We start from the raw sequence: 57,671 nt of genomic DNA on the forward strand, positions 1-57,671 counted from the left end.
ACACCGTCGAAAATTCGTAGAATTTTCTGGGTATCAAAAATTCAAGAAATTTTTGAACACCGTCGAAAATTCGTAGAATTTTCTGGGTATCAAAATTCTATGAATTTTGCAAGCTTTAATTACCTTTTCTTTATTATCCTTAGTATCACCTTAGTTAAACTATTCTTTTAACCATATATTTGTTATATAGTTTAAAAGGTATAATAAAATAGTACTTAATTAAATATAGTGTCAAACAGGTGCATATTTTAAAGTTAATATCCATGGAATTATAGAATATGCATTTTAGAGAATTTAGCCCTTTGAACTAAAAATGCATAACTAAAATTAATTGTTGAGTATATATTTTAGGAGAAATTAATGTCTTTGACTGAAAAAGTAGAATTTTCTATAATCATCATTAGTGGTAAATTAATTTGAATTTAACATTGGCTTAGGGACACTCAGTATAGGAGTGTAAGCGAGTGTCCCTAAGTGGTAGGTGTTTGTTTTTTTAGTGGTCTAACACCTTTGAGGGCGTATAGATACAAATTGGTAAAATACGCAATATCCATTATTAATTTTAAATTATTTAAAGTAAATGGTCCATCGTGTGATTTTAATCACATTAACAACAAAATAAAAACATTTAACATTATATTCCACTACAGATAACTATGAATCAAATTTAATTTACATATTAGGCATTATTAGTGGCGTGAATTTATAAATAAAATGGTTATTATGCACATTTCATAGAATTTGTGGCTTATATTCCTAATTAAAAATTTAAATTTAAATTTAATTGTGAAAAGATATTTATTTATATTAAATCAAATTAAATAATATTTAGATGGGGGAGGCTTATTATGGGTAAGGAAAAAGCTATTAAAATTTTACGAAAACATTTTAAAGCATTGTATGATTATGCGGGGATGGAATGGACTTCTGATGATGATAAAGAGTTAGAGCAATTAGTTGATGAACTTGGAGAAATTATCGAAGAAAAATCAGGTTTTCCAGAATCTAAAAATATTCTGTAGATATTATTTTGAAGTAAAGATTTCAATAAACTTTAACTGTTGAACATTTAACATATTTGGGACGGGTAAATGCCCCAAGATATGGACTTTTTTTTAGATATCTTAAATAGTATTAAAAAATATTTATGTAATAATTTATTTAATAATATTATGAAAATTGATGGGGATGCCCTGATAAAAATCGTTAAATTAGGAAGGCCAGTGTTCCTGTTTGATGGATTTTTGCTTTTCATTATGGGTGCCCTTTTAGCGGTTATTTTCAATGCTGAATTTAGTTTAACTAAATTTATAATGGGTTATTCAATTTTGCTTTTATGTCATCTTGCTGTTCATTACAGTAATGATTATTACGACTTTAAAACAGACAGCCTTTCAGGGCCTAGCACTGTTTCTGCAGGTAGTGGTATACTACTTGAAAACCCTGAATTAAAGCAATTTTCAAAGGGATTAGCTATTGCACTTAATTTGCTGTCAGTAGTTCTTGCAGCTGTTTTCATTATTATTTTTTCATACCCTATTGAATTTTTCTTACTGGCGGTATTTGGTAATTTTTTAGCATGGTTTTACACTGCACCTCCTTTAAAATTAGCTTACAACAGGCTTGGTGAAGTTTCTAATGCTCTTTATGGAATTTTACTGCCTTCTGCTGGATTTTTTACTTTAATGGGAATGTTAACTATTCCTATGTTGATTTTTACTATACCTCTTGCTTTTTCAAGGCTCTTTCTAACTAACAGTGCCAATATTCCAGATATGGAAGGGGATAAACTGGGAGGTAAAATAACGCTGATTGTAGCAAATGGCCGCAGGTTTGGTTTTAAGTTTATTGGAATTTCCGCATTTATGATGACTTTATCATTTGCTTTAATATCATTTACTGGTCTTTATCCTCAGGTTTTAAATTTTAAGGTGCTCACTTTTATTTCAGTAATTCCTTTAAGTTTGGGGATAATGGAGCTTCTAAAAATGCCTTCAGATAGAGAATTAGCTACAAAATACGCTACATTTAATATTAAATCAATATTTTTAATTGGCCTTTTAATTAACAGTTATTTTGCATTTTTAATCTTATCGTAAAAATATGGGATGTTATCTTAAAATATAAATGGAGGAAGTTAATATGAGCTGGTTAATAGATATAGTATGGAAATTTATAGGTTTCTGGCTTCTTTCGAAGTTTGGAATCTTTGGACGTATTGCAATTGGAATAGCTATATTAAATAGGTTGGTTAAGGGTGTATTTATGATATTTAGAGTTTTAGGCTGGTTTATGGGATAAATGATTTCATTTGTATTTTGCATGTAAAATACAAGTTATTTACTTTTTTATGCATTTTTAGCTTATAAATGATTTTTTTTACTTTAATTGGACTTTTATTTGGTTTTTTGGTAATATTTGACGTTTTTAAGGCACTTTGATTTTGACCACAACTCTTGCATGGTGCAAGTATATATGTGATGAGTGTTATATTTCCTAACACTTGCAGTATGCAACTATTGATGTATGCAAGAGTATTGAACTTGTAATTTTAACAAAATAGAAAAAGGTTAAAGAAAATCTTAATCAAAGATTAGGGGGTAAAAAATGACAGATGAAACTAAAAATGTAGGTAGCAGGATTAACTTGATAACCGGAGATCCTAAAAGGGCCATAAGAAAATTATCTTTTCCCATGATGTTAATCATGATCCTTATAGTTAGTTACCAGATAGTTGACAGTATATGGGTGGCAGGACTCGGTGCTGATGCACTGGCTGCTTTAGGGTTTATTTCGCCAATATTTATGGTAATTGTAGGGCTTGCACAGGGCTTAGGGGCAGGTGCTACTTCCCTTATAGCCAGGTGTATAGGGGCAAAAGATAAAGATAATGCAGATAATGCAGCTATGCATGCAATTTTAATAACAGCCGTACTTTCTGTGGTGCTCCCTGTTGTTTTGATTCTCCTTTTAAAGGATATATTAATTGGAATTGGTGCATCAAGTGTGTTAACCCTTGCAACACAATACGGGCAAATTATATTTGCGGGGTCCTTTGCATTACTATTTAATTCAGTTGGGTCCAGTATTTTACGTGCAGAAGGAGACATGAAAAGGGCTACATATGCAATTGCAATAAGCAGTATACTAAACATGGTTATAGCTCCCATATTTATTTACACACTCAACATGGGAATTAGCGGGGCAGCAGTAGCTACTGTATTATCATCATCTGTAGCAGCAGTTGCCATATTTTACTGGATACTTATAAAAAGGGATACTTATCTTGCATTTAAATTTAAAGATTTCCACTTTGATCCAAAGATCATTAAAGATATACTTGGAGTAACCTTACCTGCAAGTGTAGAGCAGTTTATAATGTCTGTGCTGACAGTGGGCATTAATGCAATGTTAGTTATTGCCGCTGGAACAACTGCTGTGGCTGTTTATACTGCTGGATGGAGAATCGTGTCAATGGGAATAATTCCTGCTCTTGGAATAGAAACGGCCGTACTAACCGTTGCGGGAGTCGCCTATGGTGCAAAGAACTATAAAAATTTAGAGATAAGCTGTCATTATGCCATAAAATTAGGGGTGTTTATATCTCTGGTTTTAGCGGTAATAACCTATATTTTTGCCCCAAATATCGCCTGGTTATTTGCTTATTCTTCAAACAGCGGGGATATGATACCAATGATAACAGAATTCCTTAGAATTTTCTGTGTATTCTTCATGGCAATTCCATTTGGGCTTGCATCTACTGCTGTTTTCCAGGCAGCGGGTAAAGGAACTACCTCACTGCTTTTAGTTGTTATAAGAGACTTGGTCTTATCACTAATTGCTGCCTATATCCTGGGAATTGTGCTCCATTTAGGAGCTACAGGAATTTACTGGGGAATAGTGATTGGTGTTATTTTAGGGTCTGCTGTCAGTTATCTATACTTCAGGCTGTTTTTAAGGGGGTTAAAAAGGGAAAAGATGGGAGATGTGAATATAAGCGAATTTAAAGGAGAAAGGATAAACTAATCTGCTTTTTTCTCCTTTTTTTTAAATACAAAAAACATTAAAATTAAAAATAAGGTTACTTAAATATAAAAATCGGGAGAAAAATGAAAGAAAGAGGACGTTTATCAAAGGAAGAAATTTTGGACATGCCCTTAGGGTCTTTAATAACCACTATCAGCAGATCTCACATGGCTTTTTTATTTAGTGAAATAGAAAAGTTAGGGATTGGGGGGCAGTTTCAATTTTTAATGGGTTTAGCCCGTGAAGACGGCATAATTCAGGAAGAGCTGGCAAGTAGATTTCACTTGAACGAAAGTACAATAGCCAGGGCATTGAGAAAATTGGAAGATGCAGGTATGGTCCAACGCGAAGTTGATGAAAACAACCGCAGAAGAAAAATAATTACAGTTACAGAAAAAGGAAGGGCTGCTGTAGATGCTATTTCAGAAATAGATAAGAAATGGGAAGAAAGAGTTCAGTCTTTATCACTTGATGAAAAAAACAAATTAAAAGAAATGTTACAGGTTTTGGCCGTTGAATCCATGGAATTGATGTATGAATTCAGGAAAGGAAAGCTTTAACATTTTATATTCTTATTTAAGGCTTAGTTTTATATTTTAATATTTTATATCTGAATTATTCAGTTAGTAACTGTATAACTTATTCAGTGAATAACTTACTCATACTATTCTCTTTTATGGTGTTTTAGATATTAAGTAAAACAATTTAAAAAATATATATACGCAGGTATCAAAGATGAGTGCCCTTTTATAGAATCCCTTAGCTGGATCTAGAATTTGGTCTTAAAGAATAGGCCCTAGCGGGAGATTAGACCTTTAGAGAAATGGAAGTGATTAGTTCCTTAGGAGAGCTTTGCAGTATTTCAACCCGGATAAAAAGGACGGTAGTTCTACTGAAGGTGCCATAGATGAATCCAATTAAAGGCACCAATCAAATGATTTCATTAGAAGAGACCTCCAAGTGAATTCTATTGATGGCTTCTTTTTTAAAGATTTTAATTGGTTTTTTGACGAATTTTATTAGATGTACCCTATAAAAATATAAAAATTTTTTAATTAAGTTTTTATAATAATTTTATTGATCTAGGATCATGGTCTTAGAAAGGTGGTTTAATGGGGTTTTTTGATAGATTTAGAAGTTCTAAATCATTGGGTAATAAAGGTTATAAGTTAATGAAAGAAAGAAAATACGAGAAAGCTTTAATATATTTAGATAAAGCTTTAGAATTAGACCTCGAAGATATTAGCTCGTTACATAATAAGGGTGTGGTTTTGAGTTATATTGGTGATGGTGAAAATGCTGTTAGTTTTTTGGATAAAGCCTTAGAATTGAATCCCAAAAATGTGAATGTATGGCATGATAAAGGTTTTATTCTAATGGAATTTGAAAAATATGATGAAGCAATTGAAAATTTTAATAAAGCCTTAGAATTAGACCCCCAAAATGTCAGAGTATTGTTTAATAAAGGCTTACTTTTTGGGAAAAATAAGAAATATCAAGAATCAATGGAATGTTTTGATAGAGTTTTAGAAATTGATCCAAAAAATGCTGAAGCATGGTCTGGTAAAGGTTTAAATCTTTCATCGCTTGAAAAATATGAAGAAGCTTTAAATTGTTATAATAAATCTTTGAAACTTTTTAAATATGATATCATGGCATGGAATAGTAAAGGATACGTGTTAGAAAAACTTGAGAGATATAATGAAGCGTTGAAATGTTTTGAAAAGGTTTTGAAAATAGATCCAAGCAACTTCAATGCATGGTATCTTAAAGGAGAAACCTTTAAAGAACTCAAACGATACTGTGAATCACTAGAATGTTACAATAAAACTTTGGAATTAAATCCTGATTTTGAATTCGCACTAAAAGCTAAAGAAGAAGTTTTAAAGTTAATGGAAAAGTAAATTTTATAGTAAATATCCTTTTAGACACAGGAACTCTGCTAATAGTTAAAATTAAGATTTCAATTAAATAAATTCTATTAAAGGCTTCTTTTTTTAGCAAATCAATCAAATGGGTCCTTTAAAAGGGCCATGTAGCAGTATATGGAATTATAAAATACCACAAAATAAAACCCTCGAAAATCTACGATTTTCGGGGCCTGCAAAATCTACGACTTTGCGGTTCAGGAAATTGAAACATTCGAAAATTCTCAATTTTCGATGTTTGCAAAACCTTTGGTTTTGCAACCGTAAAAAATTCTCAATTTTTTACATGTTGAAGAAAATCTATGATTTTCTGAACAGCGAAATTGAAAATTTCGCATGCATTGAAATTAAAAATTTCGACAGATTTCCTTCAACGCCAAAAATTCGTAGAATTTTTGAGCGAATTTTGTGAAAAACAGGTATAAGTTATTCTTTAAGTATACTGCGAACTTTAAACCACTTACGTGGCGTCATACGCGCATATTACAAAGACAACATCCTTCGAGGAGCCTGATTATCGTAATATGCAATGTATTGTGAACGTGTGCAAAAGCCATAAAACAATTACTTTTCAATGCTCTAGCTCAAAGCTTATAAAATAATTCTAATTGTTAATTAATAATTATTAAAGCGGTTGCAAATTAAATAGAGTAATTTCACCTGAAACCAAATATATGTATCTCATAGAAGCAGTTGCGAAGCTGAACTTAGATTTTTGACTTGCAAGTATGGAAGGTGAAACTTTTCATGTTATTGGAAGAGGTTAGTCTAAGATTTTGAGTAAAGTGGAAAAGATATATACTTTAATAAGATTTAAAAATTGTTAGGTGAGTAATTGATATAATACCACATATAATCAGGAAAATCCAAAAGGGTAAGATAACTATTAAATCAATTCATGACATCAAATCGGTTATATCCTGTGTTTCAGGGTCAAAAGTAATAAATTTTCGAAATGATGGAATAAAGAATAGGTTAATAGATACCAGGAAACTTGCTATAAAACAAACTAAAAATATTGTTTTTATAGGGAAAAATTGCGCTAAAAATCCCCCTGTGACCATAGCAAGAGGTGTAAGCGACATTATCAACATTTCTACAATACCCATAAATTTGCCCATCATGTTGTCTGGGACAACAGATTGAAGTGATGACATAATAAAAATAGCAATTGCAGATTCTGCAATACCTGCAAGGAATAGCAAAGTGATCATTACATAGAATTCATTTGTTAAAGCAAAGGCTATGAAGCATAGATTAGATAAACAAAGACATATGAACATTAATGGAACTTTCTTTGAAGATTCCAAATTTACCACTGAAAGGATTATCATACCTAAAAGCATACCTATGGTGAAGCTAGCCATGGATATTCCATATTTTGCAGGTCCTAAGCCGGGAGAGGTCTGAAAAAGGGGTATAAGAAGTACGATAGTCATGTGTTCTAGAAAACTAGTGATTGAAAATATTAGTAAAATAGAAGAAAGTCCTTTCAAATTTTTAATGAATGTGAGAGATTCCTTAAGATCTGATATGAAATTTTTTGAGGTAATATCTGATTCTATATTTTTTGGGATTTTAGCAAAATTTGTAAGAATCCCCGATATTATAAATGATAAACCGTTGAATAAGAACATTAGCGGTGCACCTATTACAACATAAGCAATACCTCCAACTGAATTTCCCATAATATCTGCACCATTATTAGCTATGCCAAAAAGAGAATTTGCATTAGTTAATTTCTCTTTAGGAACCATTTTTGGCAGTATAGAAATTGCTGCAGGATTAAAGAATGCCCCACAAACTCCAAGAATAATGCCTGCTATAAAAACTTCCCACAACTGCAACATTCCAAGATATGCAGCGAGGGCTACAATTATAATGGTTATTCCTCTGATAATATCGGCGGATACCATTAATTTTTTTCTGTTAGATCGATCAGCAATTACTCCTGCAAAAGGGGATAATAAAACACTTGGTACAAGTGATACGGCCATTAAAGTACCCATAATTGCAGTGGAGCCTGTAAATGCCAGTACCCAAAATCCAAGTCCAATTTCATAGATCATATCGCCCATTACGGATATAAATTCCCCTTGTAAAAGTAAAAAAAGACTTAATGATAAAAATTTAGGTTTATCAGGCGATTTTTTTTCTAAATGTTCTTTATCATACATATTTGCAGATTCTTCGCTTCCCATGTTATTCTCCTGACTTATTTGATTCTACAAATAGTATGCATATCAAATAGAGGTATTCAGGTATATGTGATGTATAATATATACTTTCAAAATGTCTATCCATAGCAGGGGCTAAATAGTTTAGAAAAAGATGAGATTAAGTTCTTAAAAGAGCTCCTGAGGAGTATTGCAACCTGATAAAAAGGACGGTAGTTCTATTGGGGGGCATCATAAATGAATCCATTAAAAGGCGCCCATCAAATGAATTTTACCATGAGACCACAAATTAAATTCTTTTTTTTATGGCTTCTTCTTTTATGAAATTATGAGAGATGATGGTGATTAGTGGAGAAATAAAGTTGAATAATCTTTGAATGGTTACATTTGTTTTAAAGATAATGCTTTTTCTATGAAATTACTTTTTGTAATAGCTACAGCCATAAAGCAGGTCATACATGTTACTATAATAAGCACAATGTGGGGAGTAGAGCCTTTACCGATCATTATCAAAAATCTGCCAATTATGATTATAGCTAGTATAGTAATAGCATAACAGGCCCACCCTTGCCAACATATGGGTTTAGGGAACTGTAAAAACGCTTCAAATTTAAACCAATGTTTTTTAGGATATGCTTCCATAATAATCACATTCTCATAATATTATTTATAATTAATGAATTCTATTGATGGCTTCTTTTTTATGAAATCAAATCAAATGAGGTTCTTTAACGATATCAATTAATGAACCCATTTAAAGACATCACAAACGTGGCGAGAGAGTAAGATTAATATCTAATCCGCCCTATTCGTTAAATACTTAAGATATTACGTCCGGTCGCAGGCTCCCAAGCTTTGAAGAAATAAAAAATTTAACTATCAAAAACTCTGTTTTTGATGATCGAAAATCTTCGATTTTCGAATGTTTCGTAATATCTCATTTAACAAAATAGCCCCGCCCCCTCCCAGGAAAAAACTGAGTCTAAGGGCTGCAATTACCGCTTCGCGGGTTTATATTAGTATTACTAATTAAACAGTTAATTTAAATATTATAATCTCATAAAATTAGGTAAAACTAAATCAGTCATTAAATAAAAAAATAGGATGATTAAAAAATGGAAGCAGTTATTAAATCAATTATTTATTTTATAGTTGCAGGATTTTGTGAAATCGGGGGAGGCTATTTAATATGGCTCTGGTTACGTGAAGGAGGAGCTATATGGCTTGCAGTTTTAGGAGGAATAATTTTGGTTTTATATGGAGTAGTAGCAACGCTTCAACCTGCAAATTTTGGAAGAGTTTACGCTGCATACGGGGGAATTTTTATAGCAATGGCCATAATCTGGGGATGGCAAGTAGATAAAGTAACCCCTGACCGATTTGACATTATAGGTGGGTTAATATGTCTTGTAGGAATGGCAATGATAATGTACTGGCCAAGAAATTAGAGCTTTAAAAAAGAAATATTAATGGGTTTCATAGCTGTAGCCCCTAGCAGAACCAAATTTGTTTCCAAAAATTGAGTATAAATATTTTTTTTAAGCAAGTCGGGCCAGTTTCAGTACAGTAAATTAAATTGATTGTATGAAAAATGGTAGTACTATAGCCCCTTGCAGAATTTTGGGATTAATTTCAGGTGCAAACAAATATCTGGAATAAGTTCAAGTAAAATTATTTTAAATTTGACAGCAGGTGCCAAACAAGTACTGTGGATAAGTCCAGTGTATTTAATTTTAAATTGTTTCCTACTGGTTTGGAGTGTGAATTTGGATACACTCAAATCAATAAAAAAAAACTATTAAATCTATAATGGGTTGAAATAGAATAAATAGAAAGTTAATTTAGATAAAGATGTTTATTTGATAAATTTATATTGAATTGGGTTTTATCTATCTGCATAACTTAATAACTGTATAATTTATAAACTTAATAAGTAAATAACTCATTGATTTTATGGAAATAGTTTATTTAGCAGTTCCTTTAATTAAAAAGGGCATAAAAGTGGTAAAATCGGGAAATTTTCTATATTATTTGTAATATGGTGTATGAATGTGTTAAAAGTAAAAAGTGAATAAGTGAATAACTTATTCAGTTCTTAATTCTTTTACTTCTGCCCAGATTTCCGGATACTCTTTTTTAAGGTATTCCTGCAGAACACTGGAAATTTCTTTACTGATACTGAACTTAGGTTTGGTTTCTTTAAGATAATTCAGGACAATTTTAGATTCCGGGTCCCAGAATGAGATTCGGGGTTGATTTTTAATTTTATCGTGGAGTTCTTCCAGCAGTACAGCATTAACTTTTTCAGCGGTAGATTCTGATCTTTGGGATTTTTTCTTTTCCCTTCTCTCTAACATGGATCCCATATCCGAACCTAATCCTCCTTTATTCATTTGTTCTCCCTCGCTAAAAATTCATCTGCCAGTTCAATGTATGCTTTGCTACCTGCACAATCTGGATCATAGACGATTACTGGCTTGTTGTATCCTGGAGCTTCAGATACCTTAATGTTATCTGGAATAGTAGTTTTAAACAGTTCGTCTTTGAAATACTTCTGCACTTCTGCTTTAACTTCTTTACCTAATTTTGTATTGGCTCTGAATTTAGTTATAAGAACTCCTTTAATTTCTGTAGGGCTGTTAAGGTCTTCTGCTATAATATCAATAACTTCAAGCAGGTCTACCATTCCTTCTAGTGCAAATGGGTCTGCCTGGATTGGTATAATTACGCTGTCTGCTGCCGTAAGCACATTTGTGGCTATAATGTTTAATGTGGGGGGCGCATCTATGAAGATGTAGTCATAGTCCTCCTTGATATTTTTCAGTTTACTTTTTAATACTGAAATGGGAGAAGTTTGAGCATTGAGATACCCTTCAATACCTGAGAGTTTTATGTTTGATGGAATTAATTCCAGCCCCTCATATTCAGTAATCCGTACTGCATCTTTAACATCTATCTTCTCATGAAGTACGTCTCGCATGGTGTTTTTCATTTCTCTTTTCATCAATCCAAGGTATGTCGTTGCATTACCTTGTGGGTCAAAGTCTACTAATGCTATTTTTTTACCCTTTTTTGCCAGTGCTGTGGCTAAATTTACGGCAGTGGTTGTTTTTCCACTTCCTCCTTTCTGATTAAGGACTGCTATAATTTCTGCCATGTATTTTCTCCTTTTTATTAAGTTAATGTGTTATTAAGGTATAACTGATTAAGTTGCTAACTTATGTGGTTGTTAAGGTATAACCTGGTTAAGTTACTAAGTTATACCTTATTAAGTTACTCATAGTTTAGATATTTTAGATATAAAAATTTTTCTACGAATTAGACGTTTAATTATTAAACTAAAATATTATCGGTGGGAAAATAGGCACTTAAAACTAACTAATGGATCAATTAATAATTAATAAAACATATAATTACATTAAAAATTTTATTTTATATTCTTATATTTTTAATTAGGTTATTACTAAATTATTGGAGTACTAATCGCTTATTTTTTTAACTTCAGATTTCCATTTTGATATAAAATGTTATTTATTATTATGAAAAGTTTATATGGAGCTATTTATGATAAGATATCTGTTGATAATTTTACGCTAAAAAATAATTATCAAATATTGGGGATGGAGTTTCATGGAATTATTTTTTAAAGAAACAGGTAGAGAAAATAAAGAATCAATAGTTTTTATACATGGTGGTGGACTATCGGGCTGGATGTGGGATAAACAACTGGAAGGATTTACAGATTATCATTGTTTAGTCCCTGATCTTCCGGAACATGGAAAAAGTAGGCATGTAGCTCCTCTTACAATTGAAACAGCTGCAGAACAAATTATAGAACTTATCAAGGATAGGGCACATAATGGAAAAGCACATATAATTGGAATATCTATCGGAGGTCAGTTGGTGATACAGATTTTAGGTAGGGCACCTGAAGTTGTAGATCATGCAATGGCAAGTGGAGCAGTAGTACGACCTTATTATGGAAGGTTTGCTTTAACAATGATGCCTTTGAACATCATATTTCGGCCTTTTTTGAAATCTGATTTTATATTAAAGAAATTTCTGGAAAATGCAAAAATACCCCTTGAATATTCGGAAAATTATAGAAAAGACATAATGGAGTTTAACACTTACGGCCTTACTAAACGTATGTTAAATGAAAATGCAGCATTTAGAATTCCTAAAGGATTATGTAAAGTAGAAAACTCGGTTTTAATAACTATGGGTGAAACAGAATGGGAAATAGTGCATGAATCCGCTGAAGACTTAAATAAATGTCTTGCCCATTCTCAAATCTTCAAAGCTCCAGGTTTATATCATTTATGGAATTTACAATCACCAGAACTTTTTAATAAAACAGTAAGGGCATGGATAAATAATAAAGACTTACCTGATTGATTATAATAGATGAATTCATGCTTTATTTCTTTGCTATTTCTCGTTAATAGTCAGTATTATCTCTAATTAAAAGGCCAATTTTCATTATTTAAAATTTTAATTTTATTTTTGATTTAAATTTTAGAATCAACCATCTGAACATGAATATTTTTTATATGTGGAGAGTATTATTCAGTACCTTGAAATAATAATAAACACAATATAATTAATATAATTAAAAGAGGTAAAAATTATGACACATCAAAAGCTTTATGAAATGTTAGAACATGACCATGAAGAAGTTAAAGAAATGTTTAAAGAAGCAATAAATAATGAAGATCCTTCTAAGTACAAAGAAATTAAAAAAGAATTAGAAGTGCACATGAAAGGGGAAGAAGATTTTTATTATCCCAAAGCAAAGAAAGCTGATAAAGATTTAGTTGAACACGGTATTGAAGAGCATGAAGAAGCTAAAAGCTTAATAAAAGAATTAGATAGGCTTGGGAAGAACGATGGGCAATTCATGCCTAAACTAAAAGAATTAAAGGATTCTGTAGAACATCATGTTGATGAGGAAGAGCATAAATTATTCCCTAAATCTAGGGACACTCTAAGTGATAATGAAGAGAAAGAAATTGCTGAAAAGATTGAAGAAGAAAAATCAAAAATGATGTAATTTTTGAGTGGTACTCTTTTAAATAAAAGGGCATAAATTAATAGGGTCCATTCAAGGACTCTATTTATAAATTAATTAGTTATTTTTTTCTAAATTTTGCTTACATATTACTTCAATAGGGCAGGTGTGAACACTGACCATTTTAATAGATTCAACATTGTTAATTATATTTTGTTCAACCTCATGGGCTATTTTATGAGATTTTTCAAGTTTTAACTCTTTATTTAATTCAATATGCAGTTCCGCAGATGCATAAGGTCCCATATTATTTACTTTTACATCATGGACTCCTTTAACACATTCTGATGCTAATGCTGCGCTTTTAATATCTTCAATAAGCTCTTTTGATGGTATTTTACCCATTAATGTGTTGAAATTGTCCAGTGCTAGATGAAAAGCTGTATTAAGTATTATTATGGCTATGAATACTGATACAATAGTATCTATGATAGGTATTCCAAATTGAGATATTACGACTCCAATTAGAACAGTTACGCATGAGAATATATCCACTCTTTGATGTTTCCCATCAGCTATAAGCGCAGGACTATTAATTCTTTCTCCAGATCTTGTAAGATAAGTACTCATTGTATAATTTATCCCTATTCCAATTGCAGCCATTATGGCAGCTATCAAACCTGGAGGTGCAACTATTTCTCCAAGAATAATTTTGGCATAAGCCCCATATATTATCTCATAAGCCACGATTAATAAAAACACAACAATAATAAGTCCTACAATAGGTTCTGCTCTACCATGACCATACTGGTGTTCTTCATCCGCTGGTTTCATACCTATTTTAAAACCTATAAATGCTATAACTGAAGTTAAAACATCAGATAATGTGTGAAAACCTTCAGCTACAAGTGCGGTACTTCCAGAAAAAATCCCAACGATTATATTAAATATTGTAAGGAATATATTTCCAAATATGGCGACATAAGATGCTTGTTTACCTATTTTTTCTCTCTCTGATGCATTCTGCAATTTGCACCCTCCAAATGTGATCTTATTTTTATTTTAATTGTTTATGCTATTTTGGATTTAATGAATCTTTAAATACACTGGTTATGTTAATAATTTAAATGGTATAAACTAATTAAGCATAGATATGCTTCTTATGGAATTATTGATACTATTAACATTTAATCGGCGATTATACGGTAAATGATGCATGAAATCTTTAATTTTTAAATTAAATACCTAATTAACGCTGAACTGTTTTAGATTGCCTAAATGTAAGTAATAATAAAAACATAATATATAACAATACTTCATATATGTGTTTCAAAATAATATTTTAGGGGTTAAAATCATAATTTATATAAACAGTGAGATTGTAAAATGTAAAAACTGTGGAAATAATTATGCTATTCCTAAAGCGAGCAGAATAAGGGTATTAAACAGTGAAAATTTGGAATTAGAAGATGAAACTAAATGTCCATTTTGTGGTGATTCTAATTTTGAAGCTGTTTAAATGTGTATTTCTTTTGGAAGTAGCCGGGGAATGTAATGGATTTTAAAATGTTTTAGTGTATTGTATTTAAACCCGCTTAAGCTTATTTTTGTAAATATTTGTATTTATGTGGAAACTAAATTTAAACATAATTTCTTAAACCATTGAAAAATAATTCAAATCATTAAAATTTAATGAATAAATCTTAAATGCCAATATTAGAAAACAAAAGAAACATTGAATTTAATCTTCGAATGTAACGCCAATTTCTGGCCCTTTAAATGTATTTAAAACTTTTATTTTAGCCTTATTTAAATCCTTATGACTTATTTTTGCATCTAGTTCTATGCTTTTGATTATATCATTAAGATCTTCCTCGATAGTTAAAGAGTATTGTGTTTTATATTTGTTTAAAATATTAATTAACTTCTGATATTCAGTTTCTGGAAGCGGCATGTAATATAACCTCCTATTGTGCTAATTTAATTGGATAATTCCATTTCAAATGATATTTTTTTATAAAATACAAAACTAAGTAATAAAATATTGTCTTTATGTAATATATATTTATTGGAAATCGACTTTTGGGGCAATTTATGTTGAATTGCAAATGAGTGGGGATATGCCCTATGTGGTTATTAATAAGAGCTAATATTAGAGATTCATTATTTATAAAATAAGCGGCCGATGATTTAAAATCATAATTAAATTATTAAAACTGCAGGGTGATTATGTTTGGATTATTTAATTTATGTATCTATTAAAAACATATTTTAAAGGTCTTAATATGAAATTAGAAAAATTAAAAAATATAAAATGTTAGCCCTAATGGACTATTTATTAAAAGGAAATGGAATTATTGGGCTGTATATTAGCTTAAAATAAACCGCTTTCCTTTAATTTTTCTTCTGTCCACTGAGCACGTTTGTCTACCTTCTCTTTAATCAAAAGTGTTAGAACAAAGGCCAAAATTGGGAATACTGTCAGATACAGGATATTATACCAGTATGTGCTCCATATAACTCCTGCAACTACTTCTCTTAGAGCTCCAACTCCATATGTAAGGGGTAAATATGGATGTATCGCCTGGAAAAATGGAGGCAGTATCTCCAGTGGGAAAATTCCCGCGGTTGCTGTAATTTGCAGTACAAGTATTATGATGGCCAGTGCTTTTCCCGCGTTTCCAAAAGCAGACGTCATTGAATAGACTATTATCATGGCACATATACCAATATACAGTGTGGTCAAAACAAACAGCAGCGCTGATGAAATCTGCACATGCAGGTATAATGACCCTATTGCAACTAATAATGCCTGCAGTATGGCTATTATTAAGAAGATTCCCATTCTTCCAAGATAAACACTGGCGGCATTATATATTCTGCCTGTTTTTACCCGCATGCTTATCATTGCGACGGCTATAATGCACCCTATCCACAATGATATTGGTATATAAAATGGAGCTAGAGCAGATCCATAGTTATCCACTGGATACATGCTTTCTTTATCTAATTCTACCGGGCTTTCAAAGTAATTTTTAACATCACCCTGGTTAGTATCTGAGAAAGCTATTAATTTGTCTATATCTGCTACATTTATTGAGTTTAGTTTGGCTGCAGCTATAGGTATAGCACTTTTAACTGTAGGCCATTTTGAGTTGACTAAACTTAACTTTGCTGCTGCGCTGTTAATTTTTTGATTTATACTTGCTTTGTTAGCTACTAATGTATTTACTCCATTATCCATTTCATCGATTAAAGTTTTTAATTGTGTTAGTTCTCCTTTTGGATTTTTACCTTCTTTTATAGCAGTTTCTACCTTTTGTAATACAGCTAATGCTTGATTTCCATAGCCAATATCAGTTTCAATTTGTGTAATGATTGGTTTTAACTGAGCGTCCCCTGTTGCATTGTATAATGTGGTTAAAATAGCATCAACGTATTTAAGGCCAGTTATAGTTGTGTTTAACTGTGTTTCCATGTTTTGAACTTTACTTAAAGCTGCTTGAGGATTGGATTCAATTTGATTATATAATGAATCATAATTTTTCCTTATGGCATTGGAATAGTTCTGTATCTCTGGTAGTGCTGCGCTAACTTTGGGCCATATTTCCTGTATGGTACTCATATCTGAATTTGCTTCTGATATATCTGAGTTTATAGCACTTATTTTTCCGTTCAGTTCATTTACAAATGATCTTAGTTTAAGGAATTGTGCTTTGTTTTCCTTAGCTACGTCCCCTACGTCACTGAGCTTACCAAAAATAATTCCGTCCACAGTTTTAACTATCTCATTGTTAATTTTAGTTTGTACTTCATCAGCCCCGGCATTTGTAAGCCTTGGAGCGACTGGATTTAATTTATCATTAACTATGTATTGTATTTTAGCCTGTTGAGGGGTTGTTGTTTCAATGGAAAGTAAATCTTCACTGAAATTACTTGGAATTATTAATGCTGCATAATATGTTCCATTTTTAACGCCATTTAGGGCGGTATCTTTGTCAACAAACTGCCAGCTGAAATTAGTATTATTTTTTAATTCGTCAACTAACGTGTTTCCAACATTATAGTGCGTACCATTGGTGTTATAACCGGAATCAGTATTAACTACTGCGACTTTAATATTCTGAGTTTCGCTGTAGGGATCCCATGTTGCTTGCATATTGAGTAATGCATAAAGTGCAGGTATACAGATAATTACGAGTAATACAAATATGACTACTGGGTTGCGTATAATAGCTTTAATATCATTTTTAAAGATTTCTGTTATCCCTTTTATCATTAATCTCCGTCCTTATTTTTAAATAGTTATGTTAAATAATTGTGTGAATAATCAGGTGTGGTAGTTATGTACATGACAACTACGTAAAGAAATATATAAATGACCATTAAGTATATAAACTTTTTGATAGTAGTTGTGTTAAAAACTACTTATTAGATGATCTTTGCAAAATTTCTGTAAATATCATAAATACTAAAAAAATCTTAAAAAGAATAGTTAATGGTTTTATAATGAATATATACTGGAAATTATCGTAATTTTCAGTATAAACTAAATTAAATCATCTTCTTTGACTTATTTTAATGGCACTTCTGGAGTGTGTTCCCATACTGCACCAGCTATTATATTCACAAGGCCGATAAGATAAGGGTTTTTTGATGTAACACCAGACTTGGTCTTTCCAGGATATGGAGGTACAAACATAAATTCATTATTATCAATGAATATAAATATGGATTTAGCATACTGTTCTGGAGGTAAAGGGAGGCTATCTAAATATTTAGAAAGATCCCCAAAGTCTAAAACATCTATTTCCTGTCCATCATGCACCGTTAAGTTTTTTAAGTTGTAACGACTTGCAATGGATGTGTCCTTCCCAAATGTTAATAACTCAATTTTTAAGTCTTTGTTCTTTACAAAAGAAAGAAAATCTATATATTCTGTAGGGAGAAGAACCTTTATCGACTTTTTGGCTTTACTTATTAACTCTTCCATACTGTGTTCAACATTATTTTCGCCAAAGAGAGTCCATATGATTTCAGAATCTTCCGACTCTAAATTACTTTTTTCAAGATGCTCTAATTCGTCTAGGGCGCTTTTTTCTGCATTTTTATGCACTTCTATCAGATGTTTAAGGGCTATTTTGGGAGGGGTAGCCCTGTAAATTGCAGGTTTGGAACTAACCATCATTACCAGGCCTTTGTCCATTAATCCTTTTAAACTTTGATATACACTTGGTTTAGGCACGTTTAAATATTCATATATTCGTTTAACTTCTGCACGTTCAAATAGTACTAAAGTAGAGTACACTTTAGCCTCGTATTCGGCTAATCCCATAGTTTTCAATGATTCAATAAGGTTGGTTGATATTTCATTCATATTAATAGATCCTAAAGTTAGTAGTTTTTAACTAAACTAATATAGATCAGTCATAAGGATAAAAATTGCGGTTGTCAAAAAATAATATAGATCTGTATTTTACAAATTCGAGCTGTTATTATACTTTAAACCAGATTATAAATAATTTAAAGTTGTTTTGATTTCATTGATTTTATGTACCAGTCTATAATTTCTCTTGATATACTCATCTTTGAAGGCAGCTCTGGAAGATTATCAATGCTGAACCATTTTGCATCTGTTATTTCATAGTTATCAACGCATATTTCACCGCTTTCATACTCAGATATAAAGCCAATCATCAGTGAATGGGGAAACGGCCATGGTTGACTTCCAAAATATCTTATATTTTTAACCTTTAAGCCTACCTCTTCTGCAACTTCTCTTTTTACACATTCTTCAAGGGTTTCTCCCGGTTCTACAAACCCTGCAATAATACTGTACCAGTTTTCGGGGAAATTACTGCCACGAGCCAGGAGAATTTTATCATCTTTTAATACTGCGGTTATTATGGCTGGAGAAATACGGGTGTAACTTATGAATCCGCATTCTGGACAGATTTTTGCATTTTCACCCTGTAGCGCCTCAGTTTGAAAGCCGCATCTACCGCAGTACTGGTGCGTCTGATCCCAATTTACAATCTGAAAAGCTTTTCCAGCTAGAAGGAACACATCTTCATCTAAAACGCCATATAATGAACGCAACTCTCTAAAATCCATTTTTTTCAGCTCATCTGTATCAAAATTGACTTCTGCAGAGTAACAGGGATGCCCATCTAATGTTCCAAGATACTGGGTTCTAATTGGAAAAATATCAAATTCTTCTATATTCTTTGTGCAGGGGATCTTAATCTCGTTATCGGTTACTAATAATTTATTCTGGTTAAACACGAACCAGTATGCGCAGTTATCATTTTCAGGATCTGGAATAACTGCTGGAATGTATCGATTGTAAATGCTTTCTCTTGACATAATTAATAGTAATTTAACTTTTTGATAAATAATTATTCGTATATGGTGTGCCATTTGTTTAATTACAATGCTCCAAATTATGGCACTTTAAAGTCTCAAAATATAGGTAACAACTTTTCATTATTTCAAAAATTATTTCAAAAATTTTTACCCCTATTTTTAAATAGGAGAAAAAATAATATAAATAATCTTCAAATCTTAAATTTGCAATTTAAATTTTTCTATTTAATTGCAATAAAAAGAAACATATATGTAGATAAGACATAAGTAACATTGCTTATTTTACCCTATCTCCATTGAAAAATTTTAAATAAAAATGGAGAAATAAAGTTCAAGGCGTAAGACTGTATAATTAAATTATAAAAAGGAGAGAAAAATTAAATGGTAGATGCAGAGTTTTATGAAAAATTAATTGAAATATCAAATTTTATGGAAGAAAAAGGTGACGGAATTAGTTATATTCGTAATGAAGCTGATTATTATACCATTGGAACAAGAAAATACAGTGAAGAAATAGCCAGATATCTTGATGAAACTGTGGAAAAATGGGAAGGTAGTGAAGACTACATAAACGAGAATAAAAAGAAAGGAAAGAGATCTGAAGCCGCAAAAAGAATTGGTTATATCTGGAAAATTCCATTGACTGTAGCAAAATAAATGTTAACTTGAATAATTAACTTTTTATGGGCTAGAACCTATTTTACGCTCATGACTTGAATATTATTCTGTATATCTTTTTATATAGTTGTTTAATTTATTAAACGACTCAGTACAGTTTACACATGTCATGAATGAGTGTAACATGTTCAAGTCCAATAATCATTAATTTTGTTGAATATTGATACCAGCTTGTTAACTATCCGTTTTTAATTAGAATATCTAGTAAAAACAGGTTTACGTTGAAATTAGTTGGTAACTGGTCTTATAACTAATTAAATAATCTATTAATTTTAGAATTATAAAATAAGGAGAGATTATAATGGTATTTTACCACTATCTCTCATTGAAGCTAACCTGCTGGTAATTATGGTCTTTGCTATTAAGAGGTCATGATTTTTCCCTTTGCATACAGCAATTTCAGCTTCAATTTGTTTAAGTAGTTCTTTCAGCCCTTTAGGGTTGCATCTGCTCGCTTTTTTTAATAAATCCTCTGATTCTTTTTTGTTTTCTGTGTTTTTCCTGAATTTCATTTGTGGTCATTCCAATTTTTAATATTAGATAGAATTTAACAGTATAAATGTAGATTAATTAACCTAAATGGATGAAAACCTCCATTTTGGTTAACTTTTATTAAAAAAGAAATATGAATCCTGATTTAAATGGTTAAAATCTGATTCTAAATAGATATAATCGCAATATAAAGATATAATGAAGATGTTTCTAATCAAATATAAACTTTGCGACTCCAAAAATTAATAAATTTATGTGTATTTGGAATATATGATCCTGCTATCTATTTAACTATTAAATTAGTGTGGCAATTTATATATTACTGTTTAATTTAAGTTCATGTTATAGATGTTGAAATTAATGCAGTATTTTCATGTGAATATCTAAAATACAGGTCTTCTTATTAATTATAATTTAACATAAAGTATAAATCCTGCCTGTAATGGACATGAGTGTTTTAGAATAGTAAATAAACTTTTTTTAATTCTATTTTAAAAAATAACTTTAAGGGCTAGAGTTTTTTTATTAATGAAAAATTTAAAAATTAATTAAATTTTAAAGAGAAAAAGATTTCTCTTTAAAGAGAGGTTTTATAAGGATTTTTAGATTTTATTTGCTGAGCTGTATTTCAATGGCTGAAACGTTACTGTTTGATCCTTCCATGCTTGATACTTCTTCTGTGCTGATATCTATAGCTCCTACTTCTGCATCGGTTATAAATCTATTTCTTACAATTTCGGCAACATCAACTGCCCTACTTATGGCTCTTCCTCTGGCCTTTAACATAACCGATGGAACGCCACCATTCATTTGAGTTACTACAGCTAGAACATAGTTCATTACAGGTTTATTTCCAATGTATACAATATTTTCTTCTGACATCTTTTTAACCTCCATTTTTGGGGCCGCCGAACACTTTGTGTTCGGGCCCTCGAATGCGTAGCATTCGGGGCCGAGGAAACTATGTTTCCACAGGCCTTCGAAAATCATAGATTTTCAAAAGGTTCAGAAAATCCTCAAAAAATTCATAGAATTTTTTGGGAGCCCTCGAAAACTCCGTTTTCGGGGCCGGGGAAATTTAGTTTCCTCCGGTTAGAAAATACTATGTATTTTCTAAAATCTCAAGAGATTTTCTTCAACCTCTAATAAAAAAAACTTCAAGTATTACCTTATTTGGATTTAATATTATATACAGTTATGTATTTAAGATTCATATTGTGGGGTTAATAACAGATTAAAAAGTAATCGATGCAGATATACAGAATGTTAGGATTAATCTTTAGTTCTAAATCTTTTAAATGTTTTTTAGTAGGGAGAATATACCTTGAAATATTAATTAAATTTATATTTTCATGTTTTTATGTCCTTCTAATTTGTAGATTTAATTGAAAATAGTTAATTAATCTTTTTATCTTAAAATATAATTATTCAACTTCTAAATCCTAAATAAACTTTAAAAATAATCTTTTAAATTATAATAAAAAATAATGGAGTTAATACAAAAAGCAAATTATATGGAAATTGGGCTATTGAATATTAAAAATTCAATTTCTGCAGTGCAGGCCTTAAATCTATATTAATATATTTTTCTAAACCTGCTATCATGTCCTTTGCTTCTTTCATTCTTTGTACAAGTTCCATTATCTCTGCAGGCTCTAGATAGTCCCATAAAGAGCTGTCATTTTTTAATTTAACTATGATGTTCCACCAATTTACTACGGTATTTTTCATATCTATCACCTCGAAATTTTGATTAAAATAAACAGAAATATTAGTATAATGTGAATAATTTGAAGCGGTGTAATTAGTACAGATAGTTATAAATCAGTAATATACTAACATATTGTATCTAAATCATTAATAAGCTTTTCTATACATTTATAATAGTATTACATTCTCTAGATATTTGTTATTACTTTAATTAAAGTATTTGACCTTTTAAATTAATTTTATTACATTTCAAAATTGTGACAAAGATTTAAAGCATATTTAAAGAAAAATAGCTGGTTTTTTGTTTTATTTTGATAACGATGGGGTTCGAAAATTATATCTCGTAATGGATTATAACTAAATACTGATTTTTTAAACCTTAATAACATATTAATGGTTGATTTAAATGAAAACTTTGATGAATTAATTAAAATATATGAAATTGACAAATAGAATCATTTAAAGAATGCTATAATAAATAAAGAGGATATTAGGCTTGATTTTATACAATAACCTGTATAAATTGATATTAATATAATTTTATTTTATAAAATTAGTTATTTAACTTTGAATATAGTTACAATTCTTTTTGGATTTTAATTAATTGAATATGTTTGTCAGTTTTTTTTAAGTCTTCTTTAACTTTATTATCCAGGACTTTTTTGTGTTTAATTAATTTTAAAATTTTGTTGTGCATTTCTTTATTTTTCTTGTCCATGTATTCAAGTTCTTTTTTGTAAGTTTCTAATGTATGTTCAATATTATCTAAGTAATGAATATCTGCTTTTTTTTGTTCTTTAAATGTTTTCAATGTGTTTTCTATTATGTCTAGATAGCCTTTCCCTATGCTTTCTGGCTTTTTAATTGACTTTTCAACTCTTTGTTTATTATTCATTTTTTGATCAGACATAATACTATTTTTGTAAATAATAATATTAAAAATTTTGTACTTTTGTTTCCCTAATTTCTGAATTTATTTTAAAAGAAAGTTGAGTACTTAGAAAGAATATATTTTGTTAATACATATTTAAATAATGTTTTTGATTTAATTGACCTAATTTTACACTAATTTGATTTAATTATTCAATTTTAAGGATAATGATGACATATTAGATGTGCATTATCTATTTTTTGATTTTTAAATTTTATTTTACTATCTGCTCTAATTAAACCTTTAATTTATATAGATGTAACTCTAATCATAGTATAATACAAATAATTATATATTTTAATAATTTTAAAATTATATTAAATTAAATGAAGGGTTTTAAATGTGTATAAAAGTTTTATTAGTTGAAGATGAAGTAATCACAGCTTTAGATATTAAGATATCACTAGAAAAGCTAGGATTTGAAGTACTTTCCATTGAAGATACTGGAAAAGATGCTATCAACAGGATAAAAAAGTTAAAACCAGATCTAATTTTAATGGACATAGTACTTAAAGGAGAACTGGATGGTATAGAAACTACAAAATTAATTAAAAAGCGCTTTGATGTTCCAGTAGTATATTTAACTGCTTATTCTGATAAAAAAACATTTGAAAGGGCCAAATTAACTGAACCATATGGTTTTATTGTAAAACCAGCCGGTATTTATGAACTAAAATGTAACATAGAAAATGCTTTTTATAAATACAAATTAGAAAAAAAGTTAAAAAAACAGGCTGATTTGCTTAATCTCACTCATGATGCTATAATTGTCCATGATATGATGGATAAAATTACTTTTTGGAATAAAGGTGCTGAAGAAAGGTATGGCTGGCATGAGGAAGAAGTTTTGGGTGAAGTTACTCATGACTTACTTAAAACTGAATTTCCAGATTCATTAAATGAAACCTGTGAACGTTTTCTTTCTAAAGGTTACTGGGAAGGTGAATTAATTCATACAAAACGCAGTGGTGAAAAGATTATAGTTTCCAGTAGGTGGGCATTACAGAAGGATGAAAATAATATCCCAATTGGTTTTATGGAAATTAACAGCGATATTACAGAGCGTAAAAGGGCTGAAGAATCATTAAGGGAAGCAAATGATAAACTGGAACTAAAGGTTCAGAAAAGAACAGCTGAATTGAATATTCTTGTAGATGAACTGAAACGCTCCAATGACGAACTGAAACAGTTTGCCTATGTCACTTCCCATGACCTTCAGGAACCACTTAGAACAATAGCTAGTTTTACACAACTTTTAAAGCGGCGATATAAGCATAAATTAGATGAAGATGCAGATGAATTTATAAATTATATTGTAGATGGTGCAAATCGGATGCAAACAATGATTAAAGCACTGTTAGATTATTCAAGGGTCAATACAAGAAATAATGAATTTAAACTCTCGGATTTCGAAGAAATTTTAAATCAAACATTAAATAGTTTGAAAATAGCTATTGATGAAAGTAATGCAGTAATTACAATAGATCCACTCCCTACGGTGATGGTAGATGATAAACAAATGATCCAGCTTTTCCAGAACCTTATAAGTAATGCAATTAAATTTCGTAAAAAACAAGGAGAAATGAAAGTTCATATTTCTTGTAAAAAAGTAAGTAATAACTATATATTTTCAGTTGCTGATAATGGAATAGGCATAGAACCGCAGTTTAGAGATCGTATATTTGAAGTATTCCAGAGATTGCATACTCGAGATGAATATTCTGGGACTGGAATTGGACTTGCAGTTTGTAAAAAAATTGTTGAACGTCATGGGGGACAAATATGGGTTGAATCAGAATTCGGAAACGGTTCGACATTTTATTTTACCATTAGATCTAACAATTAATTAAATTTATTTTCATTAATTTTTAGGGCGGTTTTAAGTTTTAAAACGTAAACTTTGTCTTGGTATGATTAATTGAGGGGTTTATTATTGATTTATTTAAGTATGTTATAGCGCGATGTTACATAATTAGATACTTTTTAATACAAATAATTGTAAAAGTATTACTTAGAGGTGTAGGGGTGATAACGTGAAAGAGGAAATGATGATGGGAAAAATGAAAGAAATGATGATGATGGAAAAGATGATGAAAAAAAAGATGATGACTAAAGAAATAATGGAACAGCTCTCTGAACAGGATAAAAGGAAACTTTTAGCCATGAAAATAGACCTTAAGATTACCATGATTGAACAGAAACTTGAGATGATGGAACGCAAAAAGAGGCTCATGGCTTCTAAATTAGATATGAAAAACTCTATGATAGAAAAGAAACTTGAAATAATGAAAGCAGTTAAAGAAATGTTAAAATAAAACTTAGTTTTATGGACTAATAAAGTATTTAATGACTTTATTGGTCTTTTAACTATTTATTATCAGTATAGTATCATACATTGACTTTTTAAATTATAATTTTGATACCATAAAATAAAAAAATGGTGGATTAGAGATGTTTTTATATGTTGTATCTATAAATTTGAAAATTATAGACATACCATGGATCCGTTAAAAATTGTAATTTTTGCAATGCCGGGCCTAAATGGATACGAATATATCTATCCAGTCCAACTATCTTTTCTTTTGCTTCAGTTACTCTCTGTAGGATTTCTACTATTTCTGCAGGTTCTAGATAATCCCATGTGGATTTATCGTGGCTGATTTTGTTTATAATATTCCACCAATTAACTGATTTTTTACTCACATCATCAACCTCCATAAATTTTGATAAAAATAATAAGATCGTTGTTAGAGGGGACTGTAATGTGTTAATAATAACTGAATATATCGAAGTTATAATAAGGTATAGAATATAATTATTAATATTGGTTTTAATGTCTTATATTTTTTCCTGTTAATCCAGTACATGCAAAGTCACCTGAATTAAAAAAGCATTAAATTTTTGTTAAAATAATCTATAAGTTAAGGCGATAACATCAAAAATTTTAGGGGATCAATTAGTTTAAATTAAAATGGGGAACCTAAAAGTTAATATTAAACTTTAAAAATGTTATTTTATTTTATATCACTCATTTCTATTGCTTTTACGACTAAATGGTGGTATGTAGTAAATGGACAGTTAAAAATAGTATTCAAATAATAATTAACTATCAAATTAAATTACAGCACCTTATTTATAATTATCTAACAAAAATTAGATAGGTGCTATTAAATTATCATTAATTAAGTTCTCTAAGTTATTTATTTTATAATAATACTCACTGAAATCCATTACATGCCGGTTGATAAATTCTTCTAATTCCTTTTTATCTTCAGGAACTTTTCTACTTGGAAATGTTATAATCATTTCAATGATAATTTCTTTTTTATTTTCAATATTAAATTCACCTTTACAATCATATTCTAAATACATTTCATATTCATTTAATTTTTCATACATACCTTCCAGAAATTCTTCCTTTAATTCGTTATCTGTAAATCTGAATTTAATTGGAGTAATTAAGTTACTACCACTTTCTAATATTTTAAATTCTTTAAACTCCAACATATTATTTACCTCAAATAGTAAGTAAAAGCCTGTACTATTATTTAAATTAGTTTAAATTTTGAAATAGCGGTGTTATTCTATATTTAAAAATTAAGAATTCCAGCTATGATCTCAATACAGTCAATACTAAAAAATTTTTAAACATTCATGTCAGGGTGTGTGTGAATTAATGTAATTTCACGTGTAATAGTTGATAAATACATGTTTTTAATTCTTATATCCAATTATAATTTAACTAAAGTATAAATTCATGCATAGACATGAGTGTTTTTAAAACTCATTTTACTTTTATTAATTTTTTATATATATAATTAATATTTATTTTCAGGTGCTCAATTTTAGTTTAGCTTTTAAAAATATTTTTTAGTAATTACAAAAATTTTAAATCAAAATGTAAACTCATTTACTCGTAAATGTATTTAAAAGGGCTACATATCTTTTTTAGGGATATAACTCCATTTTCACAGAATATAGTATAGTCCTGATTATTTGGTGATTTATATCCAACATAAAAAGCAAGAAGAAGATAAGTAAATAACGGGGGGAATGTAGCTGTTCATGAATGTATATTGTTGGGGTGAGATTAAGTAAATTTGAGGAAGGGTATATTATTTTTGATGAAAATTTAAGAAGGTCATTTGATTTATGTTGAATTAATAATTTAAAACTGTAAAATTTGATTCAATTTACACCGGATCTAAAGAACGAATAGTTGATGATACAAAATGAGTCTAAAATAGTATTATTTAGTTATTTAACAGCGGCAGATTAATTTCATTGTGGGCTAAAAATACAGAAAACACAAATTTATTAGTCCATAAGAATATACCATAATTATGAGTTCTGAAGAAGTGAAAGAAAATATTAAGCTGCTGCAGGAAAGATTCAAAAGTATTGCAGATATAACTGTCAGCTATGATAGATACGATATTATAGTGTATAATTACGATGAAATTGAGGATATATCCAAATTTATCAAGGAAGAAACCACTATTAAATCGTGGACTGTATTAAAAACCAAGGTTAATCCAAACACTGAGTTTGACTGGATTTAAGTTTAAAAAATTTAATTTAAGTTAAAGTTTTATAAGTTAATACCTGGTTTATGATTCGTGTCATGTTTTTAAGGGGCTAGCTTATTAATTGAATAATTCGAAACCTAAAACTATTAATTAAGGTTATATTCAAATAACGTTTTTAAAGTAACTGCATTTAAGCCTGTGAAGGGACTCGAACCCCTATCTGTTACTTACGAGGCAACTGCTCTGGCCTTTGAGCTACACAGGCTAACGAAATCTTTTATAGAAAAGCGCCGTGAACTAATTTAGGTGATTGCAATCAGTTCAGGCCAGTGCTTTAAAAAGCAGCAAATTTCTGGGTTTTGAAGACACATTTTAAAATATCTTCAATGTAACATTGTTATAACAGGTATATAACTTTTATTATTGATAAAACACGAAAAACGTTTAGAAATGATAATAAAATACATCTTCAATTAATAAGCATAAAGAATAATTAAAATAGTATCTTTTTTTATTTCCGAATTTCTTTTTTGAGCATTGTTATAATTTTTAGCTGGCGTTTCCCATTTATTCCAATATCTTTTAATTCTTTCAGGATATTTTTTATTGTGCTATCAGAATTCAATTCTAATTTTAGATTTTCTAAAGATGTATCTATCTTTGAATCTTCTACAAATTCTTTGAAATCTTTTAATTCTTTTTTATCAAATTCTTTTAACCTTTCCCTTTGAAAATCTTCAAATTTCATATCACTAAAATATTTATGTTCCAATTCCTTAAATGAATGTACTTTAATTTTATCAAGCTCTTTTAATGGATTTTCTTCTTTATTTTTAGAATACTTATTCTTCATAATACCACTTATTTGATTGATTTAAAACAGCGGATATTGAAATTAATTAATGAAATGGTTTATATTCTATTAATTTAGTTTTTATAGTTTATTTAATTTATCTACAGCATTTAATTAATGGGTTTCTATTAATTCACTTTTTCGCTCATGTTCACAAAAACCGAAGTTTTTGTGACCGTAAAAATCTCTCAAAAAACCGAAGCTTGTGAAAATTGAAAATTTTTGATTTTCAACTCGCAAATGAAATTTGCGAGAATTTTCAATTTTTGACAGGTTTTTTGGAGCTTTCGAGACTCTCGAAATCTCCGATTTCAGAGAGCGAAACAGAGTTTCGCAAGCTTTGTCTCGGAGCCACGAAACTATCGAAAATCTTTGACGCCCCGAAAACCATAGTTAGAGAAAAATGCGTAGCATTTTTCTATACGTAAAAAATCTACGATTTTTTAAGGTTTCCCTGAACCGCAAAACGAAGTTTTGCATGCCCCAAAATTCTTCGAATTTTGAGGGTTTTGCAGGCTACAAACACATCGTGTTTGTTAGCTGCGATTTTTACATGTTCATGATCATGTGCACATTTCATGCTTTATGTTAAATTATAATATCAATTAATTATATGGAATTATATTTGGAAGAGTGTAATTTACTTAACCATGTAACTCATAAAAATTCAAAGTAATATCGGCACAACTATTTCGACATGAGCGTACAAGTTAATTTTTAAAAGTATGCACTAAAATTATTAAAAATAAGCTAGTGATCAACTTTACTTTTATAAAATTCCTGAAAATCGTCTGCAAAATCGTTAATTAGTTTAATATCTCTTTGTTCTTCAACAGGCCATTTTTTAAGGGGATAATGTATTATTACATTAATAATTTTGTCTTCTGGATCTATCTCATATTCATAAGCACTGCCGTCTTTAAAATGAGTTACATGTGATTCATATTCAAGTAATTTTTTACCTATATCATCTATATTTTCTTTAGACAGCTTATCATCTGTAAATTCTAGTTTAAAACTAACGAAACCTTTTCGAGGTTGCCCTATTTTTTCTTGATTTAATGTTTTAATCATAATATCACCAATTAATCCTTAATTCAATCATATTACAAATATTAAAATGGGCCATACATTAATTCAGAAGATGATTTATTTCTGGGTTTGAATGTTCATTTGTAGGATACAGATTATACTGGAGAATATGTAGTAGAATTATTTTTTTTACTTTTTCACCTTGCCCTTTAATTCAGCGGATTTGCCTTTAAGTTTTCCTTTTTCTTCTGCAGCTTTACCCTTTATTTTTCCTTTTAACTCTTTACCTTTGCCTTTAATATCATGTGTGTCAACCATAAGACCACCACTACTGTTTTTGATTGTAATCATACATATATTTTATTTTTTATTAAATAATTACCAGGTTACAGTATTACTCCAATTAATGTATAAAAGATTAAAAGTAATTTAATAATTATATTGGCTGTAAGTTAATTAAATTGATGGAAAATAATTAAAATAATAGCTTTAATAAATCATTATTTAGATAATAAATACTTATATTTGCAAAAAAGTTAATTTAAGGATTTAATTGACTTTTAACCTGTTTTAAATGTTTTCGGCTTCTAAAGTATCATCGCTTGTGAAATCTACATGTGGAACTGTTTTTTCAGCTTCATTAATTTCAAAGTATCTTTCTTCTTCAAATCCAAAGAAGTTGGCAACGATATTGCTTGGAAACATCTGGCATTTATTGTTATATTGCCATACTACATCATTGTACAATTGACGGTAATATGCAATCTGGTTTTCAGTTTCAGACAGCTGTTTCATTAGATCTTCAAAACTTTCGTCAGCTTTTAAATCAGGATAAGCTTCTGCAACTGCAAATAAACTTCTTAAAGTTTTAGTTAGATGAGTATTTGCTTTTTCATTTTCTTTTACAGTTTCTGCATTTGAAAGTCCTGCTCGTGCTTCAGTAACTCCTTTAAGTGTAGTTTTTTCATGTTTAGCATATCCTTTTACTGTTTCAACCAGGTTAGATACTAAATCTGCTCTTCGTTCTAATTGAACATTAATCTGTGACCATGCATTATCTGCACCGTTTCTAAGCTTAATTAAACTGTTATACATAACTATAACAGCTCCGGATAACCCTCCAATAATTAAAACGACTATCAGGAAGCCTATTTCATTCCACATCTCAAACCACCGTTTTAAAATAATATAATTTATTAATTACAAACTATTTTCTTATGATTAGATATATAAGCTTTTTCAAATTATCATGGGGACTATAAATCGATCTTAAAAATAGGCCAGTCCCGCGGCATATTTTAAGAAGTAAATGAGTTGAAAAGTGATTTTTAATTGAGTTTTAATTTCATTAACTATCTATTTAAATCTAATTTTATGTTTTCAGCAATTTAATGTTGTTGTATTTTAAGAAGGGCATAACCTAGTTAATAATTTATAGTTATTTCAATTTAAAAATTGAAAATAGGATAATATATAAATAGAAAAATTAAGTTATTAACATATGAGTTTTTAATAACTAAAAATGGTGTTACAATGGCTTTTCATGTAATGATAATTCCTACTTTGGGCTGTCCTTCTGAGTGCAACTACTGCTGGAGTTCTGAGGAGGGATCTCCTGTAATGAGCATTGAAACTGTTGAAGAAATCGTTAACTGGCTTAAGACATTCCGCGACGAACCAGTTACATTTACATTTCATGGGGGAGAACCTCTCCTTGCTGGTTTGGATTTTTATAAAAAAGCGTTGCCAATGCTTAGAAACGGTTTGAATGATCTGAAACCTGCGTTTGCCCTTCAGACTAATCTATGGACTATGACAGATGAACTTGCTGAACTTTTCAGCGAGTATAATATTCCAATAGGTTCAAGTTTAGACGGGCCTAAGGAACTTAATGACTTTCAGAGAGGGGAAGGCTATTATGAGCGGACCATGAGAGGCTATGAAATTGCCAAGGCACATGGTTTAAAAGTCAGTTTTATTTCTACATTTACTTCTTATTCTATAGATTATAAGGAAGATATTTTTAATTTTTTCCTTGAAAAGGGTTTGACACTTAAATTACACCCTGCTTTACCTTCACTGCGCAGTGAAGACCCTACTAAATGGGCTATTGATCCGCAAAAGTATGGGGAGCTGTTAATCTATCTTTTAGATAAATATTTGGAAAATATGGGTGAAATTGAAATTATGAACATAGACCATCTCTGTAAATGTGTACTTACTCGTAGGGGAACTGTCTGTACTTACGTCGACTGTATGGGAGATACATTTGCTGTGGGGCCTGATGGAAGCATATATCCTTGCTATCGATTTGTAGGAATGCCTGAGTACGTGATGGGCAATGTCCGTGACCACCCCACAGTTGAAGATCTTTCTAAATCTGCACCCGCAAAGCTTCTTGATGAATTTAAGGAATATGTAGATAAAGAATGCAAAAGATGTTCATATGTGAAGTTTTGTAGGGGAGGATGTCCTTATAATGCTTTAAAAATTAATGAAGAAACTAATAAAGCGGAAATTGATGGTGTGGACCCTCACTGTGAGGCGTATAAAATAATATTTAAGGAAATAACAGATCGTGTAAATAAAGAGTTTTTGTCCTCACGGGGTATGATGGCATTTGGGGCAGGAAAGCCTGAGGAAAAAGTGCAAAAACCGGGGATAATGTCGATAATGCTTAAGCGTATTTAACCAGTGATTTAATTATTGGATGAGGTTTTCCCAGTTTAATTAGTCTATATTAATAAGTTATAATTCTGTAATTTAAAATAAGAAGAAATATGTGAGTTTTAGGGCAATTATAGAGTCATTAGGATTAACCCTAAATCTCGTTATTTATTCAAATACGTATCCGCACTCAGTGCAGCGGAATTTAGATCCCTTTGGGACTTTGGATCCGGAGTGTTTGTATTCAACACCTACAAGCATCCCTGTTGAATCATTTTGTATGATATGTTTATCTTTACAACCGCATTTAGGACATTTTTTGCTTAGTTCTTCTGTTTTCATGTCTCGGCCTCCTAAAATTATTCAAATTTTAGAGATGTTTATATTAGTTCGGTCTTCCCCGAATGTATTATAATATGCAGATCAAAGTATATAAACATTGCTGCAAGCTGAACTCTAATTTAAACCAAGTGCTAAAAAGTCAAAAAAACATTATAATACGATTTAAAGTTGTAAGTTTAATCAGGAGGTTCTATTTACTAATTTATTTATTTAGATTCTTATTTGCATGTGGGTCGTTTAAAGATGAACCACTATTATTATGTTGTTTTTAGATTTATCATAAGTTTAATTAAATTAGAAGAAGAAATAGTTATTTGATAAAAAAATGTTAAAATAGTAATTGTAATGTTTATAAGAGGTATGCTAAAATGAAAATAGGTGACTTGGCTAAAAAATGCCCTAAATGTGGCGGTGTGGATAAAACAGTTAAAAGAAATATAGAAACCGAACATCATGCTCATGCAACAACAGGGGCAGTGATTTGCACTAAATGTGGATATGTATTTAAATCAAAGAAAGATGAGGAAGAAGAATAAGTAAATCCTGCATTTACTAAACATTCTATTTTTTTTGATAAAAGAGCGTATTATTTTTTTAAATAACTTAAAATGCGCAAAATATATTTATATCATTATTTAATACATACTGTAGTTTAAAAAACCTTAGAAATAAATTTTTAGCTTTTATATTAATCTTTAAATATTTTTTAGATACCTATTAATTTATTTACAATATTTGTGATGTGTGTAATATGTGTATATGTGTTATACATACACATTAACATGTGCCTAAGTTGTCTGAGTGTAATTTCATTTATACACATTTAACATACTTGCACTTAGCTTACAGGATTCTGCTACATCTTCTATAAAGTACATGAAATTTTACACTTGAAATGCACGTCTAAATTTGAATCATAAAAAATTGTTATAATCAAGTTTTTATACTTGATCTTCCAATTCACTTTATACTAATTTTAAAGTGGATGTAACTTTTTATTATGTGAAGATTAATAAAGGAGTTATAATAAACTGAATAAGAGTTAAATCCGAGAGTAAAAAAATCAGAAAAGGGATAAAATGAAGATAGTTAAAGAATGGTGTATGTATTGTGGTGAATGCGCAGGCGTATGCCCAAGATGCCTGATTGAAGTAGGCGAGGCAACCATAACGTTTGATGAAAGTTCATGTAAAGATTGTGAAATATGCGTACAGGCATGCCCAGTGCGTGCTTTAATAAAAGAAGAATAAGGTGAATTAATGTTAATTGAAACTGATGTTCTAGTAATTGGGGCAGGTCCAGCAGGTTCATCTGCCGCCAAACACGCTGCTTTAAACGGTGCAGAAGTGTTAATGATTGAAAAAAAATCGGAAATAGGCGCTCCTAAAAGATGTGCCGAAGGTGTATCCAAGGATGGTTTAATTGAATTAGGCGTAGAGCCAAGCAGCAGATGGATAACTTCAGAAATCAATGGAGTACGTCTTGTATCTCCAAATGGAACCGACGTCTGGCTTACTGAAGACACAGTAAAACTTCCAGAAATGGGTTACGTGGTGGAAAGAAAGGTATTTGATAAACATATGGCTATGGACGCTGCAAGAGCAGGCGCAGATATAATGATCAAGACTCTTGCTAAAGGCTTAGAAAGGAAAGACGGCCATGTAATTGTTAAAGCAGAACGCATGGGAGAACAGTTTGAAATCAAAGCAAAAATAGTCATAGGTGCAGACGGCCCAGAATCAAGAGTTGGAAGATGGGGTGGTCTTAAAACTGCAGTCAAACCTAAAGATATGGAATCTGGTGCTCAATTTGAAATGGTTGGAGTAGAACTGGAAAGTGACACTGCATTAGAATTTTACTTTGGAGAAGTTGCCCCTGGAGGATATGCTTGGGTATTCCCAAAAGGAAAAGACATTGCAAACGTAGGTCTTGCAGTTATACCAACATTAACAGAAAAAAGCGCCTATGAACATCTCGTTGACTTTGTAAAAAACTGCCCTACAACTAAAAATGCTACAGCAGTGGAACTTAATATAGGTGGAGACCCTGTAGGTGGAATCCTTAAAAAAATAGCCGCTGATAACGTTATGGTTGTAGGAGATGCAGGTGGAATGGTAAATCCTTTAACTGGTGGGGGAATAATAAGCGGTATGCAGGGCGGACGTATTGCCGGCCAAATCGCTGCTGAAGCAGTTAAAGACGATGATTTCTCTGAAAAAAGGCTTGCAGAATATGGAAAACGCTGTAAAGAAGAAATTGGGGATTCATTTAATAAGTACATGAAGGCAAGAAGCTATCTTGAAAGCCTTTCAAATGAAGAACTAGATTCAATAGCAAAAGTGTTCCGGGAAACTGAATTTGAAAAAATAAGTACAAGTGAACTTCTTAGAGTGCTTGTTAAAGTCTCACCTAAAGCTTTATTGAAGCTGGGAAAACTGTTCTAAATAATTTTGATCAAATTTTTGATCAAACTTTTTTTCTTTTTAAAACAGAATAATTAAAATAACTATTAAAAAGAATACCATTGCGACTTGATGATATAAAATGTCAGCGATCTGAGTCATTTTCTCTTTATCTATATAAACAGAAATGTATAATGGTATTGCAGCTAAAAATGATGGTAAAATCGCGACTGTAAATTGTATAATGTTCATTTCTCCAGTGTACAATACATAAATTAAACTTACACCAGCTATAACTCCTACAATACTTGCAGAAATTTGTTTTGATTTATACATAACATAAGTGGCCATTCCTGCCATGTACATGAAAAAGTATACGCTTACTGGAACTAAAAACACGTTGCCCAACAGCACGCAGCATGAAGCTATCCTTAAGACGCTGTTTGTGGCAGTACTTGTAAAAGGTGCAAATATGGTGTCTTTAAGTCTTATGGGAGGTAATGTATAGATCAACTGGTTTAAGAGCATTAGCCCTAAAATTATAGTAAATAGGGGATTTAAAGTAGTCAGTGAGATTATAAATACTGCAACTATCAGAAAACTGGAAAAAATCAGTATCCACTTTTCATCGATCTTATTTTCAATGAAGGCCCTGTTTCTTTTAGTGTAATCTTTTTTATCTACCTCAAGATCAGTCAGATCATTTAAACTGTACAATGCTCCCCAGAGCACTGAAACAAGTAAAAGGCCTTCCAGTATTTCAAAAGGATTTGTAATTAGTGTTCCTGAAAAATAAGCATATGTAAGGGCAAGCAGGTATGCATTGAAGTTTTTAGATGCCCATGACAGTCTTGTAGATTTAATAAGGGTCTTTATCATCTTTTATCCTCATTATATACTCAACTTGATTCATGTATCTATTTGTAGTTTAACAGCTAACTGCGAAAAAAGTTTAATCTTATTTTTTGAGTGCATCACATATAAATCTTGGTTTATGGCCATATTTCTGGATGTATTCTCTAACTGTATCTGTGTCTGCATCTTCAACATGCATTTTTACAATTTCTATAGTTTCTTTTTCTGAGTAACATATCAAGACAACATCAAAAAATATGTTGAGTATATTTACAAGAATTTTTGAAAATAAGCCCAGATCTGAAAATAAATCATATTTTTTCCCCAGTATATGGATTCGCCATGCAGTCTGTAAAATAATGTTTATATTTTTGAAGTATTTTCTGTGCCTTAAATATTCAGCTATACACAGTAAATAAAAATGAAGAGCTTTAAAACCAGAATAATAAGTCCATTTACTGAAACCTATGTAAGTAGGGTCTAAATTATGTGAATCATGAAAACTATCTGCAATTAAAACTGCATCATATTCTGAAAGTTTTCTATAAATTTCTTCTTTTGATTTTACTTCCAGATCTTCATTTAATCCTTCAAACATGGTGTTAAAAACCTGTTTTGAGCTTATATTCACTGATTTTAAACGTAATTTCATATCATAAATATTTAAATTAAGATCACCTATGGCATGGTAAATATTCGCTGATTTACCAGTACCTGGAGCCCCGATTACATGGACTATTTTACCCCTGTCATTTTTCAAGCTTTTCATTATCTGGCAAAGCTTTTTGTAGCAATCGGTAATTAGGAAAAGTTCATTATTACCTGCAGAACTTACTTTATATTTTTCCATAGAGTAATGTTTTGATTTTAAAAGTATATAAATGCAGATAACCGGTAAAATAGCTGTTTCAACATTGAAACCATTATAATAAAATTTGGAGTCACTGGTTAATCATTTAGATTATTGTAAGTTCATTAATTGAAAATATTATCATGAAATCCAGTTATGAATCAATCCTATCTTAAATCCATATTTTTAATGATTTAAAGCTTTAAATGTGGGAACGCTTTATAATGTGCCATAGAATATTTTATTACTTTTTAGGATCATATTAATGTATAATGGTAACTTCATGGCAAAAATTAGCTTATTGTACGTAGTTTCGTTGTTTTGCAGTTTATAGGACATATTGTGGAACATGGACGTTTTTAATATGATGAAATAAAATATTTTAGGTTGTATTGAAATTTAAAATGGCTTGGTGACTCACATGGCAAAATATAGATGTACGGTGTGTAACTATGTGTATGATGATGAAAAAGAAGGCACTAAATTTGAGGACTTGCCTGAAAACTGGACGTGTCCAGTTTGTAATTCTCCAAAGAGTGAATTTGTACTGCTTACTGAAGAAGTTAAGGAACTTAAGGAGGGTGAATCAACAGTTTCTGATGTTTTAGTGGAACAGATGGCTGAGTGGGGAGTAGAATATGTTTTTGGGATACCTGGAACTTCATCCCTCGGAATTATAGATGCAATACGGAAAAATGAAAAAATTAAATACATACAGGTACGTCATGAGGAATCAGCGGCATTTATGGCATCTGCCTACGGTAAATTAAAGGGGCATGTGTCAGCATGCCTGACTGTAGCAGGACCTGGTGCTACAAACTTAGCTACTGGACTATACGACGCTAAGCTGGACCATTCGCCTGTTTTAGCACTTACTGGAATGGTTAAAAGACAGTTAATTGGCCCGGGATCTTTCCAGGAAATAGACCAGCACTCCTTTTTTAAGCCTATTACTATATTTGATGAGATATTGATGTCTGAAAACCAGACAGTAACCCTTACAACCTTTGCAATGAAACATGCAATCACAGATAGGGGTGTGGCACATATTGGTATTCCAAATGATGTCCAGAAATTACCTCATACTGAAAAAATAATTTCATTTGACGGCAGTTTCCCAAATAAAGCTATATCGCCGCCAATGTTTGTGATAATGCAGGCGGCCCAGATCATCAACCAGTCAAAAAGACCTGTGATAATCGCTGGTTTTGGTGCAATGGGACAGGGAGCTAACCTATTAGAACTTGCAGAAAAAATTTCGGCACCAATTGTCAGTACCTTTAGAGGTAAAGGGGCGGTAGATGAGTTCAATGATCTTTATGTAGGCAGCCATGGAGGAATTGGGTCAACTGCAGCCACCAGATTGGTTCGAAGTGCTGATCTTTTAATTGTGGTTGGGTCTTCATTTTCAGATATGACTCAGATACCAGAGAAGAAAACCATACAGATCGATATGGATCCCATGATGATAGCTAAGCAGTATCCTGTGGAAGTTGGCCTCCTTGGAAACAGTGCTGAAATATTACCTAAGCTTAATGAACTGGTTAAAGAAAGCAAGAAAGAAAATTACCTTGATGAGATTAAAAAACTTAAAAGAGACTGGTTAAAGTTACTGGATGGGGAAATAGATTCAAAAACAGCGCCGGTACGTCCTCCGTATATAATTAAAGTCCTCAACGATAAACTTGCAGATGATGCGGTTATAACTCTGGACATTGGGGAAAATACATGGTGGTTCGGAAGGAATTTCTGGATGAAAGACACACAGAAGATGATACTTTCGGGTTATTTAGCTTCTATGGGATTTGGACTTCCAGCAGCGATTGCGGCACAGCTTATATATCCAGATAGGCAGGTGGTATGTGTTGCAGGGGATGGTGGTTTTTCAATGTTAATGGCAGATTTTGTAACTGCTATTAAATATGAACTTCCAGTAAAGATATTTATTTTAAATAACAGGGAGCTGGGTATGATTCGCCAGGAACAGTTGATGGAAGGCTATGAAAACTGGCAAACCGATCTTTACAACTTTGATTTTGCAGAATATGCCAGAATTTGTGGTGGTATTGGAATTAATGTCGAAAAGCCAGAACAGTTAGAAGCTGCAGTTGAAGAAGCTCTTTCATCAAATAAACCGGTTATTGTAGATATAAATACAGATCCTGTAAGATTTAAATGAAAGGTTAATTAAATTAGTTTTATTTTAAATACCTTATTTTTTTTATTTAAACATGTTTTTGGTGTTTTAAACATTAAATTCAATTTTTAGTTCTATTTTTATTTAGAAAAGTGTAGATTCACCGTATATTTGGGATTAAACTATTTTTATTGTTATTTCAGATATAAATAATAATATTAATATAGTAAGTAATAACATACTATCATAATATGAAAATAGTATTGCACGTCTGCATAATAAGTGCGGTTGAAATGATTGTAAAGTTCAAATGGGTTTTTAAATTTCTTCTATCCTTTGAGATTTTATCCTTTGCATTGCATGATCTACCTGCACTTATTTTGGAGAATAACTATTTTCTAAGGTGATCATTGAATATATGGAGGTGGAATAATTAAAAGGAAAATAACAGCAGCATTATTAATGGCATTTATAGTTCTTGCAGCGTGCAGCGTAGCTACAGCACAAATAATCGATCCAGATCCGACTAATAATGAAGCAACTGCATCAATTTTAGCCGAACTTCTACTGCTGCCGGGTAGTGGAAATGTAACTATAGGCGGCAATGCATCGATATTGAGTCCAAGTCAAACCCAGGACCCAGGTCAAGCTCAAGCACAAACTCAAACTTCAACTATTGTAAACAACAACCGTTTATCAAATACCAATGCTAACGGGGCAGCTAGTAGCTCCTCTTCAAGCAATACATATGTTATAAGGAATATTAACACTTTTAACCCAGTTATAATTTCGACTAACTCAAACAGTGTGGGCAGTATAACTGTCAGGTCGGCTAACGTCAATATTTAACAGGTCTGATTTCAAAGTAATTAAAATGCAGAATGTGTACATTTTTTTATTTTTATCTCTTTTTTATAATTCAACTCATTTGGTTGCGTTAATTTTAAATTAAATTTTCAGGTTTTGATGTTTCAGCGATTAATGCAATAAAAAATTTTAAATTTGGAGATATTCCTTTTGTGTTGGGATTTTTAATTATCTAAAATATAAAGGATAAATAGTACGGAATATAAAAACTGTATAAATGAAAAAAAATAATATGTAAATTTTGTTATTTATTTAATTAGAGGAAAAACTATGAAAGTTCTCTGTATAACTGAAGAATCACTCTTCCGTCCAGAAGCAGTAAGGTGGAGGGAAAGAATGGGTCTTCTTGAACCATTAGGTGATGCACTGGTTATTTTACCGTGCAGTATGAAAAAACCCTATTCATCATCACGATCTCACTCAATATTTATGAACGCTACAAAGGGCATACAGGAAGTCATACTGACCTCTCCATTTGGAGTTTGCCCTCGTGAAGTGGAAAAAATATATCCCATACAATCATACGACACTTCAACAACAGGTGAATGGTCGCATGAAGAAATTAAAGTTGTTGGGGAATGTTTAAGGGATTATGTTGGTGAAAAGGAGGTAATAGCTCATGTTGAAGGTGGTTATAAGCAGGTCTGCGAAGAATATCTGGATAATGCGGTCTACACATCGACTGGTCAAACCACATCATCAGAATCTATGAACAACCTTAAAATGGAAGTTAAAAAGCACTCTAAACTTAAAGGAAGAGCTAAAACATTACATCAACTCAGATCAATTGCAAGATATCAGTTTAACAGCAAAAAAGCTGATTGTTTAATACCTGATGATGTTAAAACCCGCGGGAGATTTGACAAACGAATATTTAAAGATGGAAAACAAATCGCTACCCTGCATTTCAATAATGGATTGTATTCGTTGAATCTGGAAGGCGGAAAAATTCTGCAGAATATCAATAAAAAATGGGTTAAAATTAACTTTGAGCTTAAAACAAACACTTTATTCTCTCCAGGGGTAACTGAAGCTGATCCAGATATTATCCCTGGTGATGAAGTGGTGATTTTAAAAGATGATGAAGCTGTAGCAGTTGGAAAGGCCATTTTAAGCGGGAAAGAAATGGAAAGGGCCGTTAAAGGTGTTGCAGTGAAAATAAGGCATAGAAAAAAATAGTGAGCAAAAAATTATAAATAACTATAAATGCAATAAATAAAAACATATAAAAACACCCTATTTTTAGATATTATTTAAAATTTGTTGAAATAGGAATAAAAATATAAACAAAAACAAGTTTAACTGTTTAAAATAGATATGAATTAAATTTATGTATTTGAGGAGATATCATGGCAGATGAATTAGTTGAAAAGATAAAAGAAGCAGTTTCAACAGTAGCTGACCCTCACATGGGTATCAGCATAGTTGAAATGGGAATTCTTGAAGATGTTCAAATAGAAAAAAATGGATCTACCCTTGCAAAACTCACAATCAGACCAACAAATCCAGGCTGTATGAGTGCAGCAAACATAGCAATGAATGCAAAACTCGCAGCTGAAAAGGTAGAAGGTGTAGATAAAGTAGAAGTACTTATCGAAGGCCACATGATGGCTGATGCAATTTCTGAAATGGTCAACAAATAATTTTTAAGATTCAACTGGAATTACTTTAATAACTCATCGTTTGAACTTCATAACATGCAAATGGTGTAATGAAATGGAATTACCTTGGAACGTTGTAGTTGTTACTGGTGTTCCTGGAGTTGGTAAAACAACTCTCTGTAGAAGAGTTTCTGAAGATTTAGGTTATAATTACGTAAATTATGGAGATCTGATGCTTAATATAGCTAAAAGCGAAGATCTCGCTTCTACAGATTCTGAAATGTTTAGTTTGGATATAGACACCCAGCAAAAAATTTGGAAGGGTGCAGCTTTAAAAGTAAAAGATATGGACCGTGTTCTTGTAGATTTACACGGTGTTGATCAGTCTTCAATTGGTTATATTCTTTCACTACCCATAGAAATTATATCTCCAGATATAATTGTGGTAATAGAGTCTTCCAAGGACAATATACTCCAGCGAAGGCATAAAGATACTAAAGAAAGAATTATTGACACTATAAATAGCTTAAATGAACATATGGATATGCTTCGAACTTCAATGGCTGTATGTTCTGCTATTTTGGGGTGCAATTTACTGGTACTTGAAAACGATGATTTGGAAGATTGTTTTTTAAAACTGAAAAATCTTTTGGGTACTGGCAGTGTATTATAAAAAAATCCAAATTTAAGCGTAAAGCTTATATAGGATGAAGACTAAATCTTGAATCTACCCCTTTACAGATTTCAAATTGTAAAACTGTATAAGTGAAATAATTTGTTTCTATAAATCAAATGGGGCCCGTGGCTCAGCATGGTTAGAGCGCACGGCTGATAACCGTGAGGCCCTGGGTTCGAATCCCAGCGGGCCCATTTACTTTTAATAAAGAATGTTAAACATTCTCTATTTTAATAATATATATTTAATATTTCCATATTTTCGAAAATTAATCTCTTATTTTTAGTTAAAGTTGTATTGATATTATATTAAAAAAATCAAATTTTAATTATTTAATTAATTTAAACTTATTTTTAAGATATAACTTAGTAAATACGCTTTAGTTTATATCAGGATCCGGAATTTTATGACTATTTAAAGTTAATATGTATTTATAGTTTACTTATTTTTTTAAATTGATATTTAAAATGTTATTAAATGATTAAATGAATAAAGTATGGCTTATAATTTGAATACATTGATAATGGGATAAATTTACTGTAAAACTTGGGCAGTATATGTTATTAAACATAATTTAATAATTAAAATAGATAAATTTAATAAAGAGAAAATTAAAAAGTGGGATATCAGTTGTAATAGGTATTACCATGAGATTTATTAACTCCACTATTGAACCAAAATATGACGTTGCCAGATCTATTTCACGCCTGGTGCAACCTATAATAATTACTATACCTATTTTTGTAATTTTAAATTATTTTGTAACGGGTGGAACTGGTTTTTTAATATTTACATTAATTTGCCTGCTTTTTGCAACTTTTTTACCATTTACAGCAGTGTGGATGTGGATTAAAAATAGAGATCTAGATTTGGATATAACAGATAAGGATGAGCGCACATTTCCCTTACTTTTTGGGGTTTTATCATACCTTATTGGCACAGTTATACTTTTTACTGCGGGAGCACCTGCCGCTGTCACCGTGTTAATGTTCTGTTACTTTTCAAATGCATTACTGACCATATTTATAACATTTTTCTGGAAAATCAGCCTGCATTCTATGGGTATTGCTGGACCTACAGCAGCGATGATATATGTCTTTGGATCTTCAGGACTTTTATTTTTATTTCCACTGTTTCTGGTCATGTGGAGCCGGCTTTACCTTAACAAACATACGCTGGCACAGGTTGTTGCAGGTGCTATCAGTGGCTTTGTTTTTACATGGCTGCAGTTTAAGATATTTCTAGTATGAACCAATGATTTGAGTCTTTTTAGAACAGATTCTTTTACTTTCACCAATAATTTGTTTAATCTTTTCTTATGGTACTTTGAAAAGTAATGTCTTGTAAAAAGCTCGAAAAATCCTTTTGGGGTAAAATCTTTGAAAAAGATCAGATAAAATATCGCATTTTTGGTATGATGTCTAAAATGATTTCGTACATGGTGATTTCAGAGAGCTTAAATTAACCCTATTTTTTAATTAAATAATAACAAATTTATAATATTAAACATAAACTTCTTTAAAACAGATTAATCACATTAAAATCCTCTATTTATTTTAGAAATGTGTATGGATTTAAATTAACTAAATAAAAAGAATATTAAAACTTTATTTAATAAATAAGTCAATTTTTGAGTTTTTATAATTTTAATAAAAAAAGGGTTTTTGGTTATAAAAAAATTTATATTTCAAGATGTTCCATATTATAAATTGGAGCAATGATGGTAATCAATTACCTCATTTTATTATATTTTTTTTATAAACCTTTTTAAATACATTCTGTTTTCACACAACACTATTTTAAGGGATTATTATTAGTATTTTGCCCTATTAACTATTTTCTACAAATTCATGAAGTTTTTTAAGGGCTGCCCCTGATTCAACTGCATCTCGAGCAACTTCCACGCCTTCTGAGAAATTATCTACGACTCCACTTATAAAAAGGATAGCTGCGGCATTTGTGAGACATAGATCAAGCCTTGCCTTTTCAGTTTCATTTCTTTCCATACATTTAAGGACATCAACTGCAATCTGCATATTTTCGTCCATATCTGAGGAAGCTTTTATTAGTTCTTCACGGGTCCTCTGGATACCGAAGTCTTCAGGGTAAATTTCTTTAATACTGATTTCCCCATTATCAACAATTGCCACTTTGGTTTTTCCAAGTGTAGATATTTCATCCATCGCTGGATTTCCATTGCTGTCAAACCCGTGAACTACCATGGCTTTTTTTACACCTAAATTTTTAAGTACATCTGCCACCAGTTCAACATAGTCTGGATCAAAAACTCCAAGGAGTTGAATATCTGCATTTGCCGGTGATGTAAGTGGGCCCAAGATGTTAAAGACTGTCCTTATATTAAGCTCCCGTCTCACAGGCATCACGTACTTCATTGCAGGGTGAAAGTTGGGCGCGAACATAAATCCGATGCCTGCATTTTCCATACTTTTTTCAACTTCTTCTGCCCCACTGTCTATTGTTACACCAAGTGCTTCGAGTATATCTGCGCCACCGCATTTACTTGTTATGCTTCTGTTACCATGTTTTGCTATTACCACGCCGCAGGATGCAGCTATTATTGCTGAAATGGTACTTATATTAAATGTTTTTAGTTTATCACCCCCAGTACCACATGTATCTACGAGGGGGGCGTTTATATCTGGAGATACTGGTACGCAGACTTCACGCATGGCCTTTACAAAACCGGTTATTTCTGGAACAGTCTCACCCTTCATGGAAATGGAAGTTAAAAAAGAAGCTATTTGGATGTCGCTTGCATTCCCATTCATTATCTGAGTCATACATCCATAAGCTTCTTTTTCATTTAGATCTTCAAATGAAGCGACCTTTTTTATGCATTCAGCTATCATAAAAATCACTTTTAACTTCTAGTACCTTCTTTAAGTTCAGCGCAGAATTCACCAACTTTTTGCAGCATTTCTTCTTTATCTTCGAGATTTTCAGTTATTATATTCAATATGGCGCTTGCGACAATTGCACCATCAGCGCCTGCGTTTATAACTTCCTTAACGTGTTTTGGTTTTGAAATACCAAACCCTACACTTATTGGAATGTCGCTGTGGCTTTTTATTCTTTTAATAAGGTCAACAGTGGTTGTTTTGAGTTCAGCTCTTGCACCTGTAGTTCCCATAACTGCAACAACATAAAGGAAACCAGAGCACATTTTTGTTATCTCCTGCAACCTCTCATTACCTGTGGTTTGTGCCGCCATGAAAATCTGCTGGACACCGTTTTTTTGTGCAGCTTCCAGGGCATCACCTGCTTCTTCAGGAGGTAAATCTGCTGCAAGTATTGCATTTGCACCGTTATCTCTGGCCATTTCATAAAATTTATCGAGGCCCATTTTGTAAATAAGGTTATAGTAGGTGAGAACTCCAACTGGAATATCTGTAAATTCACGGATCCGCTTTATGAATTCAAAACCTTTTTCTACAGTCATACCTGCTTTAAGTGCCCTTATATCTGCTAGTTGAACTGTAGGCCCGTCAGCAACAGGGTCGCTGAATGGGAAACCGATTTCAAGTGCATCAGCACCGTTTTCTACAAAAACTTTTACAATTTCGAGGGATGTTTCAAAATCAGGGTCGCCTGCAACTACAAATGGAATAAATGCGCCTTCTTTTTTGGCTTTTGCCTGCTGGAATGCATCTTCGTAACTTTTTATCTTCATAATTTTACCCCCATGTAGTCTGCGATTATATTAACATCTTTGTCTCCCCTTCCTGAGAGGTTTACAACTATTGTTTTTCCAGGATTCTCTTTGGCATACTTTTCAGCCATTGCAACAGCATGTGAACTCTCAAGGGCAGGAATAATACCTTCATATTTTGACAGCAGCTTAAATGCTCTAAATGCTTCTTCATCAGTAATAGGGCCGTACTGAGCACGTCCAGTGACTTTCAAATACGAATGTTCCGGACCAACACCAGGATAATCCAGCCCTGCCGATATGGAGTGGGCTTCAGAGATCTGTCCGTAGTCGTCCTGGAGGACAAAGGATAAAGACCCATGTAGAACTCCTTCAGTACCTGCACTGAGTGTGGCACCGTGTTTTCCTTCTAAACCGTCTCCCCCACCTTCAGCACCTACAAGTTCTACCTCTTTATGGTCTATAAATTCTGAGAATATTCCCAGGGAGTTACTTCCACCACCAACACATGCTATCACAGCATCTGGGAGTTCACCTTCTTTTTCAAGGATGTCTTTTTTTGTTTCCTTTCCAATAACTGTCTGGAAGTGTTTTACCATTGTTGGGTACGGGTGAGGCCCTGCAGTGGAACCCAGCAGGTAATGGGTATTTTCAACATTTGTTATCCAGTCTCTCATAGCTTCGTTCATAGCATCCTTTAAAGTTTTAGCTCCACTTTCTACAGGGATAACTTTGGCCCCAGATATTTCCATTCTAAATACATTTAACTTCTGACGTGCCACATCTACGCTGCCCATGTAGATATCTGCCGGCATTCCAAACAGAGAAGCAACAGTTGCAGTTGCAATACCGTGCTGTCCAGCTCCAGTTTCTGCTATTAACCTTTCTTTACCCATGTATTTTGCAAGAAGCCCTTGCCCTAAAGTATTATTTATTTTATGGGCCCCAGTATGGAGTAAATCTTCCCTCTTTAAATAGATCTTACATCCGAGTTTTTCTGAAAGATTTTCTGCATAGTAAAGAGGGGTGGGCCTGCCTGCAAATTCCCTTAAATAATATTCAAGTTCGGCGTTGAATTCTTTATCATCTTTGTACTTTAAAAATGCCTTCTCAAGCTCTTCAAGGGCGGGAATTAGAAGTTCTGGAACAAATATCCCGCCGTATTTACCGAATTTACCATCTGAGATCATTAAATCACCTTACAATTTTCAACAAATTCTGCTATTTTATCTCTATTTTTAATTCCAGGACTATCTTCAACGCCTGAATTAACATCTACATAATCGAAAATATCTTTAATTAAATTTCCTTCATTTTTTATCCTTGAAGCATTAATTCCACCTGCAAGAAACAGTTTTATATCTTTATTACTTTCTTTTGCAATTCGGGTTGCTTCAGCTGCAACTTCCAGTGGAATTTGCTTTCCAGTACCGCCACTTTTACCTTGAATCATAGAATCAAATATTAGATATTTGCAAACTTTTGCAAATGACTCTATTTCTTCTTTTTTAGATCCATCGATTTTCTCAGGAATTCCAATGGCTTTAATTACATTAATTTCTTTTAGTTTATCTATATCCTCTGCCTGTAATGAATGCAGCTGTATATTTTTAACGCCGCTTTTTTCTATAGACTCCATGGCTTCTTCAACACTTTCAGGCTCAAGTACAAGAACTGCTTTTTCTTTGTCTTTCATGGAATCCACAAGTTCTCTTACTTTTTCTATATCCTGAAATCTTTTGGACCGCTTTATGTTTATGAACCCCACAAAAGCAGAGCCTTCATTTTCACACACTCGAATGTCTTCAGGTCTTGTAATTCCGCAAATTTTGAATTCCATTTAACTCACCTTTACGTTTTTACCTGCTTTAACCAGTTCCTGTACTATTCCAAGCATGTTGTTTGATTCCATGATGGTTGAACCTATTAATACTGCATCTGCACCGTAGTTTCCAAGAAGTTTAACGTCTTCAGAATTTTTAACCCCGCTTTCTGATACCAGAACCTTATTTTCAGGTATGTATTTTGCAAGCTTTTCAGTTCGTTTAAAATCAATGCTGAAGTCGCTGAAATCACGGTTGTTAATCCCGATTATTTCCGCACCTGCCTTTACGGCCATTTCTATTTCTCCCCTGTTTTTGCATTCCACAAGGGCGTCCATTTCAAGGTAATGGCAGAGGTCGATTCCAAATCTAAGATCTTTATAAACACTGGCCATTAAAAGCACGGCACTAGCCCCGCAGGATCTAGCTTCATAGATCTGGTATTCATCCATCACAAAGTCCTTTCTAAGAAGCGGAAGCTTGCTTACTTTAGATGCAATACGCAGATTTTTAATGCTGCTTTTAAAAAATGTCTGTTCTGTAAGCACTGAGATAGCACTTGCCCCTCCTTTATCATAGATGGGAACAACATCTTCCACCAGGAGGTTGGAAATGTCGCCTTTAGATGGAGAAGCCGGCTTGTATTCGCAGATTACAGAAACATCATCTTTATTAAGCAGTGCCTTTTTAAAATCAGCTCTTATTTTTGTCCCGCGAATATTTTCCTTTAATTCGCTTAAAGGCCGGTATTTCATGTCTCTTTCAAGTGTATTTTTCCTTTCAGTTATTATCTGTGAGAAATTGATCATGTACAGTCCTCCAGAAACCTTGTTTTTGGGGTTTTGGAACTGCAGGTTCCTTCAACTTCCAGGAAGTTTTTAATTATCTTCACTCCGCTGGCTGTCCCTATAGACTCTGGATGGAACTGAAGGCCAAAAATTGGGCAATCCGAATGTTTTATGGCCATTATAGTCCCATCTTCTGTTTTTGCAATGACTTCTATACAGTCGGGGGTGCTGTCTTCATCACAGATAAGTGAATGGTATCTTGTTGCAACGAGGGTGTTTTCAACATTTTTAAATATTCCCTCCTTGCTATGGGAAATTTCACTTAACTTACCGTGTATAGGCTCTGCTCTTTTAATTTTTCCCCCAAATGTTGCGAAAATACCTTGATGCCCTAAACACACGCCTAAAATTGGAATTTTACCTTTAAACTCTTCAATGACATCCCCGCAAACCCCAAAATCTTTTTTATTGGTTGGGTTTCCAGGACCTGGAGAAATTATTATGCTGTCTGGTTGAAGCTCTCTTATTTCATCAATGGTTATTTTATCATTTCGTTTAACCACTATGTCTTTTTCAAGCTGTCCAACTAACTGATAGAGATTATATGTAAATGAATCATAATTATCAAGTATCAGTATCATTTCAGTTCCCCCTTACCGCTTGCAACTTCAAGAGCCTTTATAACTGCCTGTGCTTTGTTTTCGCATTCAAGATATTCATTTTCAGGGACTGAATCATGTACAATTCCAGCACCTGCCTGTATTTTAGCTTTATTTCCATTGCAGACCAGTGTCCTTATGACAATTGCAAAGTCTGCATTTCCATTTAAGGAGAAGTAACCTAAAGCGCCGCCGTAAGGCCCCCTTGGAAGTCCTTCCAGTTCGTTTATTATTTCCATGGCCCTGATTTTTGGGGCCCCGCTTAAGGTTCCTGCAGGGAAAATGGAGCTGAATGCGTCAACTGCTGTCATGTCCTCTCCCAATTTTCCTGTTACGTGAGAAACAATATGCTGTACGTGTGAAAATTTCTTAACAGTCATGTATTCTGGAACACGAACTGAATCGAACTTGCTTACTTTTCCCACATCGTTTCTTGCAAGGTCCACAAGCATTAAATGCTCTGCAAGTTCTTTTTCGTCATTCATCAGTTCTATTTCCAGCTTTTCATCTTCAGCATCGTTTTTACCGCGTTCTCTGGTCCCTGCAATTGGGTAAGTTTCTACGTCTCTTCCCTCAATTCTAGCAAGCATTTCAGGACTTGAACCAATTATCTCGCGGTTTCCAAGTTTTAAATGATACATATAGGGTGAAGGATTCATTTCACGAAGTGCCTTATAAATTGAAAGCTTATCGCCGGTGATTTCATATTCACGGGCGTTTGATATGACACTCTGGAAGATTTCACCTGCTTTTATCTTTTCCTTAGCTTCTCTAACCATGCTTTCATATTTTTCCCTTGAAAAATAGTGCTTCTTAAACTTGAAATCAATACTGCCGATATCATGCGACTCCTTTGCAATCTGGTTTATTTCTTCGATTCTATTTTCACCAAGGGTCACATATTCGCATTTGTTCTGCAACCTATCAAACGTAATGGTATCTAAGAATAAACCAAACTCAAAATCAGGGTACTGTGAATCTTGAACATCAATATTTTCAAAATATCGAACTGATTCATAGGATATGTAACCTACGAGTCCCCCTCTAAACCCTTTTTTCCCATTGCTTTTAGATGTTAACTTTTTAAGCTCTTCAAATGGGTTTTCAGTCTCAATTTCTTCTTGAACTCCATCTCTTTCTATCTGCAAAATATTTCCATAAGCTCGTAGAATTGCAGCCGGCTTGAAGCCTAAAACTGAGAGTCTTGCAAGTCCGCTGTCGCTTTCCATGGATTCAAGTAGAAATGCACTGTCATAGTTTCTATAAATATTTTTAAACAATTCAAATGGGGAATCGAAATCAAGTTCGATACTTACTGGCTCATTTAATTTAAGATCGCCAAAAACATTCACTGCCTTTCATATTAATCACCTATTAACGTATTTCTTACAGTATCCTATATACTATATAGTCCTATTTAAAGCTTTATAGTACATATATGTACGTTGATATTTTAATAGGTATACTTTTAAAAAAATAATTAAAAAAATAAACTCTTATTTTCACATAAATTCACAGAAATATGCTTTTATCTGGCGAACCTCTCTAAAGAACCAATTAATTTTCTGAGTATTCCTGCGGCCGGTCCGAATTTACCTGCAAGTCTGTACATAACTCCAATATCATCTTTTCTTAACCCACCAACCACTGCAATGAATAATGCATAAAGTAAAGGTGCCAATATAATTGACATTAAGAACCCTTCTATGGTTTTAGGGAGCAGCATTAGGATAACTCCCATTAAAAAGGAAGCCATTATTATTCTGGTAAAATCTGCCACTGGAATATTCACTTTGGAGAGTTTAAAGGTTCCATAAAGAGTTATTACCATTATAATAAATGCCGCTACTGTTGTACCTGTTGCAGCACCTTCTATTCCAATACTTGGAATCAACAGCACACTGAGAATCAATTCCGCAGTTGTTCCTACAATAAGTGCAAGCATCGGAATAAATGGCCTTCCAAGGCCTTGACATATGCTTGATGAGATATTATAAATTGTAAAGAATACCATCCCTGTTACAAATATTTGAAGTGCTCCTGCTCCAGGGGTATACGCATCACCAAAGAGTAAGGCAAGTATGGGGGCTGCAAAAATAATTGTAACTGTACACATGGGCACTACAAAGAATCCCACATATCTGTAAGATTGGGAAATATAGGTCTGAAGTAATGGGCCGTCTCTGAGACTAAGGGCCTCAGAAGTGGCGGGAAGTGCTGATGTAGCTACTGCTGTTGATATTATAAGTGGAAGCCTTGCAATTGCGCTGGCATTGGTATAGTAACCTGCATACTGGCTTGCCAGGTATACTCCTATAAATATAGTACCGATGTCGTAAAGACACATTTCAGCGAGCCCAGTTATAACTACTGGTACTGAAAACTTAATGAGCATTTTGGCTATTCCCAGTTCTTCTCGAAGCGTGAATACTTTATCCCTATTTGGTTTAAGACTGTGGGGGTCATGTCTGCGGTTTAACCTGCCCCATATCTGTTTTCTAAAGAGATATACTGAAACTACTGCAGAGGCCATGAAACCTATGGCAGTACCTACAACAGCCCCTGCAACGTACCAACCAATTATAACCAGAGCTATGGCAAATACGATTGTAAATACCTGTTCAAATGCACGGGTGATCAGGATATTGGTCATCTTGTAGTATCCCTGGAAAACACCTCTAAAAACCCCTACAATAACACTGAACGGCGCCATAACTGCCACAATTTGGAGGGGAAGAAGCGCTTCAGGTTTATGCCACCAGTCTATTGCAATAATTCCTGCAAGAATGTACATTAAAATAGCGCCGATAGTACCAGTCACGGCCACGATCTTTAAGGCAGTAATTATAATCTGCCGCACCATGTCGTCCTGTTCTACAGCTGAATACTGCGCTACATACTTTGCAATAGCTGGGGGAAGGCCTCCATTAGCAGTTATGGTAAGAAGATTCTGGAAAGGTAATGTAAGGCCTAAGATACCGTATCCTGCAGTATCTAGTAACCGGCTCATTATAAATCTATAGATGAATCCGCCTATACGAAATACAAATGACCCTATGAGGATTACAATACTTCCACTCGCTATTTTTGATTTTTTTGAACTCATGGTATTGCCGTTACGGTGTGTGTAGCAGGATAAATTGATTGAATCTAATTATACTAAAAAACCATTAAAAAAAATCATTCCAAATACTGATTTTTTTTAAATGATCAATTACTTTTTCATTTAATTAATAGTTGCATAATTAATACTTCAAATGGCTGTTTTATTACAGAAAGCCTTTTTCCTAACATCCAATTATTAATGTTTTAGATATTTAAACATGTAATTTTTTGATTGTGAATGTGTGTTTAACTTCAACCAATTTTAAAAATAGAAGGATTTATATGTAGATTCAGGTACAGATATGTACATTACTGGTAAGATGAGAGATTTTTATGTGGGATATTGAAATTTAAGAAATTAAATGCCATAAAAACTCTTATTAAGTAAAATTAGATCATATATGCCCGAATATTTAGTTTAGAAATTGGTATTTAGTATAAAAGATTAGGATGTACTATAAGCTAATTATGCTTGGGATTTTTTGGTCGTGGTGTTTGTTGAAGAGGTTAGTTTTTTTATACTTTAGAATGTGATATTATGAAAGATTCAAAAAAGAATGGAGATCAAAAACCTGAGTTGTCTGATGATATTAATGTGGAAAATATGGATGTGGATTTAATTCTTAAGAAAGCAGAAGAAGCAATGGAAATCAGTGAATTTATGATTAAAGAACTTGAAAAGGGTAATGTCCCTATTCCAGATAAAAAAGATGTTGAATTTAAAATATTAAGTCATGCTACTTTAATAAGTATAATTAAAGATTTACAATCCATAGGAATTGAAGGTAAAAATCCTAAAAAAGTACTAAAAGAGTTGAAGAAACTAAGGGCTTCCAGAGAATAAAAAATAGATTCAGTTTATTTTAATTTTTCATTGGTTCTATTTACTTCATTAACCCGTATATTATGAACTAAAATAATATAAAATTTTCATTTTCCATTTTCTGGTATTTATTAAAGATTATATTTTTACACTATAGACAAAGAAAATGAATTATCACATGTTATATTAACTATGTATTTATTTACAATTTTCAACCTTGGAAGTATGTGTTTTAATGAGAAAAATTAATTATTGTGAATTGTTCTTTTAATTTAGTAAACTGATTTCTTAGTACTAGATATCGAAAAATTTTTATATTTTATTTAGAAAGGATTGGTTATGGGAATTGGTGCTATATTATTTTTGGTAATAGGTATTTTTTTTATAATTTTAGGTGTTTTAGCTGTTAATCATTATAGATTACATCCTGAAAAAGAAGGAGCTTTAATATCTATTTTGTTTCCATTTATTTTAGGAATTATTGGCGTTATGGGTGCTATTACAGGTTATATTGGGCTTATAATATTACTATTGTTTATAATATCTATTATAATCCATATTTACTCCAAATATATTTCAATTAAAAACCCCGAAATGAAGAAAAAACAGGAAGAGGCTCGGGAGAAAGCTCTGGAAATATATAAAAAACATCCACTTCTTTACAAGTTACTAAGAATTTCTAGATATATGATGTATATCATGCTCGCTTTTGCAATATTTTTAACTGCATTTATCATAATAGTTGTATTGTTTAATGTAACTTTTTGACTTTGATGTCCATATTACGAACTAGAGATAGTTATAAAACTTTTATTTTTCATTTTGAGTATTTATTAAAGATTATATTCATTACGAGGCAAAGAAAATAAAGTATCACATGTTATATTGGTTATGTATTTATTTACAATTTTCAAGCTTGGAAATATATGCTTTAATGAAAAAGATTAATTATTGTGCATTGTTTTTTTAATTCAGTGAACTTATTTCTTAGTACTAGATATGAAAAAATTAGTTTTTATTTCATTTTTTATCAGATTATATAATTGTTTCATTTTTTTTGATTTAACTTTATTTTATAAATTGTAAACAAGAATCCATAAATAATAATGGGCAAAATAACTAAATCTACTATAATAGTTATTGGGATTCCCCAAAAGTAGTTTATTCCAAATTTGGATATGATTATAGCAATTGGAGCAAGAATTCCTATAAATGCAGGGATAAAAATCTTTTTTTTATTAATCATTAAATGCGTTGATTCTTTAAAAACTTCCTTATCCATAATTAGGATTGATTTTTTCCAGTATAAATTAATTTAGGTTGCACATATTAAAATCGGATTATTTTAGGATTGAAAATAACTTCTTTATATAGGCGTTTAAAAAAATTTATATGCTTGATTTTATACATTCATGATTGATTTTATACAAAAATGCACTAAACAAAAGCAATCTTGTTTATCCAATTTTGTGGCTAATAACTGAAATATTATCCAAATAATGTTTTTCAGTAAAAAAGGAAAAGTAAAGTCTGGCGGATCTTTATGTGGGAGAAAATAAAGCATAAATTCGAAAAATTCCCGGCACGTATGAGTGTTGCAAGGAAAATAGTTGAGCACGGGTTGCGCGTTGGAGAAAATGGTAGAATATATTGTGGTAATATTGAAATAAGTGATGTGGCACTTGCAAGGGCGGTAAATGTGGACCGGAGGAGTATCAAAACCACGGTGGATGTTATACTTTCTGATGAACAGCTTGCAAAGATATTCCAGAATATTACTCCTGCAGGTACGCTGGTTAAGGGCGTAGCAAAAGAATTGGGATTTGGGGTTGTAGAAATAGAGGCTGAAGCTCAAAATCCAGGGATAATTGCAAAGGCCACAGAACTGATATCAACTAAAGGTATAAGTATAAGACAGGTGCATGCTGGAGACCCCGAAATTGAAGAGTACCCCCTGCTTACAATTATAACAGAAAAACCAATTGAAGGAAATTTAATCAATGATTTTTTAAAAATTGAAGGCGTAAAAAGGGTTTCTATTTATTAACAACAAACTTTATGCAAAAATAAGCTCAAGTTAGTAATATAATATGTAAATGGTTTCAAATTATTTTATGGATATGACTAAATTTATATAGTTTAGGTTGTAGTAGCCATATAACTTTATATAATTAAAAATAACATTTAATATGTAACTATAATTTAAAATCAATAGTGTTTATAACCAATTATTAAATAGTTATACGCAAAGGTTATATTGGTTAAAATTTAATGTTTAAAAAGATAAAAAATCGGTAAGGTGTTAAATATGGATCAGGCAATTTTAGTTCTTTTAATCATCATAGCAGGATTTATAGTTGTGTCTCTTGTTACTCAGGTATTAAATTTAAATGCTGAATAACTTGTCTAAAAATCTTTTTAACTATTTTTTTAATTTTCTATGATTCATTTTTTTAAATTAAGTGTGAATTTTGTTCCATTTTCTTTTTCGAGTTTTATTTCTCCATTGAGCTGGTTTACAAGTGTATTTACCAGCTGTAAGCCTAAGGATTCTGTGTTTTTAAAATTGATATTTTCTGGAAATCCTATTCCGTTATCCATAACGATCAGTTTCAGCATATCTTCATTTTGTGAAAGTAAAATATTTATTTTGTCTTTAATTTTTTCAGAAGAGGTAAACCGCATATTTGATGGGTTGTTGATTTCGACTGCAGGCTTTATAACTGATACATTTTTAGAATTTAGGCTATGGTGTGGAAACGCATGTTTTAGACTGTTAGAAATCAATTCGTTGAGAATTAACCCCAAGGGGATTGCAGTATCTATATCCAACAGGATATTATCCAGATTAATTTTTGTTTTAATTATATTTTTATCTATTCCGTAGGAACTGAAAAGCCATGATATCAAATTGTGTACATATTCTTCAAAGTTAATTCTGGCCAAATTATCGCTTTTGTAGAGGCCTTCATGGATCATGGCCATAGATTTAACTCTGTTCTGGCCTTCCTTGAAAACTGCCAGGTAATTTTCATCTTTGATGTATCTTGACTGGAGGCTTAATAAACTGGAAATTATCTGCATATTGTTTTTTACCCTGTGATGGATCTCTTTCAGCAGTACTTCTTTTTCTTCAAGTGAGTTTTTGATCTGTTTTTCTGCATGTTTACGATCATTTATATTCCGGCTTCCACATACAAACCCTTTAAAGTTATTTTCATCATCAAACAGGAGGTTACTTGTAGTTTCTATCCAGATATAATCGCCAGTGGATGTTCTATGGCGGTATTCTATTTCGCTGGATGAATGAGCATATATAGATTCCATGGTGGATGATTTTACCCTTTCTAGATCATCAGGGTGTATCATTTCTAAAACATTTTTTCCCAGTATATTTTCAGGTGTATAGCCCAGTATTTTTTGTGATGAGGAACTGACGTATTTATATTCTCCTTTAGCATTGATCCTTGTTATTAAATCCATCATATTGTCAGTTATTAAACTTAAGTGCCTTTCCCTTTTTTCTAATATTTCCTGGTTTGTTTGCAGTAATTTCCGTGCCTGGTTACTTTCTTTTAAATCCAAAATCTGACGGACAAACATCATTGTTAGAATAATTGCTGCTCCCCAAACAAGGATATTCAAATTATCATCTGTTAACTGCGTATAAATCCAGTATAATAATATGTATATAAAAACAAGCCATAGTACAGGTAAATAAGAACTTCTGCTGACTTTCAGGAATGGAGTTTTATATTTTGAACTTTTAAATGATGATTGGGAGTTATCAGTTATATATGAAATACCAGCTAGCGCCGTTAGGAAATATGAGCTTAGCCATCCTAGATCTAAAAAGTTACCAGGTATGTATACAACGTATAAAAATTGACAGATGTAAATGGTATTGGTAATAACCAGAACTGCAACGCTTAAGGCAAGTAATGATAATGGGGCCTTTTTGACCTGTCCAAACCAGTCAAATAACAGGTAGAGTAGTATAAACAGTATAAAAATGTCCATAAGCAGGTAGGATAAATATATGAGCATGCTAAATACGTCTGAATTATGGGATTCAACTATTGGTATTAAAACTGCCCAGAACACCAGCCCTGCCGTTAAAATCATAATTCCAGTATCTAAAAGAATTTGATACTTTTTTGTTTCCTGAATTCTGGCAACTGGTAAAAACAAAATACCCAATATAAGTAAAGGGTAATAAGATAGATACAGTATATCTGCTATTGATGGAAAAGGGGACTTATTAAGTTCTGCATACATAATGGTCCATAGAACATTGCCTAAAATGGTAACTAACTGTGATAGTGCTATTAAAGTCCAGCTTATAAATGCTCTTCTACCGTATTTAAATGATTTTTTTGCTACACAAAATAAGGTGGTTATAACAATCAGATTTAGTATAAAAAAGGCTAAATTTCCAAATGTATTATTGCTCGGATCAATATTTTCGTTAATTAGGATAATGGCTGTAATTATCAAGCTAGCAGCAAAGAAGATTGACATCCATCGAAAAAGAGTGAACTTATTCTTATTTATTGCGAAATTCATGGGTTCATCAACCTGACTTTACGTTGGAATGATTAATATCTATAATATAATCTTTATATCCTTAATAAATAAATGTGTTAATATAATAGGTGCTTAATTTATTAAAA

General features: G+C 31.8%; 58 protein-coding genes and 2 tRNA genes. 27 read left to right on the forward strand and 33 right to left on the reverse strand.

Annotated elements, in window-relative coordinates; all coding sequences use genetic code 11:
- Nucleotides 1–848: 848 nt before the first annotated feature.
- From EJ01_RS17190 to EJ01_RS05950, 6 genes are all read left to right on the forward strand, one after another.
- On the forward strand, nt 849–1,022 hold the full coding sequence (locus tag EJ01_RS17190; RefSeq protein ID WP_157197582.1) for a hypothetical protein: 174 nt from the start codon (nt 849–851) through the stop codon (nt 1,020–1,022).
- A gap of 69 nt (nt 1,023–1,091) precedes the next feature.
- On the forward strand, nt 1,092–2,099 hold the full coding sequence (locus tag EJ01_RS05935; RefSeq protein ID WP_245611164.1) for a prenyltransferase: 1,008 nt from the start codon (nt 1,092–1,094) through the stop codon (nt 2,097–2,099).
- Between the two features lie 43 nt (nt 2,100–2,142).
- Complete coding sequence (locus tag EJ01_RS17195) at nt 2,143–2,301, forward strand: hypothetical protein (RefSeq protein WP_157197581.1); 159 nt, start codon at nt 2,143–2,145, stop codon at nt 2,299–2,301.
- 306 nt (nt 2,302–2,607) lie between these two features.
- Nucleotides 2,608–4,026: an MATE family efflux transporter gene (locus EJ01_RS05940; protein ID WP_048081315.1), complete on the forward strand. Its 1,419-nt coding sequence runs from the start codon at nt 2,608–2,610 to the stop codon at nt 4,024–4,026.
- Nucleotides 4,027–4,109: 83 nt separating this feature from the next.
- Nucleotides 4,110–4,586: a MarR family winged helix-turn-helix transcriptional regulator gene (locus tag EJ01_RS05945; protein WP_048081314.1), complete on the forward strand. Its 477-nt coding sequence runs from the start codon at nt 4,110–4,112 to the stop codon at nt 4,584–4,586.
- A gap of 552 nt (nt 4,587–5,138) precedes the next feature.
- Nucleotides 5,139–5,930, forward strand: coding sequence for a tetratricopeptide repeat protein (locus EJ01_RS05950; RefSeq protein ID WP_052375893.1), 792 nt, complete (start codon nt 5,139–5,141; stop codon nt 5,928–5,930).
- Between the two features lie 920 nt (nt 5,931–6,850).
- Here EJ01_RS05950 and EJ01_RS05955 read toward each other — a convergent pair.
- Together EJ01_RS05955 and EJ01_RS05960 are read right to left on the reverse strand one after the other, a co-directional pair.
- Nucleotides 6,851–8,155 (reverse strand): MFS transporter, encoded by a 1,305-nt coding sequence (locus tag EJ01_RS05955; protein WP_052375895.1) that lies wholly within the window; start codon nt 8,153–8,155, stop codon nt 6,851–6,853.
- 357 nt (nt 8,156–8,512) lie between these two features.
- Nucleotides 8,513–8,773: a hypothetical protein gene (locus EJ01_RS05960; RefSeq protein ID WP_048081313.1), complete on the reverse strand. Its 261-nt coding sequence runs from the start codon at nt 8,771–8,773 to the stop codon at nt 8,513–8,515.
- Between the two features lie 473 nt (nt 8,774–9,246).
- Here EJ01_RS05960 and EJ01_RS05965 point away from each other — a divergent pair, with 473 nt between their 5' ends.
- A complete protein-coding gene (locus EJ01_RS05965) occupies nt 9,247–9,579 on the forward strand; it encodes a YnfA family protein (RefSeq protein ID WP_048081312.1) in 333 nt (110 codons plus the stop codon).
- A gap of 636 nt (nt 9,580–10,215) precedes the next feature.
- Here EJ01_RS05965 and EJ01_RS05970 read toward each other — a convergent pair.
- Nucleotides 10,216–10,524, reverse strand: a complete 309-nt coding sequence (locus EJ01_RS05970) for a hypothetical protein (RefSeq protein WP_052375897.1) — start codon at nt 10,522–10,524, stop codon at nt 10,216–10,218.
- Complete coding sequence (locus EJ01_RS05975; protein ID WP_048081311.1) at nt 10,521–11,288, reverse strand: ParA family protein; 768 nt, start codon at nt 11,286–11,288, stop codon at nt 10,521–10,523. The genes EJ01_RS05970 and EJ01_RS05975 overlap by 4 nt, the downstream gene beginning before the upstream one ends.
- Nucleotides 11,289–11,761: 473 nt before the next feature.
- Between EJ01_RS05975 and EJ01_RS05980 the strand changes: the two genes are divergently transcribed.
- Together EJ01_RS05980 and EJ01_RS05985 are read left to right on the forward strand one after the other, a co-directional pair.
- Nucleotides 11,762–12,529: an alpha/beta fold hydrolase gene (locus EJ01_RS05980; protein WP_048081310.1), complete on the forward strand. Its 768-nt coding sequence runs from the start codon at nt 11,762–11,764 to the stop codon at nt 12,527–12,529.
- 232 nt (nt 12,530–12,761) lie between these two features.
- The gene (locus EJ01_RS05985) at nt 12,762–13,184 is read left to right on the forward strand and encodes a hemerythrin domain-containing protein (RefSeq protein ID WP_048081309.1); all 423 of its coding nucleotides are present in this window, start codon (nt 12,762–12,764) and stop codon (nt 13,182–13,184) included.
- 75 nt (nt 13,185–13,259) lie between these two features.
- On the opposite strand, the gene EJ01_RS05990 is transcribed toward EJ01_RS05985, so the two are convergent.
- The 5 genes from EJ01_RS05990 to nudC all read right to left on the reverse strand — a co-directional run bounded on the left by EJ01_RS05990 (nt 13,260) and on the right by nudC (nt 19,508).
- Complete coding sequence (locus EJ01_RS05990; RefSeq protein ID WP_048081308.1) at nt 13,260–14,171, reverse strand: cation diffusion facilitator family transporter; 912 nt, start codon at nt 14,169–14,171, stop codon at nt 13,260–13,262.
- Nucleotides 14,172–14,883: 712 nt separating this feature from the next.
- Nucleotides 14,884–15,096, reverse strand: coding sequence for a hypothetical protein (locus EJ01_RS06000; RefSeq protein ID WP_048081307.1), 213 nt, complete (start codon nt 15,094–15,096; stop codon nt 14,884–14,886).
- A 420-nt stretch (nt 15,097–15,516) separates the two neighbouring features.
- Entirely contained in the window at nt 15,517–17,421 is a 1,905-nt protein-coding gene (locus tag EJ01_RS06005) for a YhgE/Pip domain-containing protein (RefSeq protein ID WP_048081306.1), read from the reverse strand.
- 294 nt (nt 17,422–17,715) lie between these two features.
- Nucleotides 17,716–18,519: a TrmB family transcriptional regulator gene (locus tag EJ01_RS06010; RefSeq protein WP_048081305.1), complete on the reverse strand. Its 804-nt coding sequence runs from the start codon at nt 18,517–18,519 to the stop codon at nt 17,716–17,718.
- A 146-nt stretch (nt 18,520–18,665) separates the two neighbouring features.
- Entirely contained in the window at nt 18,666–19,508 is an 843-nt protein-coding gene (nudC, locus tag EJ01_RS06015) for an NAD(+) diphosphatase (RefSeq protein ID WP_048081350.1), read from the reverse strand.
- Between the two features lie 381 nt (nt 19,509–19,889).
- On the opposite strand from nudC, the gene EJ01_RS06025 reads away from it, so the two are divergent.
- Entirely contained in the window at nt 19,890–20,165 is a 276-nt protein-coding gene (locus tag EJ01_RS06025; RefSeq protein ID WP_048081303.1) for a hypothetical protein, read from the forward strand.
- A 317-nt stretch (nt 20,166–20,482) separates the two neighbouring features.
- On the opposite strand, the gene EJ01_RS06030 is transcribed toward EJ01_RS06025, so the two are convergent.
- The 4 genes from EJ01_RS06030 to EJ01_RS06050 all read right to left on the reverse strand — a co-directional run bounded on the left by EJ01_RS06030 (nt 20,483) and on the right by EJ01_RS06050 (nt 23,283).
- Complete coding sequence (locus EJ01_RS06030) at nt 20,483–20,698, reverse strand: hypothetical protein (RefSeq protein ID WP_048081302.1); 216 nt, start codon at nt 20,696–20,698, stop codon at nt 20,483–20,485.
- Nucleotides 20,699–21,287: 589 nt separating this feature from the next.
- Entirely contained in the window at nt 21,288–21,560 is a 273-nt protein-coding gene (gene albA, locus EJ01_RS06035; RefSeq protein ID WP_048081301.1) for a DNA-binding protein Alba, read from the reverse strand.
- A gap of 654 nt (nt 21,561–22,214) precedes the next feature.
- A complete protein-coding gene (locus tag EJ01_RS06045; RefSeq protein ID WP_048081299.1) occupies nt 22,215–22,409 on the reverse strand; it encodes a hypothetical protein in 195 nt (64 codons plus the stop codon).
- 556 nt (nt 22,410–22,965) lie between these two features.
- Entirely contained in the window at nt 22,966–23,283 is a 318-nt protein-coding gene (locus EJ01_RS06050; RefSeq protein ID WP_048081298.1) for a hypothetical protein, read from the reverse strand.
- Nucleotides 23,284–23,659: 376 nt separating this feature from the next.
- Here EJ01_RS06050 and EJ01_RS06055 point away from each other — a divergent pair, with 376 nt between their 5' ends.
- Both EJ01_RS06055 and EJ01_RS06060 read left to right on the forward strand, forming a co-directional pair.
- Nucleotides 23,660–25,165 (forward strand): ATP-binding protein, encoded by a 1,506-nt coding sequence (locus EJ01_RS06055; protein WP_052375899.1) that lies wholly within the window; start codon nt 23,660–23,662, stop codon nt 25,163–25,165.
- Nucleotides 25,166–25,352: 187 nt separating this feature from the next.
- On the forward strand, nt 25,353–25,634 hold the full coding sequence (locus EJ01_RS06060) for a hypothetical protein (RefSeq protein WP_052375903.1): 282 nt from the start codon (nt 25,353–25,355) through the stop codon (nt 25,632–25,634).
- A 142-nt stretch (nt 25,635–25,776) separates the two neighbouring features.
- Here the strand turns inward: EJ01_RS06060 and EJ01_RS06065 are convergent, their stop codons facing one another.
- Nucleotides 25,777–26,022 carry a hypothetical protein gene (locus tag EJ01_RS06065; RefSeq protein ID WP_048081297.1) on the reverse strand — a complete coding sequence of 82 codons (246 nt, stop codon included), beginning with the start codon at nt 26,020–26,022 and terminating at the stop codon, nt 25,777–25,779.
- Nucleotides 26,023–26,472: 450 nt separating this feature from the next.
- Nucleotides 26,473–26,823 (reverse strand): hypothetical protein, encoded by a 351-nt coding sequence (locus EJ01_RS06070; protein ID WP_157203582.1) that lies wholly within the window; start codon nt 26,821–26,823, stop codon nt 26,473–26,475.
- Nucleotides 26,824–27,662: 839 nt separating this feature from the next.
- On the opposite strand from EJ01_RS06070, the gene EJ01_RS06075 reads away from it, so the two are divergent.
- On the forward strand, nt 27,663–27,881 hold the full coding sequence (locus tag EJ01_RS06075) for a hypothetical protein (RefSeq protein WP_048081295.1): 219 nt from the start codon (nt 27,663–27,665) through the stop codon (nt 27,879–27,881).
- Between the two features lie 160 nt (nt 27,882–28,041).
- On the opposite strand, the gene EJ01_RS06080 is transcribed toward EJ01_RS06075, so the two are convergent.
- The 6 genes from EJ01_RS06080 to EJ01_RS06095 all read right to left on the reverse strand — a co-directional run bounded on the left by EJ01_RS06080 (nt 28,042) and on the right by EJ01_RS06095 (nt 30,897).
- A tRNA-Thr gene (locus tag EJ01_RS06080) sits at nt 28,042–28,113 on the reverse strand.
- A 246-nt stretch (nt 28,114–28,359) separates the two neighbouring features.
- The gene (locus EJ01_RS06085) at nt 28,360–28,701 is read right to left on the reverse strand and encodes a hypothetical protein (protein ID WP_048081294.1); all 342 of its coding nucleotides are present in this window, start codon (nt 28,699–28,701) and stop codon (nt 28,360–28,362) included.
- A gap of 433 nt (nt 28,702–29,134) precedes the next feature.
- Entirely contained in the window at nt 29,135–29,281 is a 147-nt protein-coding gene (locus EJ01_RS17200; protein ID WP_157203583.1) for a hypothetical protein, read from the reverse strand.
- A 170-nt stretch (nt 29,282–29,451) separates the two neighbouring features.
- Nucleotides 29,452–29,775, reverse strand: coding sequence for a hypothetical protein (locus EJ01_RS06090; RefSeq protein ID WP_048081293.1), 324 nt, complete (start codon nt 29,773–29,775; stop codon nt 29,452–29,454).
- A 147-nt stretch (nt 29,776–29,922) separates the two neighbouring features.
- Nucleotides 29,923–30,051, reverse strand: a complete 129-nt coding sequence (locus tag EJ01_RS17205) for an LEA domain-containing protein (RefSeq protein ID WP_157197580.1) — start codon at nt 30,049–30,051, stop codon at nt 29,923–29,925.
- A 252-nt stretch (nt 30,052–30,303) separates the two neighbouring features.
- Nucleotides 30,304–30,897 carry a LemA family protein gene (locus tag EJ01_RS06095; protein WP_048081292.1) on the reverse strand — a complete coding sequence of 198 codons (594 nt, stop codon included), beginning with the start codon at nt 30,895–30,897 and terminating at the stop codon, nt 30,304–30,306.
- 369 nt (nt 30,898–31,266) lie between these two features.
- On the opposite strand from EJ01_RS06095, the gene EJ01_RS06100 reads away from it, so the two are divergent.
- The gene (locus tag EJ01_RS06100) at nt 31,267–32,424 is read left to right on the forward strand and encodes a TIGR04083 family peptide-modifying radical SAM enzyme (protein WP_048081291.1); all 1,158 of its coding nucleotides are present in this window, start codon (nt 31,267–31,269) and stop codon (nt 32,422–32,424) included.
- A 144-nt stretch (nt 32,425–32,568) separates the two neighbouring features.
- Here EJ01_RS06100 and EJ01_RS17210 read toward each other — a convergent pair whose 3' ends face one another.
- Nucleotides 32,569–32,742, reverse strand: coding sequence for a TIGR04165 family Cys-rich peptide (locus EJ01_RS17210; RefSeq protein ID WP_095651970.1), 174 nt, complete (start codon nt 32,740–32,742; stop codon nt 32,569–32,571).
- A gap of 368 nt (nt 32,743–33,110) precedes the next feature.
- Between EJ01_RS17210 and EJ01_RS06105 the strand changes: the two genes are divergently transcribed.
- The 3 genes from EJ01_RS06105 (at nt 33,111) to EJ01_RS06115 (ending at nt 35,186) form a co-directional block, all read left to right on the forward strand.
- A complete protein-coding gene (locus EJ01_RS06105; RefSeq protein ID WP_048081290.1) occupies nt 33,111–33,278 on the forward strand; it encodes a TIGR04165 family Cys-rich peptide in 168 nt (55 codons plus the stop codon).
- Between the two features lie 543 nt (nt 33,279–33,821).
- Nucleotides 33,822–33,992, forward strand: a complete 171-nt coding sequence (locus EJ01_RS06110) for a 4Fe-4S binding protein (RefSeq protein ID WP_048081289.1) — start codon at nt 33,822–33,824, stop codon at nt 33,990–33,992.
- Nucleotides 33,993–34,001: 9 nt separating this feature from the next.
- Nucleotides 34,002–35,186, forward strand: a complete 1,185-nt coding sequence (locus EJ01_RS06115; protein WP_048081288.1) for an NAD(P)/FAD-dependent oxidoreductase — start codon at nt 34,002–34,004, stop codon at nt 35,184–35,186.
- Nucleotides 35,187–35,225: 39 nt separating this feature from the next.
- Here EJ01_RS06115 and EJ01_RS06120 read toward each other — a convergent pair whose 3' ends face one another.
- Together EJ01_RS06120 and EJ01_RS06125 are read right to left on the reverse strand one after the other, a co-directional pair.
- On the reverse strand, nt 35,226–36,023 hold the full coding sequence (locus EJ01_RS06120) for a UbiA family prenyltransferase (RefSeq protein ID WP_048081287.1): 798 nt from the start codon (nt 36,021–36,023) through the stop codon (nt 35,226–35,228).
- Nucleotides 36,024–36,102: 79 nt separating this feature from the next.
- Nucleotides 36,103–36,849 (reverse strand): Cdc6/Cdc18 family protein, encoded by a 747-nt coding sequence (locus EJ01_RS06125; protein ID WP_048081286.1) that lies wholly within the window; start codon nt 36,847–36,849, stop codon nt 36,103–36,105.
- 421 nt (nt 36,850–37,270) lie between these two features.
- On the opposite strand from EJ01_RS06125, the gene EJ01_RS06130 reads away from it, so the two are divergent.
- The 7 genes from EJ01_RS06130 to EJ01_RS06160 all read left to right on the forward strand — a co-directional run bounded on the left by EJ01_RS06130 (nt 37,271) and on the right by EJ01_RS06160 (nt 43,380).
- Nucleotides 37,271–39,028, forward strand: a complete 1,758-nt coding sequence (locus tag EJ01_RS06130; RefSeq protein WP_048081285.1) for a thiamine pyrophosphate-dependent enzyme — start codon at nt 37,271–37,273, stop codon at nt 39,026–39,028.
- A 420-nt stretch (nt 39,029–39,448) separates the two neighbouring features.
- Nucleotides 39,449–39,835, forward strand: coding sequence for a hypothetical protein (locus tag EJ01_RS06135; RefSeq protein WP_048081284.1), 387 nt, complete (start codon nt 39,449–39,451; stop codon nt 39,833–39,835).
- Nucleotides 39,836–40,123: 288 nt separating this feature from the next.
- Nucleotides 40,124–41,032 (forward strand): DUF5591 domain-containing protein, encoded by a 909-nt coding sequence (locus tag EJ01_RS06140; protein ID WP_048081283.1) that lies wholly within the window; start codon nt 40,124–40,126, stop codon nt 41,030–41,032.
- Nucleotides 41,033–41,202: 170 nt separating this feature from the next.
- Entirely contained in the window at nt 41,203–41,496 is a 294-nt protein-coding gene (locus tag EJ01_RS06145) for a metal-sulfur cluster assembly factor (RefSeq protein WP_048081282.1), read from the forward strand.
- Between the two features lie 73 nt (nt 41,497–41,569).
- Nucleotides 41,570–42,127: an adenylate kinase gene (locus EJ01_RS06150; RefSeq protein WP_048081281.1), complete on the forward strand. Its 558-nt coding sequence runs from the start codon at nt 41,570–41,572 to the stop codon at nt 42,125–42,127.
- Between the two features lie 122 nt (nt 42,128–42,249).
- Nucleotides 42,250–42,324 (forward strand) — tRNA-Ile (locus tag EJ01_RS06155).
- A gap of 453 nt (nt 42,325–42,777) precedes the next feature.
- A complete protein-coding gene (locus EJ01_RS06160) occupies nt 42,778–43,380 on the forward strand; it encodes a phosphatase PAP2 family protein (RefSeq protein WP_048081280.1) in 603 nt (200 codons plus the stop codon).
- Between the two features lie 579 nt (nt 43,381–43,959).
- On the opposite strand, the gene trpD is transcribed toward EJ01_RS06160, so the two are convergent.
- From trpD to EJ01_RS06200, 8 genes are all read right to left on the reverse strand, one after another.
- Nucleotides 43,960–45,000: an anthranilate phosphoribosyltransferase gene (trpD, locus tag EJ01_RS06165; protein ID WP_048081279.1), complete on the reverse strand. Its 1,041-nt coding sequence runs from the start codon at nt 44,998–45,000 to the stop codon at nt 43,960–43,962.
- Nucleotides 45,001–45,011: 11 nt separating this feature from the next.
- Entirely contained in the window at nt 45,012–45,821 is an 810-nt protein-coding gene (trpA, locus tag EJ01_RS06170; protein ID WP_048081278.1) for a tryptophan synthase subunit alpha, read from the reverse strand.
- Nucleotides 45,818–46,990, reverse strand: a complete 1,173-nt coding sequence (gene trpB / locus EJ01_RS06175) for a tryptophan synthase subunit beta (RefSeq protein ID WP_048081277.1) — start codon at nt 46,988–46,990, stop codon at nt 45,818–45,820. Before trpB ends, trpA begins: the two co-directional genes overlap by 4 nt.
- Nucleotides 46,990–47,640, reverse strand: a complete 651-nt coding sequence (locus EJ01_RS06180) for a phosphoribosylanthranilate isomerase (RefSeq protein WP_048081276.1) — start codon at nt 47,638–47,640, stop codon at nt 46,990–46,992. Before EJ01_RS06180 ends, trpB begins: the two co-directional genes overlap by 1 nt.
- Complete coding sequence (gene trpC, locus EJ01_RS06185; protein WP_048081275.1) at nt 47,641–48,432, reverse strand: indole-3-glycerol phosphate synthase TrpC; 792 nt, start codon at nt 48,430–48,432, stop codon at nt 47,641–47,643.
- Complete coding sequence (locus tag EJ01_RS06190) at nt 48,429–49,052, reverse strand: anthranilate synthase component II (RefSeq protein ID WP_048081274.1); 624 nt, start codon at nt 49,050–49,052, stop codon at nt 48,429–48,431. The genes trpC and EJ01_RS06190 overlap by 4 nt, the downstream gene beginning before the upstream one ends.
- Nucleotides 49,049–50,422, reverse strand: a complete 1,374-nt coding sequence (gene trpE, locus EJ01_RS06195) for an anthranilate synthase component I (RefSeq protein ID WP_048081273.1) — start codon at nt 50,420–50,422, stop codon at nt 49,049–49,051. The genes EJ01_RS06190 and trpE overlap by 4 nt, the downstream gene beginning before the upstream one ends.
- 176 nt (nt 50,423–50,598) lie before the next feature.
- Nucleotides 50,599–52,176, reverse strand: a complete 1,578-nt coding sequence (locus EJ01_RS06200; protein WP_048081272.1) for a flippase — start codon at nt 52,174–52,176, stop codon at nt 50,599–50,601.
- A 537-nt stretch (nt 52,177–52,713) separates the two neighbouring features.
- Between EJ01_RS06200 and EJ01_RS06205 the strand changes: the two genes are divergently transcribed.
- The 3 genes from EJ01_RS06205 (at nt 52,714) to EJ01_RS06220 (ending at nt 55,045) form a co-directional block, all read left to right on the forward strand.
- A complete protein-coding gene (locus EJ01_RS06205) occupies nt 52,714–53,019 on the forward strand; it encodes a hypothetical protein (RefSeq protein ID WP_048081271.1) in 306 nt (101 codons plus the stop codon).
- Nucleotides 53,020–53,337: 318 nt separating this feature from the next.
- Nucleotides 53,338–53,766: a hypothetical protein gene (locus EJ01_RS06210; protein WP_048081270.1), complete on the forward strand. Its 429-nt coding sequence runs from the start codon at nt 53,338–53,340 to the stop codon at nt 53,764–53,766.
- A gap of 775 nt (nt 53,767–54,541) precedes the next feature.
- Nucleotides 54,542–55,045 carry an amino acid-binding protein gene (locus tag EJ01_RS06220; RefSeq protein WP_048081268.1) on the forward strand — a complete coding sequence of 168 codons (504 nt, stop codon included), beginning with the start codon at nt 54,542–54,544 and terminating at the stop codon, nt 55,043–55,045.
- Nucleotides 55,046–55,443: 398 nt separating this feature from the next.
- Here the strand turns inward: EJ01_RS06220 and EJ01_RS16910 are convergent, their stop codons facing one another.
- On the reverse strand, nt 55,444–57,564 hold the full coding sequence (locus EJ01_RS16910) for a sensor histidine kinase (RefSeq protein WP_084689162.1): 2,121 nt from the start codon (nt 57,562–57,564) through the stop codon (nt 55,444–55,446).
- Between the last annotated feature and the right edge of the window lie 107 nt (nt 57,565–57,671).

Source organism: Methanobacterium veterum (genome assembly GCF_000745485.1).
GTDB lineage: Archaea > Methanobacteriota > Methanobacteria > Methanobacteriales > Methanobacteriaceae > Methanobacterium_D > Methanobacterium_D veterum.

Bases quoted from the DNA above. Each gene is read 5' to 3' on its own strand.
- EJ01_RS06150 (WP_048081281.1), top strand. From the start codon at position 41,570: ATGGAATTACCTTGGAACGTTGTAGTTGTTACTGGTGTTCCTGGAGTT.
- EJ01_RS06200 (WP_048081272.1), bottom strand. From the start codon at position 52,176: ATGAGTTCAAAAAAATCAAAAATAGCGAGTGGAAGTATTGTAATCCTC.
- EJ01_RS06010 (WP_048081305.1), bottom strand. From the start codon at position 18,519: ATGAATGAAATATCAACCAACCTTATTGAATCATTGAAAACTATGGGA.
- EJ01_RS05960 (WP_048081313.1), bottom strand. From the start codon at position 8,773: ATGGAAGCATATCCTAAAAAACATTGGTTTAAATTTGAAGCGTTTTTA.
- EJ01_RS05965 (WP_048081312.1), top strand. From the start codon at position 9,247: ATGGAAGCAGTTATTAAATCAATTATTTATTTTATAGTTGCAGGATTT.
- EJ01_RS06025 (WP_048081303.1), top strand. From the start codon at position 19,890: ATGGTAGATGCAGAGTTTTATGAAAAATTAATTGAAATATCAAATTTT.
- EJ01_RS05935 (WP_245611164.1), top strand. From the start codon at position 1,092: ATGCCCCAAGATATGGACTTTTTTTTAGATATCTTAAATAGTATTAAA.
- EJ01_RS06130 (WP_048081285.1), top strand. From the start codon at position 37,271: ATGGCAAAATATAGATGTACGGTGTGTAACTATGTGTATGATGATGAA.
- EJ01_RS05980 (WP_048081310.1), top strand. From the start codon at position 11,762: ATGGAATTATTTTTTAAAGAAACAGGTAGAGAAAATAAAGAATCAATA.
- EJ01_RS06050 (WP_048081298.1), bottom strand. From the start codon at position 23,283: ATGAATAATAAACAAAGAGTTGAAAAGTCAATTAAAAAGCCAGAAAGC.
- EJ01_RS06210 (WP_048081270.1), top strand. From the start codon at position 53,338: ATGGGAATTGGTGCTATATTATTTTTGGTAATAGGTATTTTTTTTATA.
- EJ01_RS06145 (WP_048081282.1), top strand. From the start codon at position 41,203: ATGGCAGATGAATTAGTTGAAAAGATAAAAGAAGCAGTTTCAACAGTA.
- EJ01_RS06110 (WP_048081289.1), top strand. From the start codon at position 33,822: ATGAAGATAGTTAAAGAATGGTGTATGTATTGTGGTGAATGCGCAGGC.
- EJ01_RS06115 (WP_048081288.1), top strand. From the start codon at position 34,002: ATGTTAATTGAAACTGATGTTCTAGTAATTGGGGCAGGTCCAGCAGGT.
- EJ01_RS05975 (WP_048081311.1), bottom strand. From the start codon at position 11,288: ATGGCAGAAATTATAGCAGTCCTTAATCAGAAAGGAGGAAGTGGAAAA.
- EJ01_RS06140 (WP_048081283.1), top strand. From the start codon at position 40,124: ATGAAAGTTCTCTGTATAACTGAAGAATCACTCTTCCGTCCAGAAGCA.
- EJ01_RS05955 (WP_052375895.1), bottom strand. From the start codon at position 8,155: ATGGGAAGCGAAGAATCTGCAAATATGTATGATAAAGAACATTTAGAA.
- EJ01_RS06190 (WP_048081274.1), bottom strand. From the start codon at position 49,052: ATGATACTGATACTTGATAATTATGATTCATTTACATATAATCTCTAT.
- EJ01_RS06100 (WP_048081291.1), top strand. From the start codon at position 31,267: ATGGCTTTTCATGTAATGATAATTCCTACTTTGGGCTGTCCTTCTGAG.
- trpC (WP_048081275.1), bottom strand. From the start codon at position 48,432: ATGATCAATTTCTCACAGATAATAACTGAAAGGAAAAATACACTTGAA.
- EJ01_RS06075 (WP_048081295.1), top strand. From the start codon at position 27,663: ATGAGTTCTGAAGAAGTGAAAGAAAATATTAAGCTGCTGCAGGAAAGA.
- EJ01_RS05985 (WP_048081309.1), top strand. From the start codon at position 12,762: ATGACACATCAAAAGCTTTATGAAATGTTAGAACATGACCATGAAGAA.
- EJ01_RS06220 (WP_048081268.1), top strand. From the start codon at position 54,542: ATGTGGGAGAAAATAAAGCATAAATTCGAAAAATTCCCGGCACGTATG.
- EJ01_RS05970 (WP_052375897.1), bottom strand. From the start codon at position 10,524: ATGAATAAAGGAGGATTAGGTTCGGATATGGGATCCATGTTAGAGAGA.
- EJ01_RS06090 (WP_048081293.1), bottom strand. From the start codon at position 29,775: ATGATTAAAACATTAAATCAAGAAAAAATAGGGCAACCTCGAAAAGGT.
- EJ01_RS17195 (WP_157197581.1), top strand. From the start codon at position 2,143: ATGAGCTGGTTAATAGATATAGTATGGAAATTTATAGGTTTCTGGCTT.
- EJ01_RS17200 (WP_157203583.1), bottom strand. From the start codon at position 29,281: ATGAAATGTGCACATGATCATGAACATGTAAAAATCGCAGCTAACAAA.
- EJ01_RS06205 (WP_048081271.1), top strand. From the start codon at position 52,714: ATGAAAGATTCAAAAAAGAATGGAGATCAAAAACCTGAGTTGTCTGAT.
- EJ01_RS06125 (WP_048081286.1), bottom strand. From the start codon at position 36,849: ATGGAAAAATATAAAGTAAGTTCTGCAGGTAATAATGAACTTTTCCTA.
- albA (WP_048081301.1), bottom strand. From the start codon at position 21,560: ATGTCAGAAGAAAATATTGTATACATTGGAAATAAACCTGTAATGAAC.
- EJ01_RS06085 (WP_048081294.1), bottom strand. From the start codon at position 28,701: ATGAAGAATAAGTATTCTAAAAATAAAGAAGAAAATCCATTAAAAGAG.
- EJ01_RS17210 (WP_095651970.1), bottom strand. From the start codon at position 32,742: ATGAAAACAGAAGAACTAAGCAAAAAATGTCCTAAATGCGGTTGTAAA.
- EJ01_RS06005 (WP_048081306.1), bottom strand. From the start codon at position 17,421: ATGATAAAAGGGATAACAGAAATCTTTAAAAATGATATTAAAGCTATT.
- trpB (WP_048081277.1), bottom strand. From the start codon at position 46,990: ATGATCTCAGATGGTAAATTCGGTAAATACGGCGGGATATTTGTTCCA.
- EJ01_RS05950 (WP_052375893.1), top strand. From the start codon at position 5,139: ATGGGGTTTTTTGATAGATTTAGAAGTTCTAAATCATTGGGTAATAAA.
- EJ01_RS05945 (WP_048081314.1), top strand. From the start codon at position 4,110: ATGAAAGAAAGAGGACGTTTATCAAAGGAAGAAATTTTGGACATGCCC.
- EJ01_RS06180 (WP_048081276.1), bottom strand. From the start codon at position 47,640: ATGGAATTCAAAATTTGCGGAATTACAAGACCTGAAGACATTCGAGTG.
- EJ01_RS06045 (WP_048081299.1), bottom strand. From the start codon at position 22,409: ATGAAAAATACCGTAGTAAATTGGTGGAACATCATAGTTAAATTAAAA.
- EJ01_RS16910 (WP_084689162.1), bottom strand. From the start codon at position 57,564: ATGAATTTCGCAATAAATAAGAATAAGTTCACTCTTTTTCGATGGATG.
- EJ01_RS06030 (WP_048081302.1), bottom strand. From the start codon at position 20,698: ATGAAATTCAGGAAAAACACAGAAAACAAAAAAGAATCAGAGGATTTA.
- EJ01_RS06055 (WP_052375899.1), top strand. From the start codon at position 23,660: ATGTGTATAAAAGTTTTATTAGTTGAAGATGAAGTAATCACAGCTTTA.
- EJ01_RS06095 (WP_048081292.1), bottom strand. From the start codon at position 30,897: ATGTGGAATGAAATAGGCTTCCTGATAGTCGTTTTAATTATTGGAGGG.
- EJ01_RS06160 (WP_048081280.1), top strand. From the start codon at position 42,778: ATGAGATTTATTAACTCCACTATTGAACCAAAATATGACGTTGCCAGA.
- EJ01_RS06120 (WP_048081287.1), bottom strand. From the start codon at position 36,023: ATGATAAAGACCCTTATTAAATCTACAAGACTGTCATGGGCATCTAAA.
- EJ01_RS06105 (WP_048081290.1), top strand. From the start codon at position 33,111: ATGAAAATAGGTGACTTGGCTAAAAAATGCCCTAAATGTGGCGGTGTG.
- EJ01_RS06135 (WP_048081284.1), top strand. From the start codon at position 39,449: ATGGCATTTATAGTTCTTGCAGCGTGCAGCGTAGCTACAGCACAAATA.
- EJ01_RS17205 (WP_157197580.1), bottom strand. From the start codon at position 30,051: ATGGTTGACACACATGATATTAAAGGCAAAGGTAAAGAGTTAAAAGGA.
- EJ01_RS05940 (WP_048081315.1), top strand. From the start codon at position 2,608: ATGACAGATGAAACTAAAAATGTAGGTAGCAGGATTAACTTGATAACC.
- EJ01_RS17190 (WP_157197582.1), top strand. From the start codon at position 849: ATGGGTAAGGAAAAAGCTATTAAAATTTTACGAAAACATTTTAAAGCA.
- trpA (WP_048081278.1), bottom strand. From the start codon at position 45,821: ATGAAGATAAAAAGTTACGAAGATGCATTCCAGCAGGCAAAAGCCAAA.
- trpD (WP_048081279.1), bottom strand. From the start codon at position 45,000: ATGATAGCTGAATGCATAAAAAAGGTCGCTTCATTTGAAGATCTAAAT.
- nudC (WP_048081350.1), bottom strand. From the start codon at position 19,508: ATGTCAAGAGAAAGCATTTACAATCGATACATTCCAGCAGTTATTCCA.
- EJ01_RS06000 (WP_048081307.1), bottom strand. From the start codon at position 15,096: ATGCCGCTTCCAGAAACTGAATATCAGAAGTTAATTAATATTTTAAAC.